The sequence below is a fragment of the Mycobacteriales bacterium genome (genome assembly GCA_035504215.1).
Classification (GTDB): domain Bacteria; phylum Actinomycetota; class Actinomycetes; order JAFAQI01; family JAFAQI01; genus DATAUK01.
On the sequence record DATJSI010000135.1, the window covers coordinates 1 to 51475 of the forward strand.

At 70.1% G+C, this 51475-nt stretch carries 48 protein-coding genes and 1 pseudogene; 39 read left to right on the forward strand and 10 right to left on the reverse strand.

What is annotated here, in order from left to right; translation table 11 throughout:
* The first annotated feature begins 33 nt into the window (after nt 1-33).
* The 6 genes from truB to dapB all read left to right on the forward strand — a co-directional run bounded on the left by truB (nt 34) and on the right by dapB (nt 6572).
* On the forward strand, nt 34-903 hold the full coding sequence (gene truB / locus VME70_15515) for a tRNA pseudouridine(55) synthase TruB (GenBank protein ID HTW21603.1): 870 nt from the start codon (nt 34-36) through the stop codon (nt 901-903).
* Nucleotides 900-1787 carry a bifunctional riboflavin kinase/FAD synthetase gene (locus VME70_15520; GenBank protein HTW21604.1) on the forward strand — a complete coding sequence of 296 codons (888 nt, stop codon included), beginning with the start codon at nt 900-902 and terminating at the stop codon, nt 1785-1787. Before truB ends, VME70_15520 begins: the two co-directional genes overlap by 4 nt.
* A gap of 68 nt (nt 1788-1855) precedes the next feature.
* Nucleotides 1856-2125: a 30S ribosomal protein S15 gene (gene rpsO / locus VME70_15525; GenBank protein ID HTW21605.1), complete on the forward strand. Its 270-nt coding sequence runs from the start codon at nt 1856-1858 to the stop codon at nt 2123-2125.
* Nucleotides 2126-2261: 136 nt separating this feature from the next.
* Nucleotides 2262-4484, forward strand: coding sequence for a polyribonucleotide nucleotidyltransferase (locus tag VME70_15530; GenBank protein ID HTW21606.1), 2223 nt, complete (start codon nt 2262-2264; stop codon nt 4482-4484).
* Between the two features lies 1 nt (nt 4485).
* Complete coding sequence (locus VME70_15535; protein HTW21607.1) at nt 4486-5835, forward strand: pitrilysin family protein; 1350 nt, start codon at nt 4486-4488, stop codon at nt 5833-5835.
* An 8-nt stretch (nt 5836-5843) separates the two neighbouring features.
* A complete protein-coding gene (dapB, locus tag VME70_15540) occupies nt 5844-6572 on the forward strand; it encodes a 4-hydroxy-tetrahydrodipicolinate reductase (GenBank protein ID HTW21608.1) in 729 nt (242 codons plus the stop codon).
* Here the strand turns inward: dapB and VME70_15545 are convergent.
* Nucleotides 6534-7697, reverse strand: a complete 1164-nt coding sequence (locus tag VME70_15545; protein ID HTW21609.1) for an aminotransferase class V-fold PLP-dependent enzyme — start codon at nt 7695-7697, stop codon at nt 6534-6536. The two genes, dapB and VME70_15545, sit on opposite strands and share 39 nt — an antisense overlap.
* Before the next feature lie 245 nt (nt 7698-7942).
* Here VME70_15545 and VME70_15550 point away from each other — a divergent pair, with 245 nt between their 5' ends.
* On the forward strand, nt 7943-8389 hold the full coding sequence (locus tag VME70_15550) for a GNAT family N-acetyltransferase (protein HTW21610.1): 447 nt from the start codon (nt 7943-7945) through the stop codon (nt 8387-8389).
* Between the two features lie 137 nt (nt 8390-8526).
* Complete coding sequence (locus VME70_15555; GenBank protein ID HTW21611.1) at nt 8527-9240, forward strand: DinB family protein; 714 nt, start codon at nt 8527-8529, stop codon at nt 9238-9240.
* Between the two features lie 6 nt (nt 9241-9246).
* Here VME70_15555 and VME70_15560 read toward each other — a convergent pair whose 3' ends face one another.
* Complete coding sequence (locus VME70_15560; protein HTW21612.1) at nt 9247-9717, reverse strand: hypothetical protein; 471 nt, start codon at nt 9715-9717, stop codon at nt 9247-9249.
* A gap of 126 nt (nt 9718-9843) precedes the next feature.
* Between VME70_15560 and VME70_15565 the strand changes: the two genes are divergently transcribed.
* Together VME70_15565 and VME70_15570 are read left to right on the forward strand one after the other, a co-directional pair.
* Complete coding sequence (locus tag VME70_15565; GenBank protein ID HTW21613.1) at nt 9844-10215, forward strand: VOC family protein; 372 nt, start codon at nt 9844-9846, stop codon at nt 10213-10215.
* A gap of 529 nt (nt 10216-10744) precedes the next feature.
* Entirely contained in the window at nt 10745-13531 is a 2787-nt protein-coding gene (locus VME70_15570) for a glycosyl hydrolase (GenBank protein ID HTW21614.1), read from the forward strand.
* Nucleotides 13532-13712: 181 nt separating this feature from the next.
* On the opposite strand, the pseudogene VME70_15575 reads toward VME70_15570, so the two are convergent.
* Nucleotides 13713-15018, reverse strand: a pseudogene (locus VME70_15575) (IS1380 family transposase).
* Nucleotides 15019-15162: 144 nt separating this feature from the next.
* On the opposite strand from VME70_15575, the gene VME70_15580 reads away from it, so the two are divergent.
* The 12 genes from VME70_15580 to VME70_15635 all read left to right on the forward strand — a co-directional run bounded on the left by VME70_15580 (nt 15163) and on the right by VME70_15635 (nt 27009).
* Complete coding sequence (locus VME70_15580) at nt 15163-15507, forward strand: metallopeptidase family protein (protein HTW21615.1); 345 nt, start codon at nt 15163-15165, stop codon at nt 15505-15507.
* Nucleotides 15508-15658: 151 nt separating this feature from the next.
* Nucleotides 15659-16684, forward strand: a complete 1026-nt coding sequence (gene rsgA, locus VME70_15585) for a ribosome small subunit-dependent GTPase A (GenBank protein ID HTW21616.1) — start codon at nt 15659-15661, stop codon at nt 16682-16684.
* Between the two features lie 62 nt (nt 16685-16746).
* Nucleotides 16747-17475: an FAD-dependent thymidylate synthase gene (thyX, locus tag VME70_15590; protein HTW21617.1), complete on the forward strand. Its 729-nt coding sequence runs from the start codon at nt 16747-16749 to the stop codon at nt 17473-17475.
* A 30-nt stretch (nt 17476-17505) separates the two neighbouring features.
* Nucleotides 17506-18393 carry a 4-hydroxy-tetrahydrodipicolinate synthase gene (gene dapA, locus VME70_15595; protein HTW21618.1) on the forward strand — a complete coding sequence of 296 codons (888 nt, stop codon included), beginning with the start codon at nt 17506-17508 and terminating at the stop codon, nt 18391-18393.
* 10 nt (nt 18394-18403) lie between these two features.
* On the forward strand, nt 18404-20092 hold the full coding sequence (locus tag VME70_15600; GenBank protein HTW21619.1) for a ribonuclease J: 1689 nt from the start codon (nt 18404-18406) through the stop codon (nt 20090-20092).
* A gap of 49 nt (nt 20093-20141) precedes the next feature.
* The gene (locus VME70_15605) at nt 20142-22592 is read left to right on the forward strand and encodes a DNA translocase FtsK 4TM domain-containing protein (GenBank protein ID HTW21620.1); all 2451 of its coding nucleotides are present in this window, start codon (nt 20142-20144) and stop codon (nt 22590-22592) included.
* A gap of 84 nt (nt 22593-22676) precedes the next feature.
* On the forward strand, nt 22677-23459 hold the full coding sequence (locus VME70_15610; GenBank protein HTW21621.1) for a RodZ domain-containing protein: 783 nt from the start codon (nt 22677-22679) through the stop codon (nt 23457-23459).
* Nucleotides 23460-23479: 20 nt separating this feature from the next.
* Nucleotides 23480-24853, forward strand: a complete 1374-nt coding sequence (rimO, locus tag VME70_15615; GenBank protein HTW21622.1) for a 30S ribosomal protein S12 methylthiotransferase RimO — start codon at nt 23480-23482, stop codon at nt 24851-24853.
* Nucleotides 24854-24921: 68 nt separating this feature from the next.
* Entirely contained in the window at nt 24922-25521 is a 600-nt protein-coding gene (pgsA, locus tag VME70_15620; GenBank protein ID HTW21623.1) for a CDP-diacylglycerol--glycerol-3-phosphate 3-phosphatidyltransferase, read from the forward strand.
* Nucleotides 25518-26003, forward strand: coding sequence for a CinA family protein (locus VME70_15625; protein ID HTW21624.1), 486 nt, complete (start codon nt 25518-25520; stop codon nt 26001-26003). Before pgsA ends, VME70_15625 begins: the two co-directional genes overlap by 4 nt.
* Nucleotides 26004-26411 carry a helix-turn-helix transcriptional regulator gene (locus VME70_15630; GenBank protein ID HTW21625.1) on the forward strand — a complete coding sequence of 136 codons (408 nt, stop codon included), beginning with the start codon at nt 26004-26006 and terminating at the stop codon, nt 26409-26411.
* 1 nt (nt 26412) lies between these two features.
* Nucleotides 26413-27009, forward strand: coding sequence for a helix-turn-helix domain-containing protein (locus VME70_15635; GenBank protein ID HTW21626.1), 597 nt, complete (start codon nt 26413-26415; stop codon nt 27007-27009).
* On the opposite strand, the gene VME70_15640 is transcribed toward VME70_15635, so the two are convergent.
* Both VME70_15640 and VME70_15645 read right to left on the reverse strand, forming a co-directional pair.
* Nucleotides 26955-27782, reverse strand: a complete 828-nt coding sequence (locus VME70_15640) for a DNA-formamidopyrimidine glycosylase family protein (GenBank protein ID HTW21627.1) — start codon at nt 27780-27782, stop codon at nt 26955-26957. The two genes, VME70_15635 and VME70_15640, sit on opposite strands and share 55 nt — an antisense overlap.
* A 26-nt stretch (nt 27783-27808) precedes the next feature.
* Nucleotides 27809-32188 (reverse strand): DEAD/DEAH box helicase, encoded by a 4380-nt coding sequence (locus tag VME70_15645; GenBank protein ID HTW21628.1) that lies wholly within the window; start codon nt 32186-32188, stop codon nt 27809-27811.
* 55 nt (nt 32189-32243) lie between these two features.
* Between VME70_15645 and VME70_15650 the strand changes: the two genes are divergently transcribed.
* From VME70_15650 to VME70_15670, 5 genes are all read left to right on the forward strand, one after another.
* Complete coding sequence (locus tag VME70_15650) at nt 32244-32441, forward strand: DUF3046 domain-containing protein (protein ID HTW21629.1); 198 nt, start codon at nt 32244-32246, stop codon at nt 32439-32441.
* 24 nt (nt 32442-32465) lie between these two features.
* Nucleotides 32466-33785 (forward strand): M20/M25/M40 family metallo-hydrolase, encoded by a 1320-nt coding sequence (locus tag VME70_15655; GenBank protein ID HTW21630.1) that lies wholly within the window; start codon nt 32466-32468, stop codon nt 33783-33785.
* Nucleotides 33786-34045: 260 nt separating this feature from the next.
* Nucleotides 34046-35134, forward strand: a complete 1089-nt coding sequence (gene recA, locus VME70_15660) for a recombinase RecA (GenBank protein HTW21631.1) — start codon at nt 34046-34048, stop codon at nt 35132-35134.
* Nucleotides 35134-35628, forward strand: a complete 495-nt coding sequence (locus VME70_15665; protein HTW21632.1) for a regulatory protein RecX — start codon at nt 35134-35136, stop codon at nt 35626-35628. The genes recA and VME70_15665 overlap by 1 nt, the downstream gene beginning before the upstream one ends.
* A gap of 221 nt (nt 35629-35849) precedes the next feature.
* On the forward strand, nt 35850-36665 hold the full coding sequence (locus VME70_15670) for a CPBP family intramembrane glutamic endopeptidase (protein ID HTW21633.1): 816 nt from the start codon (nt 35850-35852) through the stop codon (nt 36663-36665).
* A gap of 3 nt (nt 36666-36668) precedes the next feature.
* On the opposite strand, the gene VME70_15675 is transcribed toward VME70_15670, so the two are convergent.
* The 3 genes from VME70_15675 to VME70_15685 form a co-directional block, all read right to left on the reverse strand.
* A complete protein-coding gene (locus VME70_15675) occupies nt 36669-37052 on the reverse strand; it encodes a VOC family protein (GenBank protein HTW21634.1) in 384 nt (127 codons plus the stop codon).
* On the reverse strand, nt 37049-37417 hold the full coding sequence (locus tag VME70_15680) for a VOC family protein (protein HTW21635.1): 369 nt from the start codon (nt 37415-37417) through the stop codon (nt 37049-37051). The genes VME70_15675 and VME70_15680 overlap by 4 nt, the downstream gene beginning before the upstream one ends.
* A gap of 64 nt (nt 37418-37481) precedes the next feature.
* Nucleotides 37482-38201, reverse strand: coding sequence for a class I SAM-dependent methyltransferase (locus VME70_15685; GenBank protein HTW21636.1), 720 nt, complete (start codon nt 38199-38201; stop codon nt 37482-37484).
* A gap of 88 nt (nt 38202-38289) precedes the next feature.
* Here VME70_15685 and VME70_15690 point away from each other — a divergent pair, with 88 nt between their 5' ends.
* The gene (locus VME70_15690; protein HTW21637.1) at nt 38290-38979 is read left to right on the forward strand and encodes a molybdopterin-dependent oxidoreductase; all 690 of its coding nucleotides are present in this window, start codon (nt 38290-38292) and stop codon (nt 38977-38979) included.
* Nucleotides 38963-39625: a cytochrome b/b6 domain-containing protein gene (locus tag VME70_15695; GenBank protein HTW21638.1), complete on the forward strand. Its 663-nt coding sequence runs from the start codon at nt 38963-38965 to the stop codon at nt 39623-39625. The genes VME70_15690 and VME70_15695 overlap by 17 nt, the downstream gene beginning before the upstream one ends.
* On the opposite strand, the gene VME70_15700 is transcribed toward VME70_15695, so the two are convergent.
* Nucleotides 39595-39996, reverse strand: coding sequence for an MmcQ/YjbR family DNA-binding protein (locus tag VME70_15700; protein ID HTW21639.1), 402 nt, complete (start codon nt 39994-39996; stop codon nt 39595-39597). The genes VME70_15695 and VME70_15700 overlap by 31 nt on opposite strands.
* A gap of 47 nt (nt 39997-40043) precedes the next feature.
* On the opposite strand from VME70_15700, the gene VME70_15705 reads away from it, so the two are divergent.
* The 7 genes from VME70_15705 (at nt 40044) to VME70_15735 (ending at nt 47427) form a co-directional block, all read left to right on the forward strand.
* Nucleotides 40044-40829, forward strand: a complete 786-nt coding sequence (locus tag VME70_15705; GenBank protein HTW21640.1) for an SAM-dependent methyltransferase — start codon at nt 40044-40046, stop codon at nt 40827-40829.
* Between the two features lie 3 nt (nt 40830-40832).
* Complete coding sequence (gene miaB, locus VME70_15710) at nt 40833-42257, forward strand: tRNA (N6-isopentenyl adenosine(37)-C2)-methylthiotransferase MiaB (GenBank protein HTW21641.1); 1425 nt, start codon at nt 40833-40835, stop codon at nt 42255-42257.
* A 16-nt stretch (nt 42258-42273) separates the two neighbouring features.
* Entirely contained in the window at nt 42274-43173 is a 900-nt protein-coding gene (gene miaA, locus VME70_15715) for a tRNA (adenosine(37)-N6)-dimethylallyltransferase MiaA (protein HTW21642.1), read from the forward strand.
* Between the two features lie 95 nt (nt 43174-43268).
* Nucleotides 43269-44102 (forward strand): EAL domain-containing protein, encoded by an 834-nt coding sequence (locus VME70_15720; protein HTW21643.1) that lies wholly within the window; start codon nt 43269-43271, stop codon nt 44100-44102.
* 21 nt (nt 44103-44123) lie between these two features.
* Nucleotides 44124-44933 carry a diaminopimelate epimerase gene (gene dapF, locus VME70_15725; GenBank protein HTW21644.1) on the forward strand — a complete coding sequence of 270 codons (810 nt, stop codon included), beginning with the start codon at nt 44124-44126 and terminating at the stop codon, nt 44931-44933.
* A gap of 41 nt (nt 44934-44974) precedes the next feature.
* Nucleotides 44975-46366, forward strand: coding sequence for a GTPase HflX (gene hflX / locus VME70_15730; GenBank protein ID HTW21645.1), 1392 nt, complete (start codon nt 44975-44977; stop codon nt 46364-46366).
* Complete coding sequence (locus VME70_15735) at nt 46363-47427, forward strand: hypothetical protein (protein ID HTW21646.1); 1065 nt, start codon at nt 46363-46365, stop codon at nt 47425-47427. Before hflX ends, VME70_15735 begins: the two co-directional genes overlap by 4 nt.
* A 4-nt stretch (nt 47428-47431) precedes the next feature.
* Here the strand turns inward: VME70_15735 and lexA are convergent, their stop codons facing one another.
* Entirely contained in the window at nt 47432-48181 is a 750-nt protein-coding gene (lexA, locus tag VME70_15740) for a transcriptional repressor LexA (GenBank protein ID HTW21647.1), read from the reverse strand.
* 128 nt (nt 48182-48309) lie between these two features.
* Here lexA and VME70_15745 point away from each other — a divergent pair, with 128 nt between their 5' ends.
* The 3 genes from VME70_15745 to VME70_15755 all read left to right on the forward strand — a co-directional run.
* The gene (locus tag VME70_15745) at nt 48310-48630 is read left to right on the forward strand and encodes a LysM peptidoglycan-binding domain-containing protein (GenBank protein ID HTW21648.1); all 321 of its coding nucleotides are present in this window, start codon (nt 48310-48312) and stop codon (nt 48628-48630) included.
* Between the two features lie 187 nt (nt 48631-48817).
* Nucleotides 48818-49378 (forward strand): transcriptional regulator NrdR, encoded by a 561-nt coding sequence (gene nrdR, locus VME70_15750; protein ID HTW21649.1) that lies wholly within the window; start codon nt 48818-48820, stop codon nt 49376-49378.
* A 20-nt stretch (nt 49379-49398) separates the two neighbouring features.
* Nucleotides 49399-51475: LAGLIDADG family homing endonuclease (locus VME70_15755; protein HTW21650.1), on the forward strand; the 2077-nt coding region annotated here is incomplete at its 3' end.

Genomic DNA, 51475 nt, shown 5'->3' on the forward strand with positions numbered 1-51475 from the left:
GGCCGGCCGGCGACCCGAACCCGTACCGAGCCGTTGACTGACGGTCTGGTCGTCGTCGACAAGCCGGGAGGCTGGACCTCTCACGATGTCGTCGCGCGGGTTCGCCGGCTGGCCGGCACGCGCCGGGTCGGCCATGGCGGGACCCTCGACCCGATGGCGACCGGTGTCCTGGTGGTCGGCGTCGGCCAGGCGACCCGGCTGCTCGGTCATCTCGCGAAGGACGACAAGGACTACGACGCGACGATCCGCTTGGGTACGACGACAACCACCGACGATGCCGACGGCGAGATCGTGACCGACGCCGGCGGTGATGCCGCCGAACGGCTGGCGACCGACGCCATCGCGGCTGCGCTCGCGGTGCTGACCGGAGAGATCGAGCAGGTGCCGAGCACCGTGTCCGCGATCAAGGTCGACGGCGTGCGGGCGTACCGCCGCGCCAGGGCCGGCGAGGAGCTCACACTCGCGCCCCGCCGCGTCCGGGTCGACCGGTTCGACCTCGTCGCTCGCCGAGGCCGCGATCTCGACGTACGGGTGACCTGCTCGACCGGGACCTACGTCCGGGCGCTGGCCCGCGATCTGGGCGCGGCGCTCGGTGTCGGCGCGCACCTCACCGCGCTGCGCCGCACGCGGGTCGGCGGCTTCACGATCCGCGACGCGCGGACGCTCGAAGAGCTCGAGCGCGACCTCGTGGTCGTCCCGCTCGCGGCTGCGGTCGCGGCCGGGTTTCCGAAGGTCGAGGTCGACGAGGAACAGGCGCGCCGGATCGGCCAGGGCCAGCGTCTGCTGATCGACCTGCCGGCGTCGCCGGCCGGCGTGTTCGGCCCGGACGGTCGAGTCGTCGCCCTGGTCGAGGACCGGGACGGGGTTGCCCAGCCGCGGTGCGTGTTCGAGGTGTCGGCATGAGCGGCGGGCGTCGCACCGTCGTACCGATCGGGATCTTCGACGGCGTGCACCGAGGCCACCAGCTGGTGCTGACGAGAGCGCACGAGGCCGCTCGGGCGGCCGACGCGGACGTTGCCGTCGTCACGTTCGACCCGCATCCCGTCGCCATCCTGCGACCCGAGCTGATGCCGATGATGCTGACGACCACGGCACGGCGGGTCGCGCTGCTGGAGCGCTACGGCGCCGACCGCGTCCTCGTCCTCGAGTTCAGCCACGAGATGTCGCTGCAGAGCCCCGAGGACTTCATCGAAACGACCCTGGTCGGGCAGCTGGGCGCCGTGCGAGTGGTCGTGGGGGAGAACTTCCGGTTCGGTCACGGCGCGAAGGGTGACGTCGACCTGCTGCGGCGCTCCGGCCTCGAGGTGGATGCGCTGCCCCTGGTGTCCGAAGGCGAGCCGATCAGCTCGACCAGGATCAGGGCGCAGGTCGCCGCCGGCGACGTGGTGGGAGCGGCCGGCCTGCTCGGCCGCGCGCACCTGGTCGAGGGCCCGGTCATCCGGGGCGACGCCCGCGGGCGCGCGCTCGGGTTCCCTACCGCCAACGTGGACGTCGCCGAAGGCATCGCGATCCCCGCGGACGGGGTCTACGCCGGGCATCTCACCGGGCTCTCGGGGGACCGGATGCCGGCGGCGATCAGCGTCGGGACCAACCCCACTTTTGACGGGCAGAACCGGCGGGTGGAGGCCTACGCGATCGACGTCGGGCACGATCTCGACCTCTACGGCCGGCACGTGACGGTCGAGTTCACCGCCCGGCTCCGGGGGATGGAACGGTTCGAATCCGTCGAATCGCTCGTATCGCAGATGGCGGCCGACGTCGATACGGCCCGCTCTCGGCTACACTAGGCGGCGTTCGTTTCCGTCTGCCCCTGTGGTGTAACCCTGCGGGCTGATATGTGCCAGGAGATCTCCGCGTGCCGCTGGATGCCGCAACCAAGAAGCAGATCATGACCGACTTCGCCACCGGCGATGGCGACACCGGGTCCCCGGAAGTCCAGGTCGCGCTGCTGTCCCGTCGGATCGCCGACCTCACCGAGCACATGAAGCAGCACAAGCACGACTTCCACACCCAGCGTGGTCTGCTGCAGCTCGTCGGTCGCCGCCGGCGGTTGCTGCGCTACCTGGAGAGCAAGGACGTCCAGCGCTACCGCTCCCTGATCGAAAGGCTGGGACTACGGCGGTAACGCCGGACCGACCCGCGCGCCGGCCGATGCCGCGAGTGCCGGTCCTCGGTAGTGGCGGGCAGGTGTGCCACCTGACCGCTTCGATCGATGACCGGTCCGCCTCAACGGCAGCGCGCCTACCTGAATGGAGGCGCCCGTGACGGGCACCGAGGAATTCCGCTCTGAGGCAGTACTCAAGAGCTCACTTGGCGAGCGCACGCTCCGGTTCGAGACCGGCCGGCTCGCCCAGCAGGCCGCGGGCTCCGTGGTCACCTATCTCGACGACGACACGATGGTCCTGTCGGCGACGACCGCGTCGAAGGCGCCCAAGGACACCTTCGACTTCTTCCCGCTCACTGTCGACGTCGAGGAGCGGCAGTACGCCGCGGGCAAGATCCCCGGCTCGTTCTTCCGCCGTGAGGGCCGGCCCAGCGAGGATGCAATCCTCACCTGCCGGCTGACCGACCGGCCGTTGCGGCCGAGCTTCACCAAGGGGCTGCGCAACGAGGTCCAGATCGTCTCGACGATCATGGCGTTGGACCCCGACCACCTCTACGACGTCGTCGCGATCAACGGCGCCGCATGCAGCGTGCTGCTCGCGGGGCTGCCGTTCTCCGGCCCGGTGGCTGGGGTTCGCGTCGCTCTGATCGACGGCGAGTGGGTGCCATTCCCGTCGTACTCCGAGCTCGAGCGCGCCGTGTTCGACATGGTCGTGGCCGGCCGCGTGACCGACGGTGGTGACGTCGCGATCATGATGGTCGAGGCCGAGGCGACCGAGCACACGATCGAGCTGGTCGCCGGCGGTGCGCAGGCGCCGACCGAGGATGTCGTCGCCCAGGGCCTCGAGGCGGCCAAGCCGTTCCTCGCCCAGATCTGCGAGGCGCAGCAGAAGCTGGCCGACCAGGCCGCCAAGCCGACCCGCGAGTTCCCGGTGTTCCTCGACTACGCCGACGACGCGCTCGACGCTGTCACCGCTGCGGTGAGCGACGAGCTCGCCGCCGCGCTGACCATCGCGGACAAGCAGGAGCGCGAGACCGAGCTCGACCGCGTCAAGGAGCTCGCGAAGGAGCGCACGGCCGCGCAGTTCGAGGGCCGCGAGAAGGAGATCAGCGCGGCGTACCGGGCCCTCACCAAGAAGTTGGTCCGCAAGCGCGTGATCGCGGACGGCGTCCGCATCGACGGCCGCGGAGTGCGCGACATCCGCACGCTGTCCGCGGAGATCGACGTCGTGCCGCGGGTGCACGGGTCGAGCTTGTTCGAACGCGGTGAGACGCAGATCCTGAACGTCGCCACGCTGAACATGCTGCGCATGGAGCAGATGGTCGACACGCTGTCGCCCGAGACCCGCAAGCGCTACATGCACCACTACAACTTCCCGCCGTACAGCACCGGTGAGACCGGTCGTGTGGGTTCGCCGAAGCGTCGCGAGATCGGCCACGGTGCGCTCGCCGAGCGGGCTTTGGTGCCGGTGCTCCCGAGCAAGGAGGAGTTCCCGTACGCGATCCGTGCGGTCTCCGAGGCGCTCGGCTCGAACGGTTCGACCTCGATGGGCTCGGTGTGTGCGTCGACGCTGTCGTTGATGGCCGCCGGTGTTCCGCTCAAGGCGCCGGTCGCGGGCATCGCGATGGGCTTGATCAACGAGGGCGACGAGTTCGTCACGCTGACCGACATCCTCGGTGCCGAGGATGCGTACGGCGACATGGACTTCAAGGTCGCCGGCACCCGTGAGTTCGTGACCGCGCTCCAGCTCGACACCAAGCTGACCGGGATTCCCGCGTCGGTCCTCGGTGGCGCGCTGCAGCAGGCGCGCGACGCGCGGATGACCATCCTCGACGTGATGGCCGAGGCCATCGACGTTCCTGGCGACATGTCGCCCTACGCGCCGCGGATCATCACCGAGAAGATCCCGGTCGACAAGATCGGCGAGATCATCGGGCCGAAGGGCAAGATCATCAACCAGATCCAGGCGGACACCGGCGCCGACCTGACGGTCGAGGACGACGGCACGATCTACATCGCCGCGGTTGACGGCGAGAAGGCGGAGGCAGCGCTTCGCGCGGTGCGCTCGATCGTGTCGCCGCAGATGCCCGAGGTCGGCGAGCGCTATCTCGGCACGGTCGTGAAGACGACGACCTTCGGCGCGTTCGTGTCTCTGACTCCTGGCAAGGACGGCCTGCTGCACATCTCGCAGATCCGCAAGATCGTCGGTGGCAAGCGGGTCGAGAACGTCGACGACGTGCTGCCGGTCGGGTCCAAGGTGCAGGTGCAGATCGCCGAGATCGACCCGCGCGGGAAGCTCAGCCTGGTGCCGGTGCTCGAAGAGGGTGCCGCCGACGGCGACGCGAGCGAGCCGGCGCCAGCCGGCGCCGACCAGTCCTGACGTGCCGGTCGACCTCGCCGGCACCGACCAGCGGATCGGGTCGACTCGCACGCTGCTGACCGGCAGCGACGGTTCGGTTGTCCGCCGTACCGTCCTGCCGGGCGGGATCCGGGTGATCAGCGAGTCGGTTCCCGGGGTGCGGTCGGTCGCGTTCGGGGTGTGGATCGGGGTCGGCTCCCGCGACGAGACCGCGTCCCTCTCGGGTGCGTCGCACTACCTCGAACACCTGCTGTTCAAGGGCACGCGGCGGCGTGACGCGCTGGCGATCGCGGCTGCGCTCGACGAGGTCGGCGGCGAGCTCAACGCCTTCACCGCCAAGGAGTACACCTGTTACTACGCGCGCGTGCTCGACACCGACCTTCCGGTCGCCGTCGACGTCGTGTGCGACATGGTGCTGTCGTCGGTGCTGACGTCGCGCGAGGTGGACAACGAGCGCGGCGTCATTCTCGAAGAGATCGCCATGCACGAGGACGACCCGGGTGACTCGGTCCATGATGTGTTCGCCGAGCTGGTCTGGCCGTCGGATCCCCTCGGTCGGCCGGTGCTCGGCTCGGTCGAGTCGATCGAAGCCATGCGGCGCAGCTCGATCGCGGGTTACTACCGACGGCGCTACCGCAGCGACCAGCTGATCATCACAGCGGCAGGGAACGTCGACCACGCGGTCCTGGTGCGACTGGTCAAGCGGGCGCTGGCAGCGGCGGACGAGCCCGGCCTGCATGACGACTCGAGGTCTCCGGCGCCGCCCCGCGTCGTACGCCGCGCTCCGGAGTTCGTTGCGGTCACCGGCGTGCGCGGGCGCCCGACCGAGCAGGCCAACCTGGTTTACGGCGTACCGGGCGTCTCGCGGCACGACGAGCGGCGCTTCGCGCTCGGGGTGCTGAACTCCGCGCTCGGGGGCGGGATGTCGTCGCGGTTGTTCCAGGAGGTGCGCGAGCTGCGCGGTCTGGCGTACTCGGTCTACTCGTTCACGTCTCACTACGCCGACACCGGCCTGTTCGGTGTGTTCGCGGGCTGCCATCCGGACCGGGCGAAGCAGGTGATCGCCCTGTGCCGGGAGCAGCTCGACCTGGCTGGGGCCGAGGGACTGACTGCGGTCGAGCTCGACCGGGGCAAGGGGCAGATGCGCGGTGGTCTCGTGCTCGGACTCGAGGACACCGGCTCACGGATGAGCCGGCTGGGCAAGGCCGAGCTGGTCTACGGCGAGCTGATGAGCGTCGAGGAGCTGCTCGCGCGGATCGACGCGGTGTCCCTGGAGGACACGCGGGCGCTGGCGGCCGACCTGCTCGAGCAGCCCGGCGCGCTTGCGGTGATCGGGCCGTACGACGACGACAGCGGCGAGTTCGCGGCATGATCGATGCCATGCGGGTGGGTGTGCTCGGCTCGCGTGGCCGGATGGGCGGCGAGGTGTGCCGCGCGGTCGAGGCCGCGGATGATCTGTCCCTGGTCGCCGCAATTGATGCGGGAGAGTCGCGCGACCCGCTTCGGGCCGCCGATGTCGTCGTCGACTTCACGACGCCCGACGCCGTGTTGGAGAACCTGCGCTGGTGCATCGACTCGGGCCTGCACTGCGTGGTCGGCACCACCGGGTTCACGCCGGATCGGCTGGACGAGGTGCGCGGCTTGCTCGGAGCCGCACCGTCGGTGAGCGTGGTCATCGCGCCCAACTTCGGGATCGCTGCCGTTCTGATGATGCGGTTCGCGGCCGAAGCGGCGCCGTACTTCGAGTCGGTGGAGATCGTCGAGCTGCACCACCCGAACAAGGTCGACGCCCCGAGCGGCACGGCTCGGCGTACTGCGGAGCTGGTCGCGGCGGCACGCGAGGGAAAGCCGTCTCCGGACGCCACTACGCAGTCGCTCGAGGGCGCACGTGGCGCAGAGGTCGACGGAGTCCACATCCACGCCGTCCGGCTCGCCGGGCTCGTGGCGCACCAGGAAGTGCTGCTCGGCGGCGCGGGCGAAACCCTGTCGATCCGGCACGACTCGCTGACCCGCGAGTCGTTCATGCCCGGCGTGCTGCTCGCGATCCGCTCGGTTGCGGACCGTCCGGGGCTAACCGTCGGTCTCGAGACCCTCCTCGGTCTCGAGTAGCTCCGGCAACGCGGCCGCGAGTCGGTCGTAGTCGGCGCCGTCGTTGTAGACCTGCCCGCACACCCTGATCCAGCTGCGGTTGTGCAGCTGCATGATCGGGACCTCGACCCGGTAGTCGTTGCTGAGCCTGGCTTCGAGCCGCAACCCTGTTTCGCGGCCGAGCGTGACCGGCAGCTCGATGATGCGCATCGCCGCGCGGAACTCGTCAGCGACCGGTGCGCTCGTGCCGAGCGCCTTCGCCACGCTCGCCGCGCCGTCGTCGACGGTCGCTCGTTGCGTGCCTCGCATCCGCTCCCAGCCGTACTCCGACCAGAACGCCAGGGCGGCCGGCACCGCGAGAATCGGAGTGGGGTCGAGGGTGCCGGTCCAGTCGAATGCCGGCTGGAATCCTGCCGGGTAGCCGTGCGACGGCACCAGCGGGCGAACGTCCGCCCGCCATCGGTCCGCGATGCAGAGGACTGCGGCAGCGCGCGGCGAGCAGATCCACTTGTGCAGGTTGCCGACCCAGAAGTCGGCGCCGAGCGCCCGCAGGTCGACCTCGATCTGGCCAGGGGCATGCGCGGCGTCCACCAGCACCGCGATGCCGCGTTCGTGTGATGTGGCGACGATCTGCTCGACCGGGAAGACGAAACCGCTCGGCGAGGAGATCGAGTCGACTACGAGAAGCCTGGTGCGGCTGGTGAACCGCTCGGTGATCGCCGCGACCACGTCGGTCGACGTCGCGGCATCGAGGGGAACGTGCGCGGTGACGATTCGTGCTCCGGTCCGGGCGGCCAGCGCCTCGAGCTGGATCCCGACCGCGCCGTACCGATGATCCGTTGTCACGACCTCGTCGCCGGCTTCGAGCATCGGCGCCAAGGCGGTGAGCACCGCGGCACTGCCGGCTGTGGCGTTGGCGACGAAGACGCACGCATCCGGGTCCGCGCGGAGCAGCTCGGCGACCTGGCCGCGTACGTCGTCGAGCAGTCCTGGCAACCGGCGGGCCAGCAGGCCGGTGGGGTTCGCTTCCATCTGGCGCCGCAGCTCGACGGCGTACTCGCCGACGGCGCGCGGGAGTGCACCGAACGCGCCGTGGTTGAGATAAGCGATGTCGGGGTCCAGCAGCCAATCCGCGGTTGTGCTCATGGCGACATCGTCGCAGCGTCGTCTACGGCTATTACGGCTAAGCGCAACCGGGCGCGCCGCGGTCGGTTGCGAGTGCGGACCGGCTGGCGCTCTGGGGTCGCGTTGACTCCAGCAAGGTCCGGCATCAACGATGGGCGGTGCGATGATGTCGGGGCTTCCGTCTCCCCGGACGGAGCGCGGTAGAGGCGTGAGCGACCGATGACGAGGTTGGAGTTGAGCTGTTGCAGAAGCTGACGACGAGTCCCATGACGGCGGAGTTCTATGAAAGCTGGATGGCGAGGCTCACCGAGTCGTACGCCCAGCACCATGTCGAGGCCGGCAACTGGTCGGCGGACGAAGCCGTGGCGCGGGCGCGCGCCGAAACCGTCAAGCTTCTGCCCGACGGCGTCAACAGCGCGAACCATCTGTTGCTCACCGCTCAGAACGAGTCGGGCGAGACCGTCGGGCTGGTGTGGATCGGGTTGGTTCGCCCGGATCAACAAGGCGCATGGATCTATGACATCGAGGTGTTCGAAGGCTTTCGCGGATCCGGCTACGGCCGGGCACTGCTCGCCGCTGCCGAGGATGCGGCAAGGGATGCCGGCGCTAGGACACTCGGCCTCAACGTCTTCGGCCCGAACACTACGGCTCGCGCGCTCTACGAGTCCTCGGGATACGACACCACCTCCCTCCAGATGCGCAAGCAGCTCTAGCCGGCTACATCGGCCGAGCGCGGGAGCCGGTGGGTTTGTGCACGCGTAGATACCGCGGGCGGTACGTAGCCGTTCACACAGCGAGCGGCGCGGCCGGTGGCGCCGATGGTGTCAGGGGTGCTGCGTAGCCTGACGGCATGAAGCGCTTCGTCGACGAGGACCTCAGTGCCGCGGAGTTCCGCGAGTGCATGCTCGATCGGTCGCGGTTCATCGGCGTCGTCATGCAGGACGCGGAGATCGACGGGCTGATCACCAACCTTGTCGTCAACGGCGTCGAGGTGACGGCGTACGTCGAGGCCGAGCTCGACCGTCGCTATCCGGTGCGGATATTGATCCGCTCGGACGCTCCGAGCGAGCTGCGCGAAGGATGGCGACAACTGCAAGCCGACTGGACGGCGACCATCGCCCGGCTACGGACCTCGCCGGGTGTGGAGCATCGCATGGTGAACGGCGAGTGGTCGGCCGTGCAGACCCTTCGCCACCTGGTGTTCGTGCACGACTCGTGGTTCCGCCGGTGCGTTCTCGGGTCGACCGCGCTGTTCACGCCGATAGGGCTCGCGCCCGACTACGTGCCCGACCGGGAGCAGCAAGGGCTTGACCTGTCGGCCGCGCCCAGCCTTGACGAGGTGGTCGCGGTGCGCGCCGAGCAGGCGGCGGAGCTCGACGAGTGGCTGAGCGCGGTGACTCCCGAGCAGCTCGCGGCGCCCGCGCCGATTCCGGACGGCGACGGCTGGCCGCCGTATGCACGCGGACGCTCGACGCGCCAGTGCCTCGGCACGGTGCTCAACGAGGAGTGGGCACACCACGGCTTCTGTGTTCGCGATCTCGACCTCGTCGAGGCTTCGGCTTAAGGCTGCCTACCGGACGATGGCCGCCCGGTAGGTGGGCACGGACAACGTCGACGGGTTCACTGCTGCGGGTGCGGGCGCGGCGCCGGCCGGTACGCCGGCATCGCCCTTCGCGAGCAGGCCCTTGCCGAGCGACCCGAGCACGGCGACTGCCGCGACGTTGAAGGCGTCGGACCAGTGGAAGGTCACCACATTGAACGGGTGCGCCGCTGCAATCGATCCCGCGAGTGAGGCGATGAAGGTCTTCACTGCCCGCACAAGGATGTCCTGCCAGAACGGCAGGTCGGTCTGCTTCGCCAGATACTGCACAGCCGTGGTCACGATCGTCGCGACCGCGGCGCTGACCGCCATCACCGCCGCCAGCTTCCACGGCAGCCCGACGACCGCGGCCCCCGCCGTACCGGCCAGCAAGACCGAGATGAAGACCTGTCCGGACGTCCACCCGATGCGCTCGAGGAAGTCCGCCAAAACCGGATTCATCGCGCACCTCCTTTCGGCGCGGGATCGTAACCGCGTCCGTCCGTTTTCGTCAGCGTCGCCGTTGGGCCCGGTCGCTCTGCAGGCCGTGCGTGGCCCGCCGTCGGCGGGGTGTGTTGCACTAGCGGCATGACCGCACTCGCGCGCCTCGGTGGCATCTCCCTCGACTCGTCGGATCCCGACCAGCTGGCCCGGTTCTACCAGGACTTTCTCGAGCTCGAGCGGGTCTGGGACACCCCCGACTTCGTGGCGCTGAGCGGCGCCGGGATCTACCTGACCACGTTCCGCATCGACGACCACCGGCCGCCGGACTGGCCGACCGGCGACGTCCCCAAGCAGATGCATCTCGAGCTGGCCGTCAAGGAGCTCGAGCCGGCCGAGCAGAAGGCGCTCGCGCTCGGCGCGCGCAAGGCGGCCACCCAGCCCGCACCGGATCGCTTCCGCGTCCTCATCGACCCGGCCGGTCATCCGTTCTGCCTCACGACGATGATCCCGGACTGATTCGCGTCGGGGTCCACGAACGCCGTTTTGCGCAACGCCGAAAGGGTTCTGGGCTTCGTGGCGCTCCGCGATACCGGCGTGGTAACGCTGTTGGCAGGAGGGAGTCCGCGGCGGTCTCTGCACTGCCGGCGGCACCTACCGAGGAAGAACTGGACGACAGGGATTCGTGGTCAGCAAGCATCGCTTGCCACGAGCTGTGAACCGGACTCATTAACTCCCGCGGATCAGATAGCTGATCGGCGTTGCCCAGCGTGATGGGGGTGCGGGCTCTGTCCGGGACTGCCGGTTTTTTGACTTAACGACGTCCTTGTAATCACCGCAGGCGTCGAGACCTCGCCACATTGTGTCGAGTTGTTGGCTCGGTCGTCACCGAGCCAACGTTGATAACACGAAAACTGACCCCGACCATCGCACGGGTCACCTGTTTGGGCTAGGCCCTGTGGGCCTTGCGTTTGCATCTGCTTGGGCATTCCCGCGTCGTCGACTCACTAGTCGTCAGTCAAAAACGACTAGTCATCGGAGCCCACAGATGTTCTCGCGACGGACTTCCACTGCGACCGCACGGGCATCGGTCGTGCTCGTCATCGGCGTGTTGACGACGCTGATCGCGTTCTTGCTTCCCACCGCCGCGGGTGCCAGCACCCTGCCGGCCAATGCATGCACGCTGTCGAGCCTGGACGTGCCGAGCTGCGGCATCCTGTGGGGCGCTTACACCCCACCCGCATCCGGTCAGACGCTGACGACCGCCGTCACCGACCTCGAGTCCCAGGTGGGCCGGACGTTCGACATCGTGTACCACTACCACGACTTCTCCGGGCCGGCTACGGCCATTTCGGGCACAATGCCGGACTCCTACGAGAAGGCCCTCGCCGCATCAGGACACATCATCTTCGAGGATTGGGCGTCACGAATCTACTCGACCAACCAGCAGATCCAATGGTCGGCGATCGCCGACGGGGACTACGACAGCTCGGTGATCATTCCGGAGGCGCAGTCGATCAAGGCATTCGGCCAGCCGATCATGCTGACCTTCGACTCCGAGATGGACTCCCGCGTCGGGACCTCGGGCACCGCCGCCGACTATGTCGCGGCGTACCGGCACATACACGACGTGTTCGCCGCCCAGGGCGTTACGAACGTGATCTGGGTCTGGACGCCGACCGGTTACACGGGGCACGAGTCGCTGTTCAACAGCCTCTACCCGGGCAACTCCTACGTCGACTGGATCGGCTACGACCCCTACAACTTCTACAACTGCCAGAGCGCAAGCGGCGCATGGAAGACGCCGCAGCAGACGATCGACCCGATGTATCAGTGGCTCGAGGCAAACGGCTACGGGGACAAGCCGTTCATCCTCCCCGAGTACGGCACCGTGCCGAACCCGAGCGACAGCACGGCAGCGGCCTACTGGTACGGCCAGCTGACCGCGGCCATCACCGCTCATCCCAACATCAAGGGCATGCTCGAGTGGGACGACTCCAGCGGGAACTGCGACACCTACCTCACCCAGCCCGGTGAGCTCGCTGCCTTCGCTCAGGTCGGGCTGTCGTCAGCCGTCCTCGGCACCCCGCCGCCGGCCGCGCCTACTGCACCGACAGTGACCAGCACGTCGCCGACTGCGGCGACGGTCAGCTGGACCGGGGTGCAAGGTGCGACCGCCTACCAGGTACAGCGGTCGGTGTCCGGCGCAAACGCGTTCAGCAACGTGGGCGAGCCGGTAACGGGTACGTCGTACAGCGACACTGGCATGACCCCGGGCAGTAGCGAGGACTACCGCGTGCTCGCGACCAACGCATCCGGCAGCAGTGCGCCCTCGTCGTCCTCGTCGATCACCTTGCTCCCGGGCCAGCCGGGAACACTCACGGCTGCGACCAACGGTGCATCCGAGGTCGACCTGAGATGGGGGGCCGCGACGGGCGCGACGTCATACGACATCCGCAAGGGCGCGGTCGGCGCAGGCACGTTCCCCACGGATCTCGGTACCGCCTCGGGTACCTCCTTCGCCGACACCGGGCTGACTCCTGGCGCGTCCGCCGACTACGAGGTCGTCCCGGTCGACTCCGCCGGCGATGGCGTGCCGTCCGGTCCGGCCACCGGCACTACACTGCCCGCTCAGGTCACCGGGCTGTCGGCTACCGCCGTCTCGCCCGGCGAGGTCGACCTCAGTTGGAGTGCCGCAAGCGGCGCGGCGGCCTATTCGGTCGAGCGGTCCCCAGCCGGTGCGGGTAGCTGGTCCGTGCTGGCAGCGAACGCGAGCGCCACGAGCTACAGAGACACCTCGGTCAGCCAGCTCACCAGCTACGACTACCGCGTTGCCGCCGTCGGCGCGGCCGGGCAAGGTGCCTTCTCCGCGACCCAGACGGTCACTACCCCGCAGGTCGCGCCTGGCCAGGTCACGGGCCTCACCGCAGCGCCGGCGTCGTCCACCCAGGTGAACCTGGCGTGGAACGCCATGGCGAACGCGAGCTCGTACGAGGTCGAGCGGTCGTCGACCTCCGCGGCCTCCGGTTTCAGCCCACTGGCGATGTCCGTGACCGCGCCGTCGTACAGCGATGTCTCGGCCGCTCCCGGCACGACGTACTGGTACGAGGTGCTCGCCCGCAACTCCGGCGGGATGGGAACGGCATCGGCGGTCGCGACTGCCGCAACGCCGTACGCCGCGCTGCTCGCCAACGGGTTCGAAGGTCAGGCCAACGGCACGGCGATCACCACGCAGAACTCCGGGGGTGCGGCGGGCAACGCGTTCAACCAGGACAAGTGCACCGCCGGCTCGGTCACCTACAGCACTGTGAGTGCGGCACACGGGCGCGACTCGGCCCTTCTGTCACCAGCCACCGGCTTGTGCTACCTCGGCTGGAACAGCACGTCGATCACGCCGGCGACGTCTGTCTACGGGCGTGCGTATGTCAAGTTTTCCGCCGACCCGAAGGTGTCGGTGCCGATCATGAGGTTGACCGACGCGGCATCCAACCGCGACGCGCAGGTGAACCTCACCTCGGCCGGATACCTCAGCATCGTGACCGCGACCGGTATGTCGCTCCCGCGGTTGACGCAGCCGCTCCCGCTGAACCAGTGGGTCCGGCTCGAGTGGCATCTGAGCTCCGCCGCGAGTGGGACGTTCGAGCTGCGGATGTACGCCGGCGACGCCACCACCCCGATCGAGACCCAGGTTGAGACCGGAATCAACACGGGTACGTCGGTCGCGGGAACGACGGTCGGCGCGCTCGGCAGTTCGGCGAGCGGGCTGGGCACGACGATCGGGCTCGACGACCTCGCGTACGGCACAGCCGGCTGGCTCGGTCCGGTGATCAGTTAGCCTCGATCTCTCACGATCTTGGTGTCGCCGCGGCTGACTCTGGAGTCTGTCTGATTGGACTGTGTGGACATGGCCGATCCGCGACGTTCGTCGCGTCGCTTGTCCGGTGCTGCTGAGCGGCTGGGGCTGTTGGTCAGCTGAGGGCGTGAAGTCGTGCGTGGCCGGTGATGATGAGTTCGCGTCAGGGCCAGCCGCGCGGGAGTCGCAGCCATTCGCGTCGGCCGGTGGTGACGATGCGGCGGCGACGTGCAGCAGGCGAAGCCGCAGGCGTTTGGGTTCCCAGAACTTGGCGATGCTGCCGGTGAAGGCGAGGGTCTGGGTCCAGGTGAGCAGCTCCGCGGCGAGCTGGACGAGCTCGAGCCAGATCGTGTTCTTGGTGAACTCGTGCAGCGGGAAGTTGCGCAGCCCGCAGTCTTTGAGGCCGTGAATCCGGTCTTCGGCGCGGGCGCGCATCCGGTGCCGCAGCTCGAGGTCGGCGATCCGCCCGCCGCGGGTGTTGGTCGCGAACATCGTGATCCGCCGACCTTCGACATCGGTCAGCCGTAGCTGCGCGCCAGGATGTGGCACCTCGCGCCGGGCGATGATCCGCGTGCCGGCCGGCCACGGGTTGCGCGCCGCTGGCAGCCACCGGGTCAGTTCTGCGACGTGAGCACCTTCGCGCGGGTCGCTGTCGACGTCGGTCGCGTGGCGCCAGCACTGCTCCGGCAGGGACAGCACGGTGTCGGCGAGCGCGTCGTGAACGTAGGCCCCGACAGAAAACTGCAGGCCGAGGGCGGCGACGTGCTCGACGAACGCGTGCACCCCCGAGCCGGTATCGCCCCGCACCAATACGCGGTCCCGGACCTCGACGGGGAGCTGAGCGAGCGCTGAGTCCAGCACGGCGATCTGGTCGGTTGCGTCGTTCGCGGTGGCCCGCCCCTCACGCAGCAGCGCGCTCAGCGGCTCACCAGTCCCGTCGCGGCCGTGGTCGACGAACGCCAGCAGCGGGTGGAAGCCGAACGTGCGCTTGAACGTCGGCGTCGCCCTCCTTCTCCGAGTGCGCCAACACGATCGTCGCGCAGATCCACCGTCACCGGGCCGTCACTGCTGACCGGTGACCGGTGCCGCCACCCGGCCGCGCGAGCAACCGCCCCCGCCTGACGGATCGCGGCCACCGCCGCTTCGGCGTCGCCGGCAAGCGTGTCGATCAGCCGCGACACCGTCGGGTCAGACGCGACCGCGCCGAACAGGTCCGGCTGCGCCCGGACGACGGCCCAGATCGGCCACGCAGTCGCCACCGAGCGCGATCGCGAGCACCACGTCGAGCACGACCTTGCCCGGATCATGCTCGCCCGCAGCCGACGCCACGGACGCAGCGCCGCCGACAGCCCCCGTTCCAAACCGACCGACCTGGCCGTCTCGACCAGCAGCGACGCTCCCGCCGACGACACCAGCGGCTCGCCGCCCACGACTACCTGAACCCGCTTCGCCCGCCGGTTACTCTTCACCCACGGAGTGCCTTCCCGCTCGGTGTTCTTGGACCTTCGACAAGCCCAAGTTTCCCAAGCGGGACAGGCACTTCCGTGCTCCTACGACCCGTGTCGCAGCACAAGATCACGAAGTGGCGAGGCTAGGTGTGCTGCACTGGCACCTTGATCGACGTCGACGAGGACACCTTCGGCCGGTTGGTCGAAGCCGCGCTCGACAGCATCCCGCCGCAGCTGCGCAGAATGATGCGCAACGTCGCAGTCGCCGTCGAGGACATGGGGGCCTCGCCCAACCTGCTCGGGCTCTACCACGGCATCCCGTTGACCCAGCGCACGTCGGCGTACGCCGGGGTGCTACCCGACCAGATCACGATCTACCGGCTGCCGATCCTGCGGCACTGCAACACCCTCGATGAGGTCGTGCGGCAGGTACGCGTCACCGTCATCCACGAAGTGGCACACCACTTCGGCATCAGCGACGAGCGGTTGCACGAGCTCGGCGCCTACTGACCGCGGGGTGTGATCGAAAACTCGGATGACGGCGAGGCGTGCACCGTCTACCGTCATGACGTCCGACCCAGAAGCCGACGAGTGGAGGTGGATTCGATGCCTGCCCTGGCTTGCGCATGCCCGAAACCCTCCGTCTCCGAAAGGCTTTCCGTTGACCGGACCTCTGTCGTCCCTCGGCTGGGACGAGCAGTTCGCTTCTGAGTTTCTGCCGTACCTCACCACCCATACGCCGGCCCGTGTCACGCGGGTCGACCGCGGCGCGGCCGACCTCGTCGCCGAGGCCGGCGAGCTGCGCGCGGACATCACCCACCGCGCGCCCGACGTCACCGTCGGTGACTGGGCCGCCGTTGCGGACGGGGAGATCGCCGCGGTGCTGCCGCGCCGCACCGCCATCGTTCGCGCCGACGCGTCCGGTCGTTCCGCCGGCCAGGCGCTCGTGGCCAACATCGACCATGTCCTCATCGCCGTACCTGCCGTTCCGTCGCCTCGGCCGGGCATGGTCGAGCGCTTGATTGCGCTCGCTTGGGAGAGCGGCGCCACACCGGTCGTCGTCCTCACCAAGATCGACCTGTCCCACGATCCCTACGCCGTCGTCGACGACCTGACCGCCTCCGCACCCGGGTGTGCGGTGCTCGCGGTCAGCGCGGTCACGGACGAGGGGATGGACAAGCTGCGCTGCCTCGACCGTCCCGGCGGCTCGCTCTGCCTGATCGGCCGGTCGGGTGCGGGCAAGTCCACCCTCGCCAACGCATTGCTCGGCATCGAGGAGATGGCCGTGACGGAGGTACGGATCGACGGCAAGGGGCGGCACACGACGACCCACCGGCAGCTGCTCGCGCTACCCGGTGGTGGGGTCCTGATCGACACGCCCGGCCTGCGCGGGGTCGGGATGTGGACCAGCGACGAGGGGATCGACCAGACCTTCCCGGAGATCGGCGAGCTGGCGGACAGGTGCCGGTTCTCCGACTGCGCCCACGTCAGCGAACCCGGGTGCGAGGTGCTCGCAGCGGTCGAGGACGGCCGGCTCCCGCAACGCCGGTTGGACAGCTGGCGCAAGCTCGGCCGGGAGGCGGAGTGGATCGCGAGCCGCAACGACGCCCGGCTGCGCAAGGAACGGCAACGGGCCTGGCGGTTGCTCTCCGCCGAGGTACGACGGTCCGGGCGGATCCGGCCGTGAGAATCCAGCTCCGACGGTCTGTCGCTCCCTCGATTGTCAGGGGGCGGCGGTAGCGTCGGCGGATGCCTGACGATGCGCCGATCCAGTTCCGTTCCGACATCTCCGTCGACCTGGTCAAGGCCTCGGCGAGCGACTCCGACGTTGTCTGGGCGGCGCGCGTCTCGACCGCCGGTGAGGCGTCGATCGAGGCTCGCGAGCAGGATCCGGAGCGCAACGCCGGGCTGATCCGGTTCCTCATGCGGGACCGGCACGGCACGCCGTTCGAGCACAACTCGATGACCTTCCTGGTGAGCGCACCGATCTTCGTCTTCCGCGAGTTCATGCGGCACCGGGTCGGCTGGAGCTACAACGAGGAGAGTGCGCGCTACCGCAAGCTGGAGCCGGTCTTCTACGTGCCGGGCCCCGAGCGCAAGCTGGTCCAGGAGGGCAAGCCCGGTCACTACGTCTTCGTCGAGGGCAGCGCCGAGCAGCACAAGATCGTCGTGGAGGCGACCGAGGACGCCTGCCGGCTTGCCTATCGCGCATACCTCGAGATGCTCGACGCCGGGGTTGCCCGCGAGGTCGCCAGGGGAGTCCTTCCGGTCGCGACGTACTCGTCGATGTATGCCACCTGCAACGCTCGCTCGCTCATGCACTTCCTCGCGTTGCGGACCAAGCGGGAAGACTCGAAGTTCCCGTCCTTCCCGCAGCGTGAGATCGAGATGGTGGCCGAAGGCATGGAGACCCATTTCCGGGAGCTGATGCCGATCGTCCACGCCGCGTTCGAGGCCAACGGTCGCGTGGCCCCTTAGGAAACCCCGGACGGCGATATCCTGAAAGCCATGACTGCACCGTTCGGCCGCGTGCTCACCGCGATGGTGACCCCGTTCACGGCCGACGGCGCCCTCGATCTCGCCGGTGCCCAGGCGCTCGCGAGCCACCTCGTCGATCACGGCTGCGACGGCCTGGTGGTGAGTGGTACGACGGGGGAGTCGCCGACCACCTCCGATGACGAGAAGGATGCGCTGCTGCGGGCGGTGCTCGAGGCGGTCGGTGACCATGCCGCCGTCGTGGCCGGTGTCGGCACCTACGACACCGCGCGCACGGTCGAAGCCGCCCAGCACGCCGAGAAGGCCGGCGCGGCCGGCGTCCTGGTCGTCACGCCGTACTACAACAAGCCCCCGCAAGCAGGTCTGGTCCAGCACTTCTCCGCCGTGGCCGACGCGACCGGGCTGCCCGCGATGCTGTACGACATCCCGGGCCGCACCGGCACCGCGATCGCGACCGAAACCCTGATCCGGCTGGCCGAGCACCCGCGGATCGTCGCGGTGAAGGATGCGAAGGGCGACCTGTTCGGCTCGGCCCAGGTGATGGCGGCGACCGACCTCGCGTACTACTCGGGCGAGGATGCCCTCAACCTCCCGCTGCTGGCACTCGGCGCGGTCGGGATGGTCAGCGTGGTGGCGCACGGCTTCGCCGGGCGATACCGCGAGATGGTCGAGGCGGTCGATGCGGACGACCTCACGGCCGCCCGACGGATCAATGGCGAGCTGGTCCCCGCGGTGCGGGGAATCATGACCCGCATGCAGGGCGCGATCGCGGCGAAGGCGACCGCGCAGCTGCTCGGCGTGATCAAGCAGCGCACCGTGCGGCTGCCGCTGGTCGAGGCGAGCGACGAGGACGTGGCCGTGCTGCGCGCCGACCTGGATGCGGCCGGGCTAGCCCTGTGAGCCGATCGGCGTGAGCCATCCGCACCCCGAGCTCGGGGCGCCACCACCTCTGAGCGACGGCGGCCTACGGATCGTTCCGCTGGGCGGCATCGGCGAGATCGGTCGCAACATGACGGTGTTCGAGCACCGCGGCCGGCTGCTCATCGTGGACTGCGGCGTGCTGTTCCCGGAGACCGAACAGCCCGGCGTCGACCTGATCCTTCCGGACTTCACCTACCTGCAAGACCGCTGGGACGACATCGATGCGGTGGTGCTCACCCACGGCCACGAGGACCACATCGGCGCGGTCCCGTACCTGCTGCGGGAGAAGCCCGACGTCCCGCTGGTCGGGTCCCGGCTCACGCTCGCGCTGGTCGAGGGCAAGCTGGCCGAGCACCGGATAACACCGCTCACCCTCGAGGTCCGCGAGGGCCAGACCGAGCAGCTCGGCCCGTTCGCCTGCGAGTTCTTCGCGGTCAACCACTCCATCCCCGACGCCCTCGGCGTGGCGATCCGTACGGCGGCCGGCACCGTCCTGCACACCGGCGACTTCAAGATGGACCAGCTTCCGCTCGACGGGCGGATCACCGACCTCGGTGGGTGGGCGAGGCTCGGGCGCGAAGGCGTCGACCTGTTGATGAGCGACTCGACCAACGCCGAGGTCCCGGGCTTCGTGACGTCGGAACGGCTGATCGGCCCGGTGCTCGACGACGTGTTCCGGACGGCCGGCCGCCGGATTATCGTCGCGTGCTTCGCCTCGCACGTGCATCGCGTGCAGCAGGTGCTCGACGCGGCCCACTCGCACCATCGGCGGGTTGCCTTCATCGGCCGGTCGATGGTGCGCAACATGGGGATCGCCCGGGATCTTGGCTACCTGCGCATTCCGTCCGGGCTGATGATCGACATGAACGACGTCGACGCCCTGCCGCCCGAACAGGTCGTTCTGATCTCGACCGGATCGCAGGGCGAGCCGATGTCCGCCCTGTCGCGGATGGCCAACCGCGCCCACCAACAGGTGCGGGTCGAGCCGGGAGACACTGTCGTGCTCGCCTCCTCACTGGTCCCCGGGAACGAGAGCGCGGTCTTCCGGGTGATCAACGGGCTGAACCGGCTCGGCGCCCACGTGGTGCACAAGGAGACCGCGCTGGTGCACGTCTCCGGCCACGCGCCCGCCGGCGAGCTGTTGTTCGTGCTCAACATGACCAGGCCGTCCAACGTGATGCCGATCCACGGGGAATGGCGGCATCTTCGTGCGCACGCTGAGCTCGCGGTGCAGACCGGGGTGCCGCGACGCAACGTGGTGCTCGCCGACGACGGCGTCGTGGTCGACCTGGTCGACGGCCGGGCGTCGATCGTGGGCGCGATCCCCGCCGGCTACGTGTACGTCGACGGTCTCGCGGTGGGCGATGTCGGTGAGCAGCAGCTCAAGGACCGGCTGATCCTCGGCGGCGGCGGCTTCGTGACCGTTGTCGTGGTGGTCGACTCGGTGACCGGCAAGCTCACCGCCGGCCCGGAGATCCTCGCTCGCGGCTTCTCCGAGGACACCTCCGCGTTCAGCGCCGTGGTCCCGTTGGTCGAGGAGGCCATCAGGGAGGCCGCCGTGGAAGGGATCAGCGAGCCGCACGACCTGCGCCAGCGGGTCCGCCGGGTGATCGGCAAGTGGGTCAGTGACACCTACGGGCGGCGCCCGATGATCATCCCGGTGGTCATCGAAGTCTGAGCCCGCGTGGCTCGTGTGACGGGTGTGACAGGCGGGATAGGCTGCCGGGGTGGCAACCAAGACTTCCGCGCGCCCTCGTCCGGCCGCCACCCGCTCCAGGAGCGCGGCACCCGCGCGGCGCCGGACGACCACCCGGAAGCCGGCCTCCCGCCGGACCGCAACCCGGCGCCCGGCCGCTCGGCGGCGCCCGGTACGCCGAGGTCCGAGCCTGCCGATCCGGCTGCTGCGCGCGTTCGGCCGGGCGTTGCTCGGACTGTGGATGTTGATCGCTCACGGGGTGGGCGCGATGGCCCGCTCGCTCGGCGGCGGCGCGCGTGAGCTCGATCCGGCCCACCGTCGCGACGGGATCGGCCTGCTCACCCTCGCCGCCGCGCTCGTCGTCGCGCTCGGAGCGTGGGCCGACTCGGCCGGTCCGGTCGGCCACGACCTGACCTCCGCGCTGCGCGAGATCTGCGGATCGGGCGTCATGGTGCTTCCGATCGCGCTCGGCGCAGGCGCGGTTCATCTGCTGCGCCGGCCGGCGCCACCGGACACTCCGCGCGGCCGCGTCGTCATCGGCTGGCTCGCACTCGCGGTGGGCCTGCTCGGCATCCTCGACCTCGCTCACGGCGACCCGAGCGGGTCCGCCGCCCGCCGCGGTGCCGGTGGCCTGCTGGGCGTGCTCGCCGGCTCTCCGCTGGGCACGGCGTTGACGGCGTACCTCGCGGTTCCGATCCTCGTGCTGGTCGGGCTGTTCGGCCTGCTGGTCGTGACCGGCACCCCGTTGCATGCCGTCCCGGATCGGCTGCGCGCCTTCGGTCGCCGGCCGCAGGAGCCGACGCCCGAGCCCGACGACGGCATGCTGCCGACCGAGCCGATCAAGCGGGGCCGGTCGCTGCGGCGACGGGCGATGCCGACCGACGCCGACGAGCCGTTCGCTGCCTCGCCGGTGTTGTCAGAGGCGGACGCCGAGCCCCCGCGGGTCATCACGCTGCCCGACGCGGAACCCGGCGTACCGGTCGAGCCGAAGCCGGTGAAGCAGCTGCGGCTCGGCGACGGCAGCTACCAGCTGCCGCCACTGTCGATCCTGCGCGAAGGCTCGGCGCCGAAGACCCGGAGCAAGGCCAACGACGCCGTCATCGACGCACTCACGCAGGTCTTCCGAGAGTTCGACGTCGATGCGGCGGTCACCGGCTTCACCCGCGGCCCGACCGTCACGCGCTACGAGGTCGAGCTCGGGCCCGGCGTCAAGGTGGAGCGGATCAAGGCGCTGCAGCGCAACCTCGCGTACGCCGTGAAGAGCCCCGACGTGCGGATCATCGACGTGATCCCGGGCAAGTCCGCGATCGGTATCGAGATCCCCAACGTCGACCGCGAGACCGTCAGCCTCGGTGACGTCTTACGTTCACCCGTGGCGAGTCGCGACCACCACCCGCTGGTCGCCGCGCTGGGCAAGGACGTCGAGGGCCGCTACATCGCGGCGAACCTCGCGAAGATGCCGCACATCCTCATCGCGGGTGCGACCGGCGCAGGGAAGAGCACGTGCATCAACGCGTTGATCACATCGGTGCTCGCGCGGTCGACGCCCGACGAGGTGCGGCTGGTGCTGATCGATCCCAAGCGGGTCGAGCTCACGCACTACCAGGGCATTCCACAGCTGATCACGCCGATCATCACGAGCCCGAAGAAGGCCGCCGAGGCACTGCAGTGGGTCGTGCGCGAGATGGAGCTGCGCTACGACGACATGGAAGCCGCCGGCGTGCGCCATATCGACGACTTCAACGCGAAGCTGAAGTCGGGCAAGCTGACCGCACCGCCGGGCAGTGACCGCACCTTCAGCTCCCATCCTTATCTCCTCGTCGTCGTCGACGAGCTGGCCGACCTGATGATGGTTGCCCCGCGCGACGTGGAAGACGCCATCGTGCGGATCACACAACTCGCCCGTGCGGCGGGCATCCACCTGGTCCTCGCGACGCAGCGGCCCAGCGTCGACGTGGTGACCGGGTTGATCAAGGCGAACGTGCCGAGCCGGCTGGCGTTCGCGACCGCGAGCCTGGCGGACTCCCGTGTCATCCTCGACCAGCCCGGCGCCGAGAAGCTGGTCGGCGGTGGTGACGCGCTGTTCCTGCCGATGGGCGAGAGCAAGCCGATCCGGCTGCAGGGCGCGTACGTGTCCGACGGGGAGATCGACGCGGTGGTCAAGCACTGTACGGCGCAGATGCAGCCGGTCTACCGCGAGGACGTGGCCTCCCCGGCGGCCGGCCGCCGAGAGGTCGACGAGGAGATCGGAGATGATCTCGACCTGCTCTGCCAGGCGGTCGAGCTGGTCGTGACCACCCAGTTCGGCTCGACCTCGATGTTGCAGCGCAAGCTGCGGGTCGGCTTCGCGAAGGCGGGCCGGCTCATGGACCTGATGGAAAGCCGCGGCGTCGTCGGCCCGTCGGAAGGGTCCAAGGCGCGCGACGTCCTGGTCCGGCCGGAGGAGCTCGAGGGCATCCTGGCCACTCTCCGAGGCGGCTGAGCGGTCGCTGATTTGGCCCGTTGCCGAGGCCAATCGGCCGACCTAGACTGGACTCGGCACCAGCACCCTATGAAGGCCGGTTTTGTGACCGTCGGCGAGACACTTTCCCACGCCCGACGTACGCGAGGGCTATCGGTCGACGACGTAGCCGCACAGACTCGGATTCGTTCGACCGTCATTCGCGGGATCGAGGCGGATGACTTTCGGCTGTGCGGCGGCGCGGTCTATGCCCGCGGGCACATCCGAAGCATCGCGAAGGTGCTCGGTGTCGACGCGGTGCCGCTGGTCGCGGAGTTCGACGCCGCGCATCAACCCGATCCGCTGGTCGAACGCGTCCCGGTCGCGGCCGTGGTGGCGCCGCAGCCGACCGATCCCGACGTCGTGAGCCGCTCCGAGCGGCATCGCCCGAACTGGACGGCCGCGATGGCAACGGCGCTTGCGGTCGTCTGCGTGATCGCGATCGCGGCATTCATCGCCAACCGCGGCGGCGGCGGCAACAAGGGACAGCACGCCAACAAGCCGCCGGCGGTGTCGACCCAGCAGACCACGCCGCCGCCGAGCGTCACGCCGAGCACTCAGCCACCGGTGCAGCAGGCAGCCGATCGCGCAACGATGCTCGTGCGCACCATCCACGGACGCACCTGGCTGTCCATCACGTCGAAGACGGGGACGCTGCTCTTCGAGGGCATCCTCGCTCCCGGTGAGCAGAAGAAGTTCACGAACCGCCACGGGTTGACCTTCGTCATCGGCAACGCTCCCGCTGTCGATGTCGTCGTCAACGGCCATGACATCGGTGAGCCGCCCTCGTCGGGCAACGTGTCGCGTGGTGACGTGAGCCCGGGCGCCGACAACGTCCAGCAGGCCTGACGCCGCACTAACCTGGCACGGTGCCCCGCTCGGTTCGTCTCGTCTCGCTGGGCTGTGCGCGCAACGACGTCGACTCGGAAGAACTGGCCGCGCGACTCGAGCTGGCCGGTTGGTCGGTCACCGACTCCGAACGCGCCGACGTGGTGATGGTCAACACCTGTGGCTTCGTCGACGCGGCGAAACGGGAGAGCATCGACGAGCTGCTCGGCGCCACCGGTGACGGGCGTCCGGTGGTTGCGGTCGGGTGCCTGGCCGAGCGGTACGGCGCGCAGCTCGCCGCCGAGCTGCCCGAGGTCACGGTGCTCGGCTTCGACGACTACGAGCCGATCGGCGACCGGCTCGACGATGTGCTCGCCGGGCGTCCACTCGTGCCGCACACGCCGCGTGACCGGCGTACGTTGCTGCCGGTCGTGCCGGTCGAGCGCCCACTCGGATCGGTCGAGGTCGGCATCCCGGGACACGCGGGTGGTCCGCAGGGCGTGCTGCGGCGGCGGCTCGGCAACGGGCCGGTCGCGCCACTGAAGCTCGCCTCGGGCTGCGACCGCCGGTGCGCGTTCTGCGCGATCCCGAGCTTCCGCGGCGCGTTCGTCTCCCGGCCGCCCGAGGAGATCGTGGCCGAGGCGGCTTGGCTTGCCTCGACCGGTGTCCGCGAGCTGGTGCTGGTGAGCGAGAACTCCACGTCGTACGGGAAGGACCTCGCGGACCTTCGAGCGCTCGAGAAGCTGCTGCCTCGCCTGGCCGCGGTCGAGGGCATCGAGCGCGTGCGCGTCTCGTATCTCCAGCCGGCCGAGCTTCGGCCGTCGCTGATCGAGACGATGACCGCCACGCCCGGGGTCGCGGCGTACTTCGACTTGTCCTTCCAGCACTCGAGCGAGCCGCTGCTCCGCCGGATGCGGCGCTTCGGAAGCACCGATCGCTTCCTCGAGCTGCTCGCTGCGATCCGCGCACGGGTGCCGACCGCCGGCGTGCGAAGCAACGTGATCGTCGGCTTCCCCGGTGAGAGCGAGGCGGACCTCGAGGAGCTGGAGCGCTTCCTGTCTGCGGCTCGGCTGGATGCGATCGGGGTGTTCGGCTACTCCGCGGAGGACGGAACGGAGGCGGCCGGCCTGCCGGACCAGCTTCCGGCCGAGGCGGTTGCGGCACGGGTGGAGCGGATCGCCGGACTGGTCGAGGAGCTGGTCGCTCAGCGCGCCGAGGACCGGATCGGTGAGCAGGTTGCTGTGCTGCTCGCTACGGCCTCGGACGGCTGCATCGAGGGCAATGCCGAGCACCAGGCGCCCGAGGTGGACGGCGCGGTCGCGGTGCACGGTGCCGCACAGCCGGTCGTCGGCGACATCGTGTACGCGACAGTGACCGAGACCGACGGGGTCGACTTGGTGGCGGTGGCCGGGTGAGCGATCACGGGGGGAGCGGGCATCAGCGGTTGGTGCCCGCGAAGCTGAGCCCGCCGAGACCCGACCAGATGGGGGACCCGATCAGCGGCGCGGCGGTAGCGAACATCGCCAATGCACTGACACTTCTCCGCCTGCTGCTGGTGCCCGTGTTCGTGGTGCTCGTGGCCCACGACGGCGGGCACTCCGACGGCTGGCGGGTTGCCGCGTTCGTCGCGTTCGCGACCGCCTGCATCACCGACCTGATCGACGGTGACCTGGCGCGCCGTCGCAACCTGGTCACGGAGGTCGGCAAGATCGCCGACCCGATCGCGGACAAGGCGCTCACCGGCTCGGCGCTGCTCAGCCTTTCGGCACTAGGGGTGCTGGCCTGGTGGGTCACGATCGTGGTGTTGGTACGCGAGCTCGGAATCACCGGTCTGCGCTTCTTCGTGATCAGGCACGGCGTGATTCCGGCCAGTCGCGGCGGCAAGCTGAAAACCTTGCTGCAGAACATCGCGATCGCGCTCTACATCCTGCCGCTGACCGGTGCGCCCGCGACCGCGCGCTTCTGGGTGCTCGGGCTCGCGCTGGTCCTGACCGTGGCCACAGGTGGGGACTACGTGTCGAAGGCGTTGACGCTGCGTCGCACGAGTGAACGAGCGATGCGCAAGCGAGAGAGCCGGGCGTGAGCCTCGCCCGGCAGATCCACGAGATCCTGCTGGCGCATGACGAGACCGTTGCGACCGCCGAGTCGCTGACCGCGGGCCTGGTCGGTGCGGCGCTGACCTCGGTCCCCGGCGCGTCGGCGACCTACCGCGGGGGACTGATCGTCTACGCCACCGACCTGAAGGCGTCGCTGGCGGGAGTCTCGTTGGCGCTGCTCGCAGATCGCGGCGCCGTGGATCCGGACGTCGCGAGCGCGCTGGCGAGCGGCGCACGATCCCGGCTCGGTGCGAGCTGGGGGCTGGGACTGACCGGCGTCGCCGGTCCGGACCCGCAGGACGGCAAGCCGGTCGGAACGCTGTTTGTCGCGCTGGCGGGGCCCGGCGACCTGACCGAGGTCGTCTCCGACGTCCTGCCCGGCGACCGCGTGCAGATCCGGGCCGGCGCTGTCGATGTCGCGCTCGGCCTCTTGCGCGACACGCTTGCGGCGCGCGAGTACCGTGTGTGAATGCTTCTGCTGCGTCGAGCGCTCGGTGAGGTTCTTCGTCGCCATCGGCTTCGGCAGTCGCGGACCTTGCGCGACGTGAGCCTCGCTGCCGGCGTATCGCTCGGCTACCTGTCGGAGGTGGAGCGGGGGCGCAAGGAGGCGTCGAGCGAGCTGCTCGCGTCGATCTGCACCGCACTCGACATCACGCTGTCCGAGGTGCTGCGCGAGGTCAGCGACGACCTGGCCCGTGACGACCGCCGCCGCCGGCTCGCCCCGGTCGGCTTCACGCTCGCACCTGCGTCGCTGCCGGCCGCGCGGCCGGTTGCCGGCATCGCACCCCGGGTGCCGCAACCCGCACGCCCGGTCGCGCCGGTCGCGCCGGTCGCGTCAGTCGGGTTCGGACTGCACCTGCCGGTCGTCGCGGCCTGACGTGACGTCGTCGCATTTCGCATCGGCGGCGCCGATTCACGAGCGGGGCCTGCACAGCCGTGCCGGCAACGCGATGGCGCGCACGCGCACGGCGGTTCTCGATGGTGCTTCGCGAGCGGTCGAGAAGCACGGTGCCCGCAAGGCCACCATGGCCGACATCGCGTCGCTTGCCGGTATTGCCAAGGGGACCCTCTACAACCACTTCCGGGCGAAGGAAGCGGTCTACGCGGCAGCTCTCGACGCCGGCATTCGCAGCCTCGCAGCGGAGTGCACGGCCGCCGCGCGCGAGGACCTCAGCGAGGCGCTGGCCCTGGCGGCTGACCGGATCGGTGGGCATCCTGCGCTTCGCCGGGTCGCCGCCGACGAGCCTGCGGTGCTCGCTGTGCTGGTGACCCCGACCGACATGCCGTTGTGGGGCCTGGCCCGCTCGTCGGTTCGCGATGTGCTGGTCGCGGCGGGGGTGGCGACCAGCGCCGGGTCGATCGACTTGGTGGTGCGTTGGCTGGCCGGCTTCATCGCGGCACCGGGGGTCGATCCCGGAACTCAGGCCGACCTGCTCGCCCGGGCTTTGCTGCCGGCGGGTGCCGGCCCGGTCTGACACGACGGGCACCAGTAGCAGACTCTGGAGTACGGCGGCGAGCCCTGCATCGCCTGCCGGATCCGCGTTCCGCAGCGACGGCACCCGAGGCCGGATCGCTCGAAGACCCAGTGCTCCGTCCCGCGGCGCAGGTTGCCGGTCGTGCTCTGCGCGTCATGGTCGCGATTCGCGAGCATCAGCCGGCGGGCGCGTTCGACGAGCCGCGGCACGTCCGCAACCTCACCGACGTCGGTCCAGGGAGTGAGGCCGGAGAGGAACAACACCTCGGCCTTGTAGAGGTTGCCGATCCCGGCGAGGTTGCGCTGGTCGAGCAGCGCCTCACCGATCGCTCGTCCGGGCGCGGCGGCCAGGCGCTCGACTGCGACCGCTGCGTCCCAGTCCGGTCCGAGCAGGTCCGGGCCGAGATGACCGACGACCCGCGACTCGTGTCGGGTCTCGAGGAGATCCACGACCGGCAGCCGGTACCCGACCGCCTCCCACTCCTCGTTGCGCAGGATGACCCGGATCTCATGCGCCGCTCCGCCGCGGCGGCGTACGCCGATGCGGTGCAGCCGCCAGGTGCCGTCCATCCGGAAGTGGGTGTGCAGGGTGAGCTCGCCGTCGAGCCGGGTCAGCAGGTGCTTGCCGCGGCTCACGACCTCCCGGACGGACCGCCCGGACAGGTCGACGGTCGCGAGCGATGGCACTCGAAAATCGCTGTAGGTCAGGACCCGGCCGGCCAGGGCGAGATCCATCCGCTTGGCGGCGAGCCAGACGGTGTCGCCCTCAGGCACGGTGTCGGTCAGCCATGGTGTCGCCCTCAGCCACGGAGTCGTAGCCCGCGTGGGGTCGGGTGAAAGCCAGCGGTCGCCAGCGCCGCTCCGAGCGGCGAGTCGACGATCGAGGCACCGTCCGCGCGCTCGACCGCAAGCCGGCCGAGCAACCCCTCGCGGACCGCGAGCGCGAGGGCGTCCGCCGCCGGCTGGATCCGCGCCGGGTCCTCGCTCCACGACAACAGTGACTTACCGCCGCGCTCGACGTACAGGCACAGTGCGCCGTCGACGAGCACCACGAGGGCGCCCGCCTTGCGCCCGGGCCGGTGGGCCCCCTCATGCTCCGGCCACGCAAGCGCAGCACCGTAGGGGTTCGCCGGATCGGTCGCGGCGAGCACGACACAGTCGCCGGCCGTTGCGGCCCGCAGCCGGTCGACCGCACCGGGCAGCGCGAACTGCGCGGCGCCGAGGCCGGCGACGAAGTAGCCCCGGCGGCAGCGCCCGGCCTCCTCGAACGCCCGGAGCACCGGGTAGACCGCGGCGAAACCGCCGAGGACGCGTTCGGCCGCGACCGCTCCGCGGGTGAGCACCCCATGTCGCTCCAGCAGGCCCTCGGCGACGGCATGCAGCCGCCGGGTCGGGTCGGCTATCCGCTCCGGAGTGGCCGACCATCGCCCGACCGTCGTCGGCGGCCCGATCCGGGTGCCGGCGGCCGGTCGCGGGCGGCGCCGCGCGCGGGCCGGCACCGGGCGGGTTCGTGCGGAGCTCAGCCGCGCGCGAAGCGGCGCGATGGTGTCATTGGTGACCTGGCCGGTCCACACCAGGTCCCACAGCGCTTCGGTCACCGCGCGGTCGTCGGCGCCGTCGGCACGATCGGCGAGCGCGCGGAAGAACAGCGCGCCGCCTCCGGACAACGCGTCGAGAATCGCGGCGTGCAGCGCAGTTGCGGCCGGCTGGTCGGGCACCGGCATAAGCAGCGACGCGGTGTCGGCCAGATGCAGCGACAGCCAACCGTCGTTTCCCGGCAGCGCACCCTCGCCCAGCCACAGCACCTCACCGGTCGAGGTCAGCTCGTCGAGCATGGCCGGTGTGTAGTCGGCCACCCGGCTCGGGAGCACGATCGACTCGAGGGTCGAGGCCGGCAGCACTGATCCCGCCAGCTGCTCGACCGCGCGCAGCAAGGAGTCGAGCCCACGCCCGGCGTGCACGCCGACGCCCTGCCAGGCCGGCAGGAACCGGCCGAGGGTCTCCGGGGGCACCGGCTCGACCTCTTTGCGCAGCCGGGCCATCGAGCGTCGACGCAGGCTGCGCAGGACCTCGGCGTCACACCACTCGATACCGCTGCCGTCCGGGCGGAACTCGCCCTGGACGCAACGGCCGGTCGCGGCCAGGCGGTGCAGCGCGTGCTCGACCACCGCGACTCCGAGCCCGAACCGCGCGGCCGCGTCGGCGGCGTGGAACGGCCCGCGGCGCCGGGCGTAGCGCGACACCAGGTCGCCGAGCGGGTCGTTGACGGACTCCAGGAAGGCGGCCGGCACGCCCACCGGCATCGGCGTACCGAGGGCGTCGCGGACTCGTCCGGCGTCCTCGATTGCGAGCCAGCGCGTCTCGCCGCCGATCCGCACCTCGATCGCACGCCGGGTCGCTTCGAGCTCGCGGGCGAACCCTGGCTCCGCACCTCGCTCGGCGAGCTCCTCGTCCGAGAGGTCGCCCAGCACCCGCAGCGCGTCGGCAACCGCCTCCGCCGAGGCGAGCCGGCGTTCGGGCGTCCGCCAACCGAGCTCGGCCTCCACCTCGGCGACGGCGACCGGATCGAGCAGCTCGCGCAGCTCGACCGACCCGAGCAGCTCGGCGAGCACGGTCGAGTCCAGGGCGAGAGCGGCGGCGCGGCGCTCGGCGAGCGGCTGGTCCCCTTCGTACATGAACTGCCCGATGTAGCCGAAGACCAGGCTGCGGGCGTACGGCGACGGCTGCGGGGTCTCGACCTCGACCACGCGCACGCGTCGCGCGGCCACATCTCGCATCAGCTCGGCCAGGCCGGGGACGTCGAAGACGTCCTGCAGGCACTCGCGCATCGTCTCGAGCACGACCGGGAAGGAGCCGTACTGCCCGGCGACGCTCAGCAGCTGAGCCGAGCGCTGGCGTTGCTGCCAAAGCGGCGAGCGCCGGCCCGGGTTGCGTCGCGGCAGGAGCAACGCGCGTGCCGCACACTCGCGGAACCGGGACGCGAACAGCGCGGAGCCGCCGAGCTCACGGGTCACGATCGACTCGATCTCCTCCGGATCGAAGATCGTGAGGTCGGGCGGCAACGCATCGTCGGTGTCGGGCAGCCGCAGCACGATGCCGTCGTCGGTGTGCATCACCTGCACGTCCATGCCGCTGCGTTCGCTCATGCGGGCCTGGATCGCGAGCGCCCAGGGCGCATGCACCTGCGCGCCGAACGGCGAGTGGATGGTCACTCGCCAGTCACCCAGCTCGTCCCGGAAGCGCTCGACCACGATCGTGCGGTCATCCGGCACGTGACCGGTAGCGCGCCGTTGCTCGCCGAGATACGCGACGGTGTTGTCCGCCGCCCACTCGTCGAGCCCGAGCTCGTGCAGGCGGTCCCGAGCCGCCGCATCGTCGAGACGCTGGAGGTCGCGGACGAAGGCGCCGAGCGCGCGGCCGAGCTCCAGCGGGCGCCCGAGCGAGTCGCCGTGCCAGAACGGCACCCGTCCGGTCTGTCCGGGTGCGGGGGAGACGAGCACCCGGTCATGCGTGATCTCCTCGATCCGCCAGGCGCTGCTGCCGAGGGTGAAGACCTCGCCGACGCGGGACTCGTACACCATCTCCTCGTCGAGCTCGCCCACCCGGCTGGCGCGCTCACCGACCAGGAACACGCCGAACAGGCCCCGGTCGGGGATCGTGCCGCCGCTCGTCACCGCTAGCCGCTGCGCTCCGGGCCGCGCGGTGAGGGCGCCGGTGACGCGGTCCCACACGATCCGCGGTCGGAGCTCGGCGAACTCGTCGGAGGGGTAGCGGCCGGCCAGCATGTCCAGCGTCGCGTCCAACGCCGAGTCGGGAAGGCCGGCGAACGGAGCCGCCCGGCGCACGACGGCCGCGAGCTCTCCCACCGTCCACTCGTCCATCGCGACCATCGACACGATGTGCTGGGCGAGCACGTCGAGTGGGTTGCGCGGGACGCGCAGGGCCTCGATCCGTCCCTGCGACATGCGCTCGGCGATCACAGCGGCCGGGATGAGCTCACCGCGGTGCTTCGGGAACAGCACGCCGCTGCTGACCGCGCCGACCTGGTGGCCGGCGCGGCCGATCCGCTGCAGCCCGGACGCCACCGACGGCGGCGGCTCGACCTGCACGACCAGGTCGACCGCTCCCATGTCGATGCCGAGCTCGAGGCTGCTGGTCGCGACCACGCACGGGAGCTCGCCGCGCTTGAGCGCTTCCTCGGTCAGCGAGCGCTGCTCCCGGCTCACGCTGCCGTGGTGTGCGCGGGCGATCTCGACCGCGCGACCCTCCGGGTCCCGCTCGCTCGCCGCCTCGTTGAGCCGGGTGGTCAACCGCTCGGCGAGCCGGCGCGAGTTGGCGAACACGATCGTGCTGTGGTGCGCCTCGATCAGGTCGGCGATCCGCCCTTCGACGGCCGGCCACAGGCTCGAGCGCGCGACCGGGTCGGTGTCGTCCTGGGTGCCGGGCTCGGTCATGTCCTCCACGGGTACGACGATGCGGACCTCGACCGACTTCTCCGCGGGCGGCGCGACGATGCTGACCGGGTGCTGGCCGCCGAGGAACCGCGCGACCTCGTCGACCGGTCGGACGGTCGCGGACAACCCGATCCGTTGGGCCGGGCGTTCGGTCAGCTCATCGAGGCGCTCGAGACTGAGCGCGAGATGCGCTCCGCGCTTGCCGCCGGCCAGCGAGTGCACCTCGTCGACGATCACGGTGTCAACGCCGCGCAACGACTCGCGCGCGGCGCTGGTGAGGATGAGGAACAGCGACTCCGGCGTCGTGATCAGGATGTCAGCGGGAGTGCGCTGGAAGGTGCGCCGCTCGGCGGCCGTCGTGTCGCCGGTGCGCATGGCGACCTCGACGTCGCGAGCCGTCGTACCGAGCCGGGTCGCGGCGTGGCGGATGCCGGCGAGTGGCGAGCGCAGGTTGCGGTCGACGTCGACCGCCAGCGCCTTCAGCGGGCTGATGTAGAGGACCCGGCAGCGCTGCTGCCGGTCCGCCGGTGGCGCTTCGTTGGTGAGCCGGTCGATCGCGTGCAGGAACGCGGCCAGGGTCTTCCCGGAGCCGGTCGGCGCGATGACCAGCGCATGCTGACCGGCGGCGACCGCGTCCCAGGCGCCGGCCTGGGCAGCGGTCGGCGCCGCGAACGACGAGTGGAACCACTCGCGCGTCGGCGCCGAGAACCGCTCGAGTCCGCTCATCCACTCATTCTTGTCCGACCCCCTGACACCGTGCGCACCCACGTAGCGTGGGCGCGTGCGGCTCACCGAGTTCTGGGAACGGATGCAGACCGAGTTCGGTCCGGCGTACGCGGCATCCGTCGCGCGCGACCAGGTGATCCATTCCCTCGGTGACCGCTCGGTGGATGCGGCGCTCGAGGCCGGTCAGGACCCAAAGCAGGTGTGGCTGGCGGTCTGCGAGCACTTCGAGATCCCGGCCGCACAACGCCACTAGGCACAACCGCTCGGGGAGTGATGGATGACCCTGCATGACGAGGTGATCGAGGTTGCCCGCGACCTCATGCGGCTCGACACGACCAATGCCCGCGAGCCGGGACTGGGCAACGAGACCAGGTGCGCGGCGTATCTGCAGGACTACCTCGCCCGCAACGGCGTCGAGGCCGAACTGGTCGCTCGCGACCCGGATCGGGCCAACGTGGTGGCACGCATCCGCGGCACGTCCTCCGATGCGGAGTCGCTGGCGTTCGTCGGCCACACCGATGTCGTGCCGTGCGACCCGCGCGACTGGACCCACCCGCCGTTCGACGCGGTGCTCGACGACGCCGGCTGGCTGTGGGGTCGCGGCGCCGTCGACATGAAGAACGAGGTCGCGGCCCGGGCGGTCGCGATGGCGGAACTGGCTCGCAGCGGCTTCCGACCGGCTGGTGACCTGTGGTTCATCGCCGTTGCCGACGAGGAGGACGGGTTCGCGGACGTCGGCATGCGCTGGCTGCTGGAGGAGCGGACCGACATCCGGCCGACGCACAGCATCAACGAGGGCGGCGGCGAACGGCTGCCCTTGAGCGACGGCCGTGAGGTGGTGATCTACGCCGTCGGCGAGAAGGGCACGCTGCCCTTTCAGATCACGGCGCTGGGCGAGGCGGGCCACGCGTCGCAGCCGACGCTCGGCAACAACGCCGTACCGCTGCTGGCGCGACTCGTTTCGAGGCTGGGCGACGGGCTTCCCGACCCGGCGCCGACACCTGTCGTCACGGCGTTGCTGACCGCGGTCCTCGGCCGCGAGGAGCCGGACCTCAGCCGGGCCGTCGCGGAGGCGGGCGTGCTGCACCCGACGCTGGTGCACGTCCTGGTGGCCTTGATGGGATCGACGCTCGCCCCAACCAGGCTGTGGGGATCCGGGCAGCGCAACGTCATGCCGGCGCGGGCCACCGGCGAGGTGGACTGCCGGATCCTTCCCGGTACGACGCAGGACGACGTCGAGGCGCAGGTCAGGTCGCTGCTCGGCGACGACATCGACTACGAGCTCGGGTGGCCCGAGCCGATCACGCCAGGGTCGAGCTCACCGCTCGACGGGCCGGTGCCGGCCGCTATCGGCGCCTTCTTGGCGGCTGAAGGTGACGCCGCCGCGATCGTCCCGCTGCTGTGCACCGGGTTCACGGACAGCAACTACCTGCGCGCAGCGGCCGGCACGGCGGCGTACGGCTTCAGCCCGTTTCGGGCAACGCCGGCCGAGGTGATCGAGGCCGGCGTCCACAACGCCGACGAGCGCGTGCACGTCGATGACCTGTTGCTGGCCGTACGGTTCCATCTCGACCTCGCCCGGCGAGTGCTCGGCTGACGCCAGCGCTGGCCCGGCGACCGGCGCTACGCATGGCCCATCGGTGGCGCTCCAGCCCCACGCATGGCCCATGGGTGGGCCGATAGCCCCACCCATGGGCCACGGGTGGAAATCGCGCGGCGTGTCGGCTTTACTTCGAACACCTGTTCGTACGACTGTGGACAGCACTCGGCGGTCCACAACCACGGCTCGGATCCCGGAAATGGTCCGAGCCGGTTCGTAGGGTCGACGACGACACCCGAACCACACGGAGGCTGGCAATGGCAGGCATGGATCGCGACAAGGCCTTGTCGGCCGCGTTGAGCAACATCGAGCGGGCACACGGCAAGGGCGCAGTGATGCGGCTCGGCGACGATGCCCGCGGTCAGATCGACGTGATCCCGACCGGTGCGATCGCCCTCGACATCGCGCTCGGCATCGGTGGGCTGCCACGCGGGCGGATCGTGGAGATCTACGGACCGGAGGCCTCCGGCAAGACCACGGTGGCGTTGCACGCGGTCGCCAACGCGCAGCGGGCCGGCGGCATCGCCGCTTTCATCGACGCCGAGCACGCCCTCGATCCCGAGTACGCGAAGGCGCTCGGGGTCGACATCGACGAGCTGCTGGTCTCCCAGCCGGACACCGGCGAGCAGGCGTTGGAGATCGCCGACATGCTGATCCGCTCCGGCGCGATCGACATCCTGGTGATCGACTCGGTCGCGGCGCTCGTGCCACGAGCCGAGATCGAAGGCGAGATGGGCGATGCGCACGTCGGCCTGCAGGCGCGGTTGATGAGCCAGGCGCTGCGCAAGATCACGGGTGCGCTGTCGACCAGCGGGACGACCGCGATCTTCATCAACCAGCTGCGCGAGAAGATCGGTGTCTTCTTCGGCTCGCCGGAGACCACGACCGGGGGCAAGGCGTTGAAGTTCTACGCCTCGGTCCGCCTCGACGTACGCCGGATCGAGACGCTCAAGGACGGCCCGGACGCGGTCGGCAACCGCACCCGGGTCAAGGTCGTGAAGAACAAGTGCAGCCCGCCGTTCAAGCAGGCCGAGTTCGACATCATGTGGGGTCGCGGGATCAGCCGCGAGGGCAGCTTGATCGACATGGGTGTCGACCACGGCATCGTGCGCAAGTCCGGCGCTTGGTACACCTATGACTCGGACCAGCTCGGGCAGGGCAAGGAGAACGCGCGCGGCTTCCTGTGCGACAACCCTGATCTCGCCGATGAGATCGAGAAGAAGATCAAGGAGAAGCTCGGGGTCGGGCCGCAGTTGGACACGCCTTCAGGCCCGGCCGACCCGGACGCTCCGATCGATCTGACCACGACCATCGACGACGCGGTGCCGACACCTGTCGAGTTCTGATGCCGGGCGAGCAGTCGTCCGATCCTGAGGCGGTCGCTCGCCAGATCGGGCTGCGGATGCTTGATCGCGCCCCCCGCACCCGGGCCGAGCTCGCTACGGCAATGGCGCGGCGCGGGATACCGGATGACGCGGCCAGCGCCGTGCTCGACCGGTTCACCGAGGTCGGCCTCGTCGATGACGCGGGTTTCGCGACCGCGTGGGTGGACAGCCGTCACCACGGTCGCGGGCTGGCTCGTCGGGCGCTCGCTGCGGAGCTGCGGTCCCGCGGGGTGGACGACCAGGTGGCCAAGGACGCGCTCGCGGCGGTGAGTACCGATGACGAGTACGTCGCCGCGTGCAGCCTGGTCCGCCGCCGGCTCCGGTCGATGTCCGGCCTGCCGCCCGAGGTCGTGAAGCGCCGGTTGGTGGCGATGCTCGGCCGCAAGGGCTTCGGATCGGGGCTGGCCTACCGAGTGGTCGCCGAGGTGATCGACGACCACCGTGCGGTGCCCTAGCCCGCCGACGCCGCGACCCGCAGCTCGGCCCGGCCCGGGACGGTTGTCGCGCTATCGGTGCCGGCCGCCTGATCGTCGCTGAGGGCGGCGTCCTCGCGTCTTTGGAGCGGACCCGCCCCGGCGTCGTTCTTCGTCGCGACGATCTCCTCCGCGACCTACGTCGCGGCACGGATCGGTGACAGCCGTCGACGCAGCCATCGCTCACCCGCACACTTGGAGGTATGACCGCACAGCAGACCGGGCAGCCGGCCGCGCCTGCCGTGGCTGACCGCCCGGCCGGTCTGCCGCGGAGCTGGCTGCGCAGCGAGGTGCTGCTGGTCTTCGCGCTGTCGCTCGGTGCGGACGGGTTGCGGGCGGCAGTCCGGTTGATCGGCGACGCGACCAGCGGGCAGGCGCTGACCTCCCAGGTCGCGTCGCTGAACGCCTCGCAGGCGCCGGGTCGGCCGTGGCTGGACCTGACGCTGCAGCTGGTGTCGCTGGCTACCGGCGTCGTACCCGTGTTCCTGGTCTGGCACTTCCTGATTCGCTCCGGCGAGCGCATGTCGACCATCGGTGCCGACCTGACCCGGCCACGGATCGACCTGTTCCAGGGCGCGGTGGTCGCGGCGGTCATCGGTGGCAGCGGGTTGGGGCTCTACCTCGCGGCGCACGCACTCGGCGTCGATCTCACCGTCGTCGCCGAGTCGCTTCCGGCGGTCTGGTGGCGGTTGCCCGTCCTGTTCCTGTCCGCGCTGCAGAACGCCGCTCTCGAGGAGGTACTCGTCCTCGGCTACCTGTTGCACCGGCTGCGTCAGCTCGGATGGAGCGACAACCGCGCGTTGTTGCTCAGCGCCACGGTGCGGGGTAGCTACCACCTCTACCAGGGGCTCGGCGGGTTTGCCGGCAACTTCGTGATGGGGCTGATCTTCGGGCGGATCTACCAGCGGTGGGGGCGGGTAATGCCGCTGCTGATCGCGCACACGCTGATCGACACGGTGGCCTTCATCGGGTACGCCGAGCTGGCCGGCCACGTGTCCTGGCTGCCGGTCCCGTCGTAACGGCTAGCCCCAGGTGCGGGCGCCTGCTTCGAACGCCGCCGGCTCCTGCACCTTGATCACGCAGAACACGACGCCGGCCGGGTCCGCCATCACGACCCAGTCCTGGATCCGGTCGACCACCGACCCGCCGAGCGCGGTCAGGCGGGTGACCTCGGCCTCGATGTCGTCGGTCTCGATGTCGAGATGGATCCGCGGCGCCGGGTCGCCGACCGCCTGCACCCCCATCGTGACGCCGGGCGTGGCCGGGCCGAAGCTGGTGTAGTCGGGGTCGTCGGCCTCCACCTCGCCGGGTCGCTCGAGCGCGTGCGCCCAGAACGAAACGGCGGCCGGATAGTCCTCGCGGGGGACGTCGATGTAGGCGGCGGCCAGCCGGCTGCGGTGGCTCATGAGGTGTCCTGCGGGGCGGGCACCTTCTGCACGACGCAGAACGTCACGCCGGCCGGATCTCGCATGACAACCCAGTGGTGCTCGCGGCCGATCTCGGTCGCGCCGAGCGCCTTGAGCCGGGCGACGTCGGCCTCGCGGTCCTCGCTCTCGAGGTCGAGGTGGATCCGCCGCGTGCTGTCGTCCTGGGTGGCCTGCACCATGAAGTAGAGCCCGGGAGTCACGTCGTCGTACTGGGCGTAGTCGGGGAATCTCTCGGTCACTTCCGGCTGCGTTCCCAGCGCGCCGGTCCAGAACGCCACCGCGCGCTCGTGATCGGCCTTCGGGACGTCGACGAGGGCGCCGGCCAGTCGCAGTCGGGTTGTCATGCGCGCACCCTCGCACAGTGCCCGGACGGTTTCGGTGCCTCGTTACCGACTGGTGCCGCGGCCGTTATGGTTCGGCATCGCGCGAGACCGCAAACAGCACGTAACCATACGAAATCGCGCGCCGATCCGGGTGCGCGGCCAGCCAGGCCTCGGCGGCGCCGTCCCGGAACTCGTTGCGGAGCACCGCGGCCAGCTCGGACGGGTCGGCGCAGCGCCATTCGGACAGTACGTCGACCCTGCGCGCGCCCCGGTCACGCCACCAGCGGTCGGTCGAGCCCGGGTCGAACGCGGCGTTGCCCTCGGTGGCGGTGCGCAGGATGTCGGCGAACTCCCCGGTCGTGTAGTCGTTCTCGACGACGACCAGCGCGCCGCCGGCGCGCAGCACCCGCCGGACCTCGGCCAGCCCGGCGTCGGCGCCCGGCCCGAAGAAGTAGGCGAAACGGGCGTGTACGACGTCAACGCTGCGGTCGTCGAGCGGGAGATGCTCCGCCGAGCCCGCCATGACGGCTGCGTTCGCCGTGCCCGCGACCCGTTGCCTGGCGATGGCGCGCAAGTCGGGATCGGGTTCGACGCCGATGACCCGCTCGGCCTGCTCGGCGTACCCGGGCAGCCAGAAGCCCGTACCGCAGCCGAGGTCGACAAGCACGCGGCCCGCCCACGGCGCAAGCTCCCGCATCGCCGCCAGCACGAGGCCGCCGGGGTCGATCGCGCGGTTCTCGGCTTCGTAGAGGTCGGGCGCATCGCGGATGTTCGGCGCGGGTCGCCAGTCGGGCAGCTCGATCATGTAAGACGAACGTTAGCTCTTGGGCGGCCAACGGCTCCTACCATGACATGTGCCTTCTGAGCCGCGCGCTCACCAGGATGGCGCACCTGTGGGGCGGCGCGTCGTCCTCGGGCTGCTCGGGCTCGGTGCGGTGGGCATCGTGACCGGTTCGAAGCTGCAGAACCTGCTCGAACGCGGGCTAGCACCGCTGGAGAACCACGACCCGACCGGGCTGGTGTCGCTGCTGCCGATCGGCGACACCTTCCGGTTCTACTCGGTCACGCACAGCGTCCCCGACCGCACCGCGGCCGACTACCGGCTGTCCGTGTCCGGGCTGGTCCAACGCCCCGCGACGTACACGCTCGCCGACCTGCAGTCGATGCCGCAGACCGCCGTCGTACGCGACTTCCAGTGCGTCACCGGCTGGCGAGTGCCGGGCGTGCACTGGCGCGGGGTTCAGCTCTCGCATCTGCTCGACCTCGCGGGCCCGGCAGCGTCGGCGACGGCGATCCGGTTCATCTCCTTCGACGGCACATATACCGAGAGCCTCACCCTCGATCAGGCACGGCTGCCCGACGTGCTCGTCGCGCTGGACATGCTCGGCGCGCCGGTCACGCACGACCACGGAGGCCCGGTGCGGCTCTACGTCGCGCCGATGTACGGCTACAAGAGCCTGAAGTGGCTGTCCGGCATCGAGCTGACCGCCGACGTGGTCCCCGGCTACTGGGAGCACCGCGGCTACTCGATCAACGGCTGGGTCGGACGGTCGAACGGAAGAAGCGATGAGCCGACCGGCTGACCGGCGCCGCGAGCTGCTCCGCTTCACCCGTCCGGTGCGGTGGGTGCACGCGGTCACGGCGGCGCTGTTGTTCGTGTGCATCGCCACTGCGGCGATCCTCTACATCGGGTCGATTGCGGTGCTGGTCGGGGATCGGTACGTGATCGAGCAGGTTCACGTCTGGTGTGGCCTCGCGCTCCCTGTGCCACTCATCGTCGGGTTGCTGTCGCCCAGCTACCGAGCCGACCTGCGCCGGCTCAACCGGTTCACCCGGCGGGACTGGAGGTGGCTGCGGTCACGGTCACGCCGCGACGGGCAGATCATGGTGGGCAAGTTCAACGCCGGCCAGAAGCTCAATGCCGCGCTGAGCCTCGGCGCGATCGGCGTGCTGCTCATGAGCGGCGTCGTGATGTATTTCACCCACCTGACCCGGTTGTCGTGGCGCAGCGGAGCGACCTTCGTCCACGACTGGGTCGCTCTCGCGCTCGGGCTTCTGGTCATCGGACATGTCATGTACGCCGTTCGCGACCCGGAGGCACTGCGGTCGATGCGCACCGGCCGGGTGCCACTGCGGTGGGCGCAGCGCGAACACCTCGCGTGGGCCGACGAGATGTGCGCCGACGAAGTCGAACAGGATCAGGTCGACCCGGTCGACTCCGCAAGGTAGGCCTTGCGAACGCGGACCGGAGCGCGGTCGAGCCAGGCCTCGACCACCAGCTCCTCGAGCTCGTCGACCGGAATCGCATCGAGCATGACAAGGACGGCCGGATACCCGTTGAAATGCGGGGTCGTGAAGAAGTACTCCGGTTGCTCGGCGATCAGCGCGTGCTTGGCACCTTCGTCCGGTACCCGTACGCCGAGGATCGTGCCGTCAGGGGCGTCCTCGCCGAGTGCGGCGAGATCCGACTTGCGCAGCGGCCGCTCCCACACGAACAGCTTGTCCCGGACCCGCCAGAAGGCGGTGCCATCACGCGACTCGGACTCGCTTGTCTCGGGCATCGCGAGCGCGAGTCGCCGTACGTCCTCGAGAGTGGCCACGCCTCGCACGCTATCCGTCGCGACCCGGAGCGGCGTTATGGTGCGGTGTGCGGGAGGGTCAGGCGTCGCAGACCGCCCGCAGGGTCGCCGCGCAGCGGCGGCACTTTCCGCGGGTTCCGGCCGAGTACGGCGACTCGCGCGCCGACCGGCTGCTGCACGCGGACGTCGCCGGCGACCTGCCGTTCCGCAACACCGCGTTCGCGGTCTACCTCGCCGCGCGGACGCGGTTCTTCGACACCGCGGTCGTCACGGCGATCGCCGACCGGATCGCGCAGATCGTCGTGATCGGAGCGGGTTACGACGGCCGAAGCCTGCGCTACGCCGCCCCGGATGTGCGCTGGTTCGAGCTCGACCACCCGGCGACGATCCGCGACAAGACCGCTCGGCTCGCCCGGCTCGGCGTGGCCGGCGCTGCGGCGTGCGTCCCCGCCGACTTCACGACGGACGACGTGGCGAGGTTGCTCGCCGACGCCGGCCAGGTCGCGGGTGCGCCGTCGTTGTTCTACTGCGAGGGGGTCACGCCGTACCTCGAGCGCGAGGTCGTCGGCGGCTTGTTGCGCGCGGTGCGAAGCCGTGCCGCGCCGGGCAGCCGGCTCGCGATCGACGTCCCGCTCGTTCCGCGCGGCTGGCGGGCGCGGCGGGCGCGGGCCCGACTGCGCGCTCGGGTCCGGGCCCAGGGCGAGCCGATGCGGTTCGCCATCCGCTTCGCCGAGCTCGGGCCGCTGCTCGACGACTGTGGCTGGTCGATCGATCGAGCCGTCGGCCCCGCGGGCGACGACCCGTTACGCAGCTCGCGGTCCACCGCGTTCGTGCTCGCCTCGCCGTACCCTTGATCGGTGCGCACACGGACGTATGAGGTGCGGACGCACGGCTGTCAGATGAACGTCCATGACTCCGAGCGGATCGCCGGCCTGCTCGAGGCCGCGGGCTACGCGCGCCCGATGGACGGCGAGCCGCCGGATGTGGTCGTGTTCAACACCTGTGCGGTGCGCGAGAACGCCGACAACCGGCTCTATGGAAACCTCGGCCAGCTGCTGCCGGTGAAACAACGCCATCCCGGCATGCAGATCGCGGTCGGAGGATGCCTCGCGCAGAAGGACCAAGGCACGATCGTCGAAAGAGCGCCGTGGGTCGACGTCGTCTTCGGGACGCACAACATCGGGTCGCTGCCGGTGCTGCTCGAACGCGCGCGGGTGGAGTCCGAGGCCCAGGTCGAGCTGCTCGAGGCGCTCGAGACGTTTCCGTCGACGCTTCCCGCTCGGCGCGAGTCCGCCTACCGAGCGTGGGTCAGCATCAGCGTCGGCTGCAACAACACGTGCACGTTCTGCATCGTCCCGTCGCTGCGCGGTAAGGAGAAGGATCGCCGGCCGGGCGAGATCCTCGCCGAGATCGAGGCGCTCGTCCATGCCGGCGTGCTCGAGATCACCCTGCTCGGCCAGAACGTCAACTCCTACGGCGTCGAGTTCGGCGACCGGCAGGCATTCGGCAAGCTGCTGCGTGCGTGCGGCGAGATCGAAGGTCTCGAGCGCGTGCGCTTCACCTCGCCCCACCCTCGCGACTTCACCGACGACGTGATCGCAGCGATGGCCGAGACTCCGAACGTCATGCCCAGCCTGCACATGCCGCTGCAGTCCGGCAGCGACCGGATCCTCGCCGCGATGCGCCGCTCGTATCGCGCCGAGCGCTACCTCGCCATCATCGACCGGGTTCGCGCTGCCCTTCCCGACGCGGCGATCACGACCGACGTCATCGTCGGGTTCCCCGGCGAGACCGAAGACGACTTCACGCGCACCCTCGATGTGGTCGAGCGCTCGCGGTTCGCCGGGGCCTTCACCTTCCAGTACTCGGTGCGGGCGGGGACACCGGCCGCCACCATGCCGGACCAGGTTCCGGCCGCGGTCGTCGCGGACCGCTACGCGCGTCTGGTAGAGGTCGTCGAGGCCGGCGCGTGGGCGGGAAACAAGGAGTGCATCGGTACGACGGTGGACGTGCTGGTTGCCGAAGGCGAGGGACGCAAGGACGACCGCACCCAGCGACTGTCGGGGCGGGCCCGGGACAACCGGCTCGTGCACGTCGCACGCTGCGAGGCGAGGCCTGGCGACGTGGTGAGTGCAGTCGTCAGCCATGCGGCACCTCATCACCTGGTTGCGGACCGCGTCATCGACATCCGTCGGACCCGCGGCGGCGACGCATGGCAGGCGCGGCAGGACTCGCCGGACACGTCAGCGGTGCTGCTCGGCATGCCGGTGCTGCGGGGCTGAGCGGCAGCTGCCCTCGATGCCGAAGGTCATTGCGATCGTCGGGCCGACCGCGACCGGGAAGTCGGCGCTCGCTCTCGACGTCGCCGAGCGGGTGGGCGGAGCGGTGGTCAACGCCGACTCGATGCAGCTCTACCGCGGCATGGACATCGGCACGGCGAAACTCAGCCTTGCCGAGCGGCGCGGCATCCCCCACCACCTGCTCGACATCTGGGAGGTCACCGAGACCGCAAGTGTCGCCGACTACCAGGCACGTGCCCGCGCACAGATCGACGCCCTGCTCGAGCGCGGGACCACGCCCGTGCTCGTCGGCGGCAGCGGACTGTACGTACGCAGCGTGCTCGACCCGATCGAGTTTCCGGGGACCGACGCAGACGTGCGCGGCGGTCTCGAGTCCGAACTCGAAGCGGTCGGCGCTCCGGTTCTGCACCGGCGGCTGGCCGGCCTCGACCCGGCGGCGGCGTCGGCGATCGCGCCGGAGAACGCCCGCAAGATCGTCCGCGCCCTCGAGGTCATCGCGCTGACCGGGCAGCCGTTCACCGCGGCTCTTCCGGCGTACGACGATCCGCGCTACGACGCCGTACAGATCGGCCTCGATCTGCCGACCGAGGAGCTGGACCGCCGGATCGGCCAGCGGGTGGCGGCGATGGTCGACGCCGGGTTGCTCGAGGAGGTACGCCGGCTCGAGGCTGTCGGTTTGCGCGCCGGCGTGACCGCGTCCCGTGCGCTCGGCTACGCGCAGATGCTGGCCGTCGTCGACGGGGTGCTCACGCTCGACGAGGCGGTCGCTGTGACGGCGCAGGCGACGCGACGCTTCGTCCGCCGGCAGCGGTCCTGGTTCCGCCGGGACCCCCGGATCCAGTGGTCCGAACCCGCGAGCGACCTCGCAGGACGTGTCATCGCGCTCAGTACCCGGTGAGCCGTACGGCGTGTCGAACATGGCCACAACGGGTCATATGGCAACGATCAAGGCCGGCCGATACACCGCACAACTGAACCTGGGGGAGGACTGCCGTGTCGGGCCCGGACCTCGACCTCATGCCGGCGCTTGCGCGCGCGGTGGACGAGGACGCGCTGGTCGTCCATTTCCAGCCGGAGGTCGACCTCGCGAGCGGCGCCGTCGTCGGGATGGAGGCGTTGGTCCGCTGGCAGCACCCGCAGCGCGGCCTGCTGTGGCCGGCGGACTTCCTGTCGGTGGCGGATCGCGCGGGGCTGTTGCCGGCGCTCGGCTGGGACGTGCTGCGCCGCGGCGCCAAGGAGCTCGCGTCGTGGCGGTCGTTGCCGGCGCTCGCCGACGGCTCCCCACGCCAGCTCTGGGTCAACGTCTCGGCCTCTCAGCTGCTCGAGGTCGACTTCATCCCGCGTGTCGCCGCCTTGATCGCCGAGCTCGATCTCGCCCCGGACACCCTCGGTCTCGAGCTGTCCGAGGAGACCCTCGCGACCGGCAGCCGGCATGCGCCCGCGCTGATGGAGGAGCTGCGCTCGGTCGGCGTTGCGCTCGGACTGGACGACTTCGGGAGCTGGTACTCCGCGCTCGGCATGCTCGGCGAGCTGCCGATCACAACGGTCAAGCTCGATCAGGCATACGTGCGCGGCGTCGGCTCGGACCTCGAGGACGACTCGATCGTGTCCTCGGTGATCGCGCTCGCGCACGCGCACGGCGTACGTGTGGTGGCCGAGGGGGTCGAGAGCTGGAGCGAGGGCGCGCGGCTGTGTGAGCTGGGCTGTGACCGCGCGGTCGGCTATCTGTTCAGCGGACCGCAGATCGCCGACCACGCCCGGCTCATGCTCGCGCACGGCGCCGGCTGGACCGCTCCCGCCCAGCGTCGCTCGCGCCCGAGCGGCTGAGCCCGGCCTACCCTGGCTGTCATGGCCGGCCGCTCGGTGGCCTTCGTCAAGGGCCACGGCACCGAGAACGACTTCATCGTGCTGCCGGATTTCGACGGCGAGCTCGACGGCTCCGTCGTCCGCGCGCTCTGTGACCGCCATGCCGGGATCGGGGCGGACGGCGTCCTGCGCGTGACCCGCGACGACGCCGGCTACTTCATGGAGTACCGCAACGCCGACGGCTCGGTTGCCGAGACCTGCGGCAACGGGATCCGGGTGTTCGCCCGTTACCTCGAGCACGCCGGGCTGATCGGGACGGGGCCGACGACCATCGGCACCAGGAGCGGCCCGCGCGAGGTCGTCGTCCCGCCCGGCGGTGGTGACATCAGCGTCGACATGGGCACGGCAACCCGGCTCGAGGACGCGGAGGTGAGCATCGGTACGTCGTCCTGGAAGGCTTCGGGTTGGTCGATGGGCAACCCGCACCTGGTCGTCGTCGACGCCACACCGATCGAGTCGCTCGACCTCAGCCACGCGCCGGCCGTCGACCCGCCATCGGCGTACCCGGATGGCGTCAACGTCGAGCTGGTCGAGCCGCTTGGTGAACGGCACGTGCGGATGCGGGTCTTCGAGCGCGGCGTCGGTGAGACCCGGTCGTGCGGGAGTGGTGCGTGCGCGGCGGCGGTCGCGGTCATGGATGTGACCGGCGGCCTGCGCGCGCCGTACGTCGTCGACGTGCTCGGCGGGCGGCTGGTCGTCGACTGGCGCGGTGACGGAACGGTCGTCATGACCGGACCGGCGGTGCTGGTGGGCGCCGGCACGGTCGACCTGGACGCGCTCGCTGCCGGTTAACCGTTCGTGGCTGCCCATGGCTACGTGTCACCATGGAATCGATGACGGCCGAACCGCTTGAACCGCAAGCATTCCTCGGCCTGGAGCTCGAAGAGCGCCAGGCGCTTCGTCGTGTCCCGGGCATCTCGACCGAGCTCGCAGACGTCACCGAGGTCGAGTACCGCCAGCTGCGACTCGAGCGGGTCGTCCTGGTCGGCGTGTGGACCGAAGGCACGCTGCAGGTGGCTGAGGCTTCGATGGCCGAGCTCGCGGCGCTCGCCGAGACGGCCGGCTCGCTGGTGCTCGAGGGAGTGATCCAGCGTCGCGACACCCCCGATGCCGCCACTTTCATCGGCTCGGGCAAGGCGAGCGAGCTGCGCGAGATCGTGCTCTCGACCGGCGCCGACACCGTCGTCTGCGACGGCGAGCTCACGCCGAGCCAGCTGCGCCGGCTGGAGGACGTGGTCAAGGTGAAGGTGGTCGACCGGACCGCGCTGATCCTCGACATCTTCGCCCAGCACGCCCGCAGCAAGGAGGGCAAGGCGCAGGTCGAGCTGGCCCAGCTCGAGTACATGCTTCCGCGGCTGCGCGGCTGGGGCGAGTCGCTGTCCCGGCAGGCCGGCGGCCGGGTCGCCGGCGGCGGCGGGATCGGCACCCGCGGACCCGGTGAGACCAAGATCGAGACCGACCGGCGGCGGATCCGGGCGCGCACCGCGAAGCTGCGCCGGGAGATCGCCGGGATGAAGACCGCGCGCGAGGTCAAGCGACAGGAGCGCCGGCGGCGCTCGGTGCCGTCGGTCGTGATCGCCGGCTACACGAATGCCGGCAAGTCCTCGTTGCTCAACCGGCTCACCGATGCCGGCGTGCTGGTCGAGAACGCGCTGTTCGCGACACTCGACCCGACGGTGCGCCGGGCCGAGACGCCGGACGGTCGGCTGTACACGCTGGCCGACACGGTCGGCTTCGTGCGCCATCTGCCGCATCAGCTGGTGGAGGCGTTCCGCTCGACCCTCGAGGAGGTCGGCGAAGCCGACCTGATCCTGCACGTCGTCGACGGGTCGGACGTCGACCCGATTGCCCAGCTGGCTGCGGTCCGTGAGGTGTTCGCCGACATCGACGCCCTCGGCGTGCCCGAACTTGTGGTGGTCAACAAGGCCGATGCCGCCGACCCGCACGTGATCGAGCGCGTGCTGCGTGCCGAGCCGGCCGCGTGTGTGGTCTCGGCAGTGACGGGGAAAGGCCTGGACCGGCTGCGTGAGCGGCTCGGCGAGCGGCTGCCGCGCCCGGACGTGCCGGTCACGCTGCTCGTGCCGTATGACCACGGTGAGGTCGTTTCCCGCGTGCATGAGCACGGAGAGGTCAAGGCGGTCTCCCACACGGCCGAAGGGACCCACATGGAGGCGCGGTTGCCGGCCTGGCTGGCCGGAGAAGTCTCGGCGTACACGCTGCAGTGAGAGCCCTCGCCGGGGGGCGGATCGCGACCGGAGCGTGCCTGCTCGGCGCCGCTGTCGTGCTGGGCGTCGCGCTCGCTGCGCCGGGGGCGCTCGCCGCTGCGCACCTTCGCTCGGCCGGCAAGCCCAATCCGGTCGCCGACCCGGCGCACAACGCGACTCCGAGCTCGGCGTTCTGGTCGGCCTGCTACGGCATGGGTACCTCGGTCGCCGCCAACCGGGCGTGCGACAAGCCCGCGTTGGTCGACTTCGACAAGGTGCGCAAGAGCGAGGGCCTCGGCAAGCTGACCTTGCCCGGGGACTTCAACGAGCTTTCGGTGCGCGCGCAGCTACTGGCGATCACCGACATCGAACGCGTCGACCGGCACCGCCGTCCGGTGCTCGGCCTGTCCAAACCGCTGGACACCCTCGCCAGGCAAGGCGCGAAGGCCGACCGCGACCCCTACTTCCCGAGCCACGGGTTCTCCTCCGGCGGGTCGAACTGGGCCGGTGCGGGCAACTCCGCGCTTCTCGACGACTTCTTCTGGATGTACGACGACGGACCGAACTCCGGCAACGAGGACTGTCAGCACAAGGGCGACCCCGGTTGCTGGGGGCACCGGCACAACATCATCAACGCGTACTCGCCTCGGCTGGTGATGGGTGCGGCGGTTGCCTATAAGACGGGAACCGGTACGTCGATGACCGAGGAGTTCCTCGGCGGCGACACCGCGCACAAGGTCAACGTCAAGCCGACCTGGGCGACCATCGCGGCGACCTTCCCGCTGGCGGTGACCGTTTCGAGCAGCTCGAGCTCAGTGGCGGCGGGCAAGGCGGTCACGATCACCGGCCGGGTGACGCACAAGGTCGCCCGCATCGGCGCCGGCCATCAGCGGGTAGCTCTCGAACGGCGGATCGGTGCGGGTTCCTGGTCCACGATGGTCAAGGCGAGCACCGGCCGGCACGGCGTGGTCCACCTCGCCCTGCATCCGGCCAAGACCGCGGCGTACCGGGTCGTTGCGCTCGGCGCGCACGGCCACCATCTCGCCACGAGTGCGCCCGTGACGGTGACGGTCAGCGGCTGAGCGCTCAGCCGATCCGGCGCAGTACGGCGGTGACGCGGCCGAGAATCGTGGCCTGGTCGCCCGCAATCGGGGAGTGGTCCGGGTTCGCGGGCAGCAGCCACACGTGGCCGTCCTTGCGGCTGAAGGTCTTCACGGTCGCTTCGTTGTCCAGCAGGGCGGCGACGATCTGCCCGGGCTCGGCATCCTGCTGGCGGCTCACGACCACCCAGTCGCCGTCGGTGATCGCCGCGTCGATCATCGACTCGCCGATCACCCGGAGCAGGAACAGCTCGCCGTCGCCGACGATCTGTCGGGGAAGTGCGAAGACGTCCTCGATCGCGTGTTCGGCGAGGATCGGGCCGCCGGCCGCGATCTGCCCGACGACGGGGACGTAGGCGGGCGTCGGCCGGTCGTCGCCCTCACCGGTGACGTCGTCCGGCTCGGCCGCCGGGATCTTCACCTCGACCGCTCGCGGGCGGTTGGCGTCACGGCGCAGGAAGCCCTTGCGCTCGAGTGAGCTCAGCTGGTGGGCGACGCTCGAGGTCGAGGTGAGTCCCACCGCTTCGCCGATCTCGCGCATCGAGGGCGGATACCCACGGCGCAGCACGGAGTCCCGGATCACCTCGAGCACCTTGCGCTGGCGCGGTGTGAGCCCGGCCGCGTCCGGCGGGCCGTCGGGGATCTCGCGGACGTTCTTGGGGGCGGCCTTGGCGGTCGTCTTCACGGGGGTCTTGGCCCGCTGGCGTCCGGCCGGTGGCTCGCTGGCGTTGGTCATGCCCGCACGGTAGCGAGGCGACCGGCCGGATTCAAACACCTGTTCGAACGTGTCGTGATTGTGTCGGCCGGCCGTGTTATAACTCGTACAGGCGTTCGATCGAACGTGTATTCGATCTGGAGGTTGTGATGACGACGACGCGGGCCACTCGTTCGTCCCTGCGGCTCACCCGTCGTGGTCGGGTCGTCGCGGTGCTGGTCGTGATGCTGTCCACGGTCGTGGGCGGTTTCGGCCTGGGCCGTTCGACCAGCCTGGCCGCCGGGCGCGCGCACGCACCGGTGCGGCACACCGTCGTGGTGGAGCCGGGAGAGACCTTGTGGGCGGTCGCGCTTCGGGTGGCGCCGCACGAGGATCCCCGCTTGGCCGTGGCCGATCTCGAGCGCGCGAACCACCTGGCGAGCGCCGAGGTCGCGCCGGGGCAGGAGCTGGTCGTGCCGGCCGGCGGGTAGTCCACCGACACGCGCAAGAAACTTCGCCGGAAGTGCTTGCGTCGCGGTCCGGCCGGGTCTAGCGTCGCGCCCTACATCTTGTGTTACACCGATGTAGTTTCCCCACAGGTTGTGCCACACCCGGTCCACAGGGCATGCCGGGGTGTGGATGAACGGCACCGGACGCGGAAGGGAGGCACCGAAGCGGATGCATTGTCCGTTCTGTCGCTTTCCCGACTCCCGCGTGGTCGACTCCCGCGAGACCGAGGACGGCGCGGCGATCCGCCGCCGGCGGGCCTGCCCCGAGTGCGGCCGGCGGTTCACCACGGTGGAGACCGCCAGCCTGTCGGTGGTCAAGCGCTCCGGCGCCTGCGAGCCGTTCAGCCGGGCGAAGGTGATCGACGGTGTACGCAAGGCCTGCTCCGGCCGACCGGTGGACGAGGACGCCCTCGCCCTGCTCGGCCACCAGGTCGAGGAGACGATCCGCGCTGGCGGGCTCGCCGAGGTCCCGGCCCACGAGGTCGGCCTGGCCATTCTCGAGCCGCTGTCCCGGCTCGACGAGGTGGCCTACCTGCGGTTCGCGAGCGTCTACCGCAACTTCACCTCCCTCGATGACTTCGTGATCGAGGTGGCCGCGATCCGCGAGCAGGGCCGCCCCGATCCCGCCGCCGACCCGGCTCCCGAATCGACCCCTGAATCGGCCCGTGAATCGACCCCTGAATCCACCCTCGCGCCGGGAGTGCATCCGGCCGCCGAAGCGTTGAACTAACAGCAGCCGAAAGGACTTCGATGACCGAGACGACGAGCGGCCGGACGCACGCCGAGGCCACGACCGGGGCCGGCACCGGCCGCGGCCGACTGCGGCTGGAGCGCGTCTACACGACCCCCGGCGCGCACCCGTACGACGAGGTGAGCTGGGAGCGCCGCGACGTTGTGATGACCAACTGGCGCGACGGCTCGATCAACTTCGAGCAGCGCGGGGTGGAGTTCCCCGACTTCTGGTCGGTCAACGCGGCCAACATCGTCACCACCAAGTACTTCCGCGGCGCGGTGGGCACCGACGCGCGCGAGTCGAGCCTTCGCCAGCTGATCGACCGGGTCGTGCAGACCTACCGGCGGGCCGGTGAGGAGCACGGCTACTTCGCCACGCCCGAGGATGCCGAGATCTTCGACCACGAGCTGACGTACATGCTGTTGCACCAGGTCTTCAGCTTCAACTCACCGGTCTGGTTCAACGTCGGAACCAAGTCCCCGCAACAGGTGTCGGCGTGCCAACCGTACGACGCACTGGTCAGCACACCGGCAGGCCTGATGCCGATCGGCAAGCTGGTCGAGGAGAACGCCGTCGGCACAAAGGTCTACGACTCGGAGGGGGTCACCCGCGTGACGGCCGCCAAGCACAATGGCCGCAAGCGCGTTGTTCGGGTCGAGACGAAGGCCGGCCAGCAGCTTGACGTGACTGCGGACCACCTGGTGTGGCGGTCGAGCGGTGACCGGATCGGGAGCTTCGTTCCCGCGGGCGAGTTGCGCATCGGCGACACCGTCGAGTGGCACCGCACCTATGCCTACGGCGAGGCAGAAATCTCGATCCGCGAGATCGCCGAAGCGGCGTTGGCCGGATGGCTACAGAGCGATGGCTTCGTCGGGCAGTACACCGGGACCAATCGGTCGCTGACCATCGAAGCGATGACGGTGACCGCCGCTGAGCTCGAGTGGGTCACCCGCCAGCTCGACGTCGTGTTCCCCGACGTGCATCGCCACGAGCGAGGAGTGGTCACTGAGGACACATCGCTCGACTGCCGGCGGACCCGCCTCTACGGGAACGGTCTCGCGGAGTTCGTCGAGGGTTGGGGATTGCGCGCTCGCGGGACCGAGATGACCGTTCCGGAGCGGCTGTTCGCGGCACCGCTGCCCGTCGTCACCGCGTACCTGCGGAGCCTGTTCCAGGCCGAGGGTTACGTGAGCCGTCGAGAGAGCTCAACACTGGTCGGCCTGGACATGATCGGCGAAGATCTGATTCGCGGAGTGCAGGCGTTGCTGGCTCGGTTCGGCATCTTTGCTCGGGTCGGACGCAAGACTGAGAAGCGCTCGAACCGTCATGACACGTGGGGCATTCGGATCCAGAACGACGGTGACCGGCAGATCTTCGCCGAGGAAATCGGCTTCATCGATCCGGTCAAAGCTGCGAAGCTCGAAGCTTCCTTCGACGTTGCGGGTCGCCCGGCGCGCGGAACGAAGCGACTTCAGATCGCATCGATCGTCGATCGCGGAGAGCTGGATGTCTACGACATTCAGACCGAGTCCGGGGAGTACCTCTCGGCAGGCCTGCGCGTGCACAACTGTTTCATCCTTGCCGTCGACGACACGATGGACTCGATCCTGAACTGGTATCGAGAAGAGGGCTTGATCTTCAAGGGCGGCTCCGGCGCGGGCCTGAACCTGTCACGGATCCGGTCGTCAAAGGAGCTGCTGTCCTCCGGCGGGACCGCGAGCGGGCCGGTCAGCTTCATGCGCGGCGCCGACGCCTCGGCCGGCACGATCAAGTCCGGCGGCGCGACCCGGCGCGCGGCGAAGATGGTCATCCTCGACGTCGACCACCCCGACATCGAGGAATTCGTGCAGACCAAGGCGCGCGAAGAGGACAAGATCCGTGCGCTGCGTGACGCCGGGTTCGACATGGACCTCGGCGGCCAGGACATCGTCTCGGTGCAGTACCAGAACGCCAACAACTCGGTGCGGGTCAACGACGAGTTCATGCGCGCGGTCGAGGAGGGTCGCGAGTTCGGGCTGCGTGCCCGGCACAGCGGTGAGGTCGTCGAGACCGTCGAGGCCAAGAACCTGTTCGCCTCGATCGCGAAGGCGGCCT

What these genes read in the sequence shown, in the direction of transcription:
- VME70_15565 (HTW21613.1), top strand. Translation starts at nt 9,844, where the DNA reads ATGACCGCACTCGCGCGCCTCGGTGGCATCTCCCTCGACTCGTCGGAT.
- VME70_15545 (HTW21609.1), bottom strand. Translation starts at nt 7,697, where the DNA reads ATGAGCACAACCGCGGATTGGCTGCTGGACCCCGACATCGCTTATCTC.
- VME70_15745 (HTW21648.1), top strand. Translation starts at nt 48,310, where the DNA reads ATGACGACGACGCGGGCCACTCGTTCGTCCCTGCGGCTCACCCGTCGT.
- VME70_15670 (HTW21633.1), top strand. Translation starts at nt 35,850, where the DNA reads ATGACCGCACAGCAGACCGGGCAGCCGGCCGCGCCTGCCGTGGCTGAC.
- VME70_15555 (HTW21611.1), top strand. Translation starts at nt 8,527, where the DNA reads ATGAAGCGCTTCGTCGACGAGGACCTCAGTGCCGCGGAGTTCCGCGAG.
- recA (HTW21631.1), top strand. Translation starts at nt 34,046, where the DNA reads ATGGCAGGCATGGATCGCGACAAGGCCTTGTCGGCCGCGTTGAGCAAC.
- VME70_15550 (HTW21610.1), top strand. Translation starts at nt 7,943, where the DNA reads ATGACGGCGGAGTTCTATGAAAGCTGGATGGCGAGGCTCACCGAGTCG.
- dapA (HTW21618.1), top strand. Translation starts at nt 17,506, where the DNA reads ATGACTGCACCGTTCGGCCGCGTGCTCACCGCGATGGTGACCCCGTTC.
- miaA (HTW21642.1), top strand. Translation starts at nt 42,274, where the DNA reads ATGCCGAAGGTCATTGCGATCGTCGGGCCGACCGCGACCGGGAAGTCG.
- VME70_15655 (HTW21630.1), top strand. Translation starts at nt 32,466, where the DNA reads ATGACCCTGCATGACGAGGTGATCGAGGTTGCCCGCGACCTCATGCGG.
- VME70_15520 (HTW21604.1), top strand. Translation starts at nt 900, where the DNA reads ATGAGCGGCGGGCGTCGCACCGTCGTACCGATCGGGATCTTCGACGGC.
- VME70_15665 (HTW21632.1), top strand. Translation starts at nt 35,134, where the DNA reads ATGCCGGGCGAGCAGTCGTCCGATCCTGAGGCGGTCGCTCGCCAGATC.
- VME70_15645 (HTW21628.1), bottom strand. Translation starts at nt 32,188, where the DNA reads ATGAGCGGACTCGAGCGGTTCTCGGCGCCGACGCGCGAGTGGTTCCAC.
- thyX (HTW21617.1), top strand. Translation starts at nt 16,747, where the DNA reads ATGCCTGACGATGCGCCGATCCAGTTCCGTTCCGACATCTCCGTCGAC.
- VME70_15685 (HTW21636.1), bottom strand. Translation starts at nt 38,201, where the DNA reads ATGATCGAGCTGCCCGACTGGCGACCCGCGCCGAACATCCGCGATGCG.
- VME70_15570 (HTW21614.1), top strand. Translation starts at nt 10,745, where the DNA reads ATGTTCTCGCGACGGACTTCCACTGCGACCGCACGGGCATCGGTCGTG.
- nrdR (HTW21649.1), top strand. Translation starts at nt 48,818, where the DNA reads ATGCATTGTCCGTTCTGTCGCTTTCCCGACTCCCGCGTGGTCGACTCC.
- dapB (HTW21608.1), top strand. Translation starts at nt 5,844, where the DNA reads ATGCGGGTGGGTGTGCTCGGCTCGCGTGGCCGGATGGGCGGCGAGGTG.
- pgsA (HTW21623.1), top strand. Translation starts at nt 24,922, where the DNA reads ATGGGGGACCCGATCAGCGGCGCGGCGGTAGCGAACATCGCCAATGCA.
- VME70_15675 (HTW21634.1), bottom strand. Translation starts at nt 37,052, where the DNA reads ATGAGCCACCGCAGCCGGCTGGCCGCCGCCTACATCGACGTCCCCCGC.
- dapF (HTW21644.1), top strand. Translation starts at nt 44,124, where the DNA reads ATGGCCGGCCGCTCGGTGGCCTTCGTCAAGGGCCACGGCACCGAGAAC.
- lexA (HTW21647.1), bottom strand. Translation starts at nt 48,181, where the DNA reads ATGACCAACGCCAGCGAGCCACCGGCCGGACGCCAGCGGGCCAAGACC.
- VME70_15560 (HTW21612.1), bottom strand. Translation starts at nt 9,717, where the DNA reads ATGAATCCGGTTTTGGCGGACTTCCTCGAGCGCATCGGGTGGACGTCC.
- VME70_15630 (HTW21625.1), top strand. Translation starts at nt 26,004, where the DNA reads ATGCTTCTGCTGCGTCGAGCGCTCGGTGAGGTTCTTCGTCGCCATCGG.
- VME70_15680 (HTW21635.1), bottom strand. Translation starts at nt 37,417, where the DNA reads ATGACAACCCGACTGCGACTGGCCGGCGCCCTCGTCGACGTCCCGAAG.
- hflX (HTW21645.1), top strand. Translation starts at nt 44,975, where the DNA reads ATGACGGCCGAACCGCTTGAACCGCAAGCATTCCTCGGCCTGGAGCTC.
- VME70_15695 (HTW21638.1), top strand. Translation starts at nt 38,963, where the DNA reads ATGAGCCGACCGGCTGACCGGCGCCGCGAGCTGCTCCGCTTCACCCGT.